This window comes from Paenibacillus sp. BT-177 (assembly GCF_025846815.2).
Taxonomy (GTDB): domain Bacteria; phylum Bacillota; class Bacilli; order Paenibacillales; family Paenibacillaceae; genus Paenibacillus; species Paenibacillus polymyxa_C.
In genome coordinates this window covers 1,034,866-1,092,536 of record NZ_JAOYTP010000001.1, presented here as the reverse complement: position 1 = coordinate 1,092,536, position 57,671 = coordinate 1,034,866, and the positions used below count along the sequence as shown (strand labels likewise).

The window sequence follows — 57,671 nt, the reverse complement described above, 5'->3', positions numbered from 1 at the left end:
AGCATAATTTCCTTCCGGTTTCCCCCCTCTAGGTAATGAAGGCTTAGTACTGATAGCATTCGGTCTGATTTTTGGTGTATAAGGAATATAATTAGGGCCATATAGGTTGTATTCAGAACTAGTTTTCCAGTCTACTTTATTATCGCCATATCTTGAACGGAAATACTCATCCCACTCTGGTCCAGTTCTAGGTATCTTTGCAGAATTACCCAATCCCTCAATCTCTTTATTGGGCTTCAGCTTTGGAAGTTGGGGTGGCTCTGTTTTGATTTTAGGACCTGCATGAATAGGTTCTTTAACGGGCAATTTTAGTGTAGGTTTCGGCTTTAAAAATGAACCGGTTCCCTCAACAATCCCTACTAGACCAATGATGTTGGACCAATGTTCTGCTGACAAAGGATCTTTAGGTGTCAACGCTCCACGTATAGTCTCTGTTATTCCGAACGTAGCAAAATTGATAGCATCGCTACCAGAATTCCCCTGATTACGTGCACGCTCCATATAAGCCTGATAGATTCCCTTAGGAATACCGTACGACAAGTAATCCAAATATGCACCAACTGAATCGTAGCGTTTTTGGATCCTTTCCATATTAGCTTCATAAATTCCTGTTCCTATTTCAGTTAGGCTATCTGCCGACTTTGCAGTCACATATTGTGCTGTGTGTGCCTGTTCCATGGCTATTTGGCTTTTTATCATCGCACTACTACCCGTATATTCCAGGTAACGATCCCACCAAGACTTAGGCTTCTCAACTTGTTGTTTAGGCTGTTGCTGTGCCATGCGGCTGTCGTAATTGGCTCTCCAGCGTTTTCTTACTTCTTCCGGAACCTGCTGATACGCATGAACCATGGCATTCGATTCTTTAAGCAGGTTCTGTACTAGTTCCAATGGGCCGCCGGAATGCGCTATATGACGGGCGCTCGTAAACACTTTCCCAAGAATCCATTTGCTATAATAGGCTTGTTTAGCTTTCTCATGCTCGTGTATACTAATCAACCCTTGCATGGACAAACCAGCCAAGTGTTTCAAAGGATGAATGCCGTTCCCCTTACTGCCTCCAACGGTAGGGGTTCCTTTGCTCCGAACAGGGATCGCTGCGGTTGCTCTCAGAATTACACCTCCCGCAGGTCCACTTAGCACTCCTGCAACAACGCCAGCCACTTTTCCCATCACTGGAATGGAGCCTAATAGTTTGGACACCGTACCCATCAAGGCATTCGCCTGTTTAAGCTCTGCTGGACTTGTGACTTTTGCTTTAGGGGTAGAGGCTTGGCTGCTAGATGAATCCTTGGCTGCTGATTGAGCTGCTTCATAGGCTTTTATGCTCATGAGTGGCGGCTCAGGTACAGGAGGGAGGTCGGCTACCAAAACAGGAGCTTTCACCGTACCTTCCTGATATATCACCGGAGCTTTGGTATCTGTCTCACCATCTAGTACCATGCTGCTGGCTCCGCCCTTCAGATATAGCGCTGTTCCAGCTTCGAGCGAAAGTTCCTGCCTAGCATCGAGCTTCACGTGACCACCCTGAATCTGCATATTCCCCGGACTGTCGATGGTAATGCCGTTACCTTCATGAAGTGTAATGGAAAATTCACCGGAGGTGGATAGAGTCAGCTCATGCTCAGACATTTCTACGCTGCTACCTTGCACATGTTGCCATACCTTCACATTCGGCTGTCCATTGGTGTGGCGTTGTTGTCGCAGCGAATCCGTTACATAGGCATCCTGTTCGCGGTGTGTTGGCAGATACAATTCCACTTGATCCCCGATTTCAGGCATATCGTACCAGCCACTATGTTCTTCGGCGACATAACGGGTGGACACCGGAAACCAGCACGCTTTGGCAGGATCTTGCTTCGGGTCAATGTCCAGTTGAAGCTGTACAAAATCCTGCTGTACCTTGAGCACCGTTCCTGTCAGCGAAATTCCAGTAGCCTGATCGTTTTCATACCGCGCATAGCGGATATCTTGTTCAGCTTGAAGATCATAACGGGTGCGCAGTAGGCCATCCGCTAGCGTAGTCACTGCTCGAACCACGACTAACTCTTTGCCTTGTCCAATAGGTAACGTGATGAGGTCGCCTACTGCATAAAATTGCAGTCTTTCGATCATATATGTGACATACGAGCCAGCACGTTCTCCCGGCTTTTCCGCATCCAACTCATGAAACGTTTTTCGTACACGATAAAATACATCCCGCTCTACCTTATGCTGCTTGCCTTCGGGCATCCCGAAGAAAACCTTGGGCGAAGCTGCGGTTACCTCTGGCACAAGTACGGAACCAAAGCGAGAAGCGAGGCGTTTTAAAAACGCCCAATCAGTTTCCTCATATTGTAAAACAAATGTCTCTAGTTTGGCATAGTGGCTTACCGTATCAATGGCATCTCCGTACTGATATTTTCGAACCAGTGCTGTGACCAGATCATCATAAGTACGGTGAATATCTTGATAGGAGCGTCTTTTACGTTTAATATCCATCTGGTATGAATGGGAAGCGGCCTCCAGTTCAAATGTATACACGCCTCGCACACAGTGTACAGACATACGTGTAACAATCCCATGGAACAGCCTTCTCAGCGATTGTCCCTGATCATTCAACTGACGAATCACAATCGGTTCTTGCTCCATATTTTGACCGATACAAGCGGCTCCCTGTTCTTCAGAGAGCATGCCACTGATATGTAAAAAAGTATGATCATTAATGGTACGTGTTATTTGAAGTTGATCGATGTGTTGCGGCTGAAAAGGGCCATAAAAGCGTAGGCTTTCATACCCGATCCAATCTGATAATATGCTCAAGTGAGTTCATGACTCCTTTCTAGATTTGATGGCTGATTACAAAAGTAAAGTGCAGTATTTTTAATTCGAGTCTGACTAATAGAAGAAATGGATGAATACAACTTTGAGTCAAGACCTATATGTATCACTGAGTTTGTTGGGTATAAAGTTACGAGATGTGATATTTAAATAACAGTCCAGCATATGTATTTATCGGTTAAAAGAGAGATTTAGTTTACATAATGACCCATTGATTGGTGTATTTACTATGTGTATTTTTGGAAGTAGGAGAAATGCGAGGGGGTTAAGTTGTGTACAGTGGCGGTTATTATCAATACTTTCATTACTCAACTGATCGGATATCTGTGTAAACAAAAAAACGTATTTAGTTTACTCGACTAAATACGTTTTTTCCTTTTAAAAATGCATATTTATGTTTTAGCTACGACTTCCGAATGAGCCAACATATGTAAGATCATTGCTGTTAATGACTTGACCTGGAGTTACAAAAGCCTCTTTATTTGGAGTATAGTAACCGATAATATAGTCTGTGTCATAGTTTCCATAATAGAATGCTTGCCAAATAAATTTAGAGCAGTAATTAGGGTTTATAGTTTTAAGTTGAAAGTTATCCCAAGAATAAATAGGTATATGGTAACTTGTTACCGAAGAGTAATTGTTTTGTGCCCAATAAGCTGCGTTACGGCCATGAGTCGCTCTATAGACAGCGATTGATTCACCAGCCTTATGCCTCGTTTGGTAATAAGAAATGGTATCCCTTTTTCCGCCTTCTCCTTGATTATCATTAACTGCATTTACATGATAAACCATATAATCAGGTCCAATGATACCAACATGTCCAACAATCATTGCGCTTCCGCCTAATGCTTTTGATGAATAAAGTACATCTCCTACCTTAACTCTGATATTGGTTCCTGGGTAGGTTGAATCTGGCTCTAACGCTGATGGAGAAAAGTCATACGTGGCCTCTGGAGCACTTATAGAAGGATCAACTTCTGGAGCACTTACAGAAGGATTAACCTCAGGAGCACTTATAGAAGGATCAACTTCTGGAGCACTTACAGAAGGATTAACCTCAGGAGCACTTATAGAAGGATCAACTTCTGGAGCACTTACAGAAGGATTAACCTCAGGAGCACTTATAGAAGGATTAACCTCAGAAGCACTTACAGAAGGATTAACCTCGGAAGCACTTACAGACGTTATACCAAAAAAAGAGGTAAAGAAGAGAAGCATTAGTAGAGCAGGTAAAAAAACTTTGATTTTTTTCATAATGCACCGCCATTTTCCATAAATTTAATTGCAATACTTATTATACACAGAATGTACTGGAAGTAAATAGAATAATAAGGTATGATTATCCTAAAAGAAGATTTGTTTGTTTGAATAAGATGAGGGAGATGAAAAATTGAATTTTTATAATAATAGAGTGGTTCAGATATTAAGCGTAATACTCTATCCCATTTCGGCATTCATCATATTAAGTAATGGTGATAAGATAGTTTCATGGGGTATACCAGCAGTCATTGCAATTTTGTTTTGTTTTCTTTGGAAAAATGTTCGACATCTAATGATTTCCAATGCATTGTTATGGATTTTATCAGTACCAATTTGGTTGTTTTTGATTGAGGGAGGGCAGGGAGCAGAAGTTTTCATTGCATCTTTACCATTCATCATACCCCTATATATATTTATTGTGTTTCTACCAGAAATTATAATTGTTTTGATTAGGAATTTCCTTCTCAATAAGTTTAGACGGTAGCGTCAAGAACTATGTGTAAATGAAAATAACCTTTCTTGTAGAAGTTGGTATTCATCTTTGCTGGTGAACATGATGAGTCCGCTACAGAAGGGCAACCAATGGATTTATGCTCGCTTGTCAGAGACTCACGTTATCTGATTGCCTCGGATTGTAGTCATAGACTATGTTTAGAGAACAGCCCCGTTTAATCAATGATTCTATTCTTTTCGATAGACATGCTATTTCTGATCATAAGTATATTCTTTCCATCGTCTCGACACACGTTGAGTGCGTGGTCGTAATATGTCGAGATGAGAAGCATTAATATACGAGGGTCAAGAGCAATTTGAATATGTTCCTGCATTCAAAAAATTGTTTTAGGGTTGAGTGCGGGAATATATTTTATTTACATACATAAGGCACATGTGTAAGCTGTTTGTTCCTTGATTTATAAGGGGTTTGAGTGATTCCAGCAAATATGCACTGAGCAGTAAAGTATATTGTGGATGCTGTGGAGCCATTTTTAAACGCCGAACCTGGAACAGCAATAATCCATCCAAAAAAGTAGTATGGCAATGCAAAACGTATGTCAATGAAGGTAAAGCAGTTTGTGATGCCAAATCGGTTGATGAACAAATTTTACATTCCGCGTTTGTACGATTGTTCAACCGGATGTATAAGGATAAGAGATGAAGAAACGAACAGACTTTCCAGTGAGCTCAACGAGCTACGGCAATAGATGCTGATACTGGAGCAGGAGAAAGAGCAGCAAGCAAAAATTAAGGAACGTGTGAATGAAATTATTCAAGTACTAAGCTTACGGGAAGATATACTGGAACAATTTGATGATAGCCTGTTTAATGCGTTGGTGGAGAAGATAACCATTCTCTCACCAGCGCATTTTGTTTTTACCTTGGAAAGTGGAATGAGCATAGATGAAATATTGGACTAATAGAATCATAGGCTAAAGTGATCAAAAGCTAACGAGTAACTGTGGGTTGTATGATGGGAAGGATCAATCGAATCCCGTCTTTAACTCCTTTCATATAGGTAGATTGTTTGTCCTGACTTAGTTGATAGCCTACTGCTTCTTCCCATTCCGATAGCAGACGTTGAATTTCTTCGTTTTGGTTGGTTTTGAATTCATCCATTTGAGTGAATAGATTTTTGTCCTCAGATAAACATGAAGCCTGTCGTTCACTGGCTAGTTCAAATTGATAAACGTTAGCGTAATGCTTCTTGAAACCAATCTGGCCAATTTGACATTGTGTATTTTCCCTCCCGTGGTTTGAGTGTGTGTATGTTAACTCTGATGGGGAGGGATGGCAAGTCATTGTTTTGTGTGGAGGGATGTTGAATTATCTTTAAAAATATATTTTGCATTTGGATTTGTATGTAGATTTAATCATTGGAAAAAATAACCTATTTAAGTAATAAGGATAACAAAAAACAGGTCAATCATGGTGGCATCTGACCATAATCGACCTGTCAATGTAACGGAAAACCGTTATTTAGGTGATGAAATTCAAGCATTGATGTGTGCGTACAAACTAAATGACGAAATCTTTATACACGTATTATATGGGTTAAATGTGTTATTGCTTGAATGATGGGTTCATTCGGCACTGGGTGGTGTCTACTCATCAACAAACCTCAATAGGATAAAAGACCACAATACGGGTGGCTATCTCGTATTGTGGCAATGTTGGTTGTATTGTACGATCTTGTTGTTGGAGTTCTAAATTAGTTTACACAATATCGTGCAGCCCTCCACTAATCGCCATACCCAACCACTATTCTTCAATACCATATTTGGATTTAATTCTTAACAAATATTCGTTTATCTCATCTTTTTTATCTGAGTTCTTTTCAATATAGAAATTACACGCTACCTGCAAATAATCATATAGTTCTTTATAACTGACAATATCATAATTATCATCTACTCCATAATAAAACAAAACCCTATTCTCGCCAAAATAACCTTCATCCCCAACATCGTATTCATCTGAATAGATTACTCCCATATAATCTCGTCTCTCAATATACTCGTTTAAAAAACCCTCTAATACCTTAACGATATCATGTTCCAACACAAAATCACCAAGAACATCAATGACTGAGCCTTTTTCAAATCCTTTTTCTTCATACATGAGAATCAACTTATTTTTATCATTGTAAACAGTGTTCATCATGTTATCTCCTTAATTTTCTCCAAATTTCAATACCGGATAAAAGTTCTCGATTTCTCCAGTATCAATATTTTTTATCCCTTCAAACTTCAATCCATTACTTGAAACTCCTCGGATTATTTGCTTATTTGCTTGGCTTTTCAATTGATTGACTCTTTGCGATTTTATACCTTCTTCCATAGCCTCTTTTCCTAATCGAACAATATCATCACTGGAGATTACATTAGGGTCATATATGGTTTTCTTAAGAGGTGGCTTATCTTCTTTTGGAATAACTTTATATTCGCCTGTTCTTTTTCCTTGGTAGTTCTTTACTTCAACCTTTAATCTGTATTCAATATCAGATATTCCTGAGATATCCGGATGATTTGTTCTTCCTACTTCTTCATATCCATATTTCCCATTTATGTCAAAGAATTTCTTAAACTCCTCATAATTATGCCCACCACTGACACCTTTCCAATCCGTACATTTTTTAACTTCTCCGGTTAAATGTTCAATATGGTAACCTTCTTTATACTTAAGATTACCCGTCCCCTCAGTTTCAGGCAGTTGCGATTTAACAATTTCTTTTTCCTTTTTTAAATATTCTTTTATATTTGAGGCTTTTCTTGTATTTGTACTCTTAGTTACATTATATATGACCTTCTTTTGAATTTGACTATTTTCTTCTCTAGCTGCCTTGGAGGCAGTCTCTCGTAGCGTTTTCCTTGCCTGTTGATCCTGTTGTTTATATTGGTTTTTCGTTGTTAACCTTTCTTTTGGCTGTGGCTTGTAGCCTTTGGTTTCAAGAGTTTGGTTAATTTTTTGGGAAGCTACGTTTTCTGTAGCTTCTATTTGTTGTCTCGCTAATAATTCCTGGACTCTTACTTTTGCACTTACTCCAGAAGAAATATTAAAGAACCCTTTCCCTCTACCCAGTTTTGAAAGTATCCCCTCTAATTCTTTAGTATTGTCCATACCCCCTCGACCACCAACCATAAGAGGGTTTTCTATGGAAATAGCATAGAACATCCACTTTTTTTCTTCTTCGGTTATACCTTGCTTCCTAGTTTGCATGAAGAAATCATCATCTTCGGGATAATTATGTTTCCATTCACTATAGTATTGGACATCGGGTTTACCGTCACGAGTACGTACAACACCATCTTCTCCTCGATAACTCCCCGGTTTAAGTTTGGGCCTACGGTCTTCGGTATATATGTTCCTTCGATAATCCTGCCAGATCTTTTCGTAGTCTTCTTCTGTAAGCTCTGGTGGTGCAGCTTCTTTTTTAGCTTTAAGGGCTTTAGCTCTAGCTTCTTTTTCTGCTTTAAGAGCAGCTTCAGCCCTAGCTTTTTCTTGTTCTTTATATTCCCTCAGCATTCTATCTTTAACACTTTTAGGTACCTGTTGATAGGCATGAACCATGGTTTTCGATGTTGTCAGCAAGTTTTGGATCAGCTCTAATCGGCTGCCGGAATGTACTATTTGACGTGCGCTTGTATACACTTTCCCCAGAATCCATTTGCTATAGTAGGCATGTCTCGCTTGCTCATGTTCATACTGAGTAATTAACCCTTGTAATGCTAGACCAGCCAAGTGTTTCAACGGATGAATGCCGTTCCCCTTACTGCCTCCAACGGAAGGGGTTCCTTTGCTCCGAACAGGGATCGCTGCGGTTGCTCTCAGAATCACACCACCCGCAGGTCCACTTAGTGCACCCGCTACAACACCAGCCACTTTTCCCATCACTGGAATGGAGCCTAATAGTTTGGACACCGTACCCATCAAGGCATTCGCCTGTTTAAGCTCTGCTGGACTTGTGACTTTTGCTTTAGGGGTAGAGGCTTGGCTGCTAGATGAATCCTTGGCTGCTGATTGAGCTGCTTCATAGGCTTTTATGCTCATCAATGGCGGTTCTGGAACAGGAGGGAGGTCGGCTACGAAAACAGGTGCCTTCACCGTACCTTCCTGATAAATTACCGGAGCCTTGGTATCCGTCTCACCATCCAGTACCATGCTGCTGGCACCGCCTTTTAAATACAGCGCCGTTCCAGCTTCGAGCGAAAGTTCCTGTCCAGCATCAAGCTTCACATGACCACCCTGAATTTGCACATTCCCCGGACTGTCGATCGTAATGCCGCTACTTTCATGCAGTGTAATGGAAAATTCACCGGAAGTGGATAGGGTCAGTTCATGCTCAGACATTTCGACGCCGCTACCTTGCACATGTTGCCATACCTTCACATTCGGCTTTCCATTTGCGTGGCGTTGTTGTCGGAGCGAATCCGTTACATAGGCATCCTGTTCGCGGTGGGTAGGCAGATACAATTCCACCTGTTCCCCGATTTCGGGCATATCGTACCAGCCACTATGTTCTTCGGCGACATAACGGGTGGCGATGGGAAACCAGCAGGCTTTGGCAGGATCTTGCTTCGGGTCAATGTCCAGTTGAAGCTGTACAAAATCCTGCTGTACCTTGAGCACTGTTCCTGTCAGCGAAATCCCGGTGGCCTGATTGTTTTCATACCGAGCATACCGGATATCCTGTTCGGACTGAAGATTATAGCGAGTACGCAGTAAGCCATCTATCAGGGTTGTCACGGCTCGAACCACGGCCAGTTCTTTGCCTTGCCCGATAGGTAACGTGATGAGGTCGCCTAGTGCATAGTATTGCAGGCTTTCAATCATATAGGTGACATACGAGCCAGCACGTTCTCCCGGCTTTTCCGCATCCAACTCATGAAACGTTTTCCGTACTCGATAAAATACATCCCGCTCCACCTTATGCTGCTTGCCTTCTGGCATGCCGAAGAAAACCTTGGGCGAGGCTGCGGTTACCTCTGGCACAAGTATGGAGCCGAAGCGAGAAGCGAGGCGTTTTAAAAACGTCCAATCGGTCTCATCATATTGTAAAACAAATGTCTCCAGTTTGGCATAGTGGCTTACCGTATCAATGGCATCTCCGTACTGATATTTTCGAACCAGTGTTGTGACCAGATCATCATAGGTGCGGTGAATATCTTGATAGGAGCGTCTTTTACGTTTAATATCCATCTGGTATGAATGGGAAGCGGCCTCCAATTCAAACGTATACACGCCTCGCACGCAGTGTACGGAGATATGCGTAACAATCCCATGGAACAGCCTTCTCAGCGATTGTCCTTGCTCATCCAACTGACGAATCACAATGGGCTCTTGCTCCATATTTTGACCGATACAAGCTGCTCCCTGTTCTTCGGAGAGCATGCCACTGATATGTAAAAAGGCATGATCATTAAGGGTGCGTGTTATTTGAAGTTGTTCGATGTGTAGTGGCTGAAAGGGACCATAAAAGCGTAGGCTTTCATATCCGATCCCATCTGATAATACGCTCAAGTGAGTTCATGACTCCTTTCTAGATGCGATGGGTATTTCCAAGTGAAGCACGTCATCTTGCATTTGCTTCTGAATTATCGAAGCTGCAGATGAGTACAACAGTGAGTCAAAATAGATATGTATTACAAGGTTTGTACGCTTTAAAGGGATGAGAGGTGATATTTAATAAACAACCCAGCATATGTATTTATCGGTTAAAAGAAGGATTTAGTTTACAGAATGACCCATTGGTTGGGGGATTTACTATGTTTATTTTTGGAAGTAGGAGGATGAGAGGGAAGTGTAACATGAGTTAATATAGGAATATGGTAATACGCCACATGGTTTGCTATTTCGATGCTTTTTCATGCTGCCAAAACAGATACTTAAAACCAAAATGATGCCCTATCCAAACGATCTAAATTTAAAAATAATGGAGTGATAGAATGATAAGAGGACTTGTACTTTTAACTGGTGGGAATATTGAAGATTACTTACCAGACTTATATGAGTGAAGTCATACTGAAAGCGAAAAAGAGCAACATACTTGCCGACCCATAATCGAACTACCTCCATATAACAATTATAAAGAGAATGTATTGAAAAGACTCGAAAATGTGATAGAACTAACACTAATAAACGGATAGGTAAGATACAGCTTTTTGACTATAATTCTCGGAATAAAAGTGCCGAGATCGGATACTACTTGCCTTTAAGGCATAGGAAGCAAGGATATGCAAATGTATTACTTGAGTTATTTTTAAGCACAATGTTTGAACGTAAGGATTTAGAGTTGAATAAAATTTACGCGACGGTTGCAGCGTGTAATCAAGCATCCATAAAATTATTAGAAAAATACATTTTAAGCTGGAAGGGACTTATCGAGAGCATGCTAGCTTAGCTGAAAAAGAAATAGAAGGAAATTGAACTATTATTTTTAAAATGGAACGCGTTAATTTCAAGTAAATCCGTTCCATCCTCTCGACACACGTTGAGACCGTAGTAAAGCTATGTCGAGTCGATATATAGAGGTGCTTAATTGTAGCTTCCTATGTCCTTTACGAGCTGGGGAAAAGTTTATAGAAATAAGGTATGGCACAACAAAATAAATGTTTCGATTTTTTTGGATTTAAAGTGGTTGGACACATCCGATGTATTTAACTGAAAATGTGAGTATTCAAGAGAGCGTCCTTAGTTTGGCGTTCTTTTCTTTGTACGCTACCTGTAAGAATTCCTCAAGCAATAAGGTTATTCCCTTCTGTGACGTGCAATCAACTTGCTGTGGTTCAATTACTTTAAATAAATACGGATGCGGGAAGGTGAACCCCTTGGATAAATTTAAAGATCTGGAGAAATTGATTAAACTTACAGGAGATCGCGCCAAGTTGGATGCGAAAGCGAACGATACCTATATTGTATATAAAACGCCGGATGGCCAAATTGTAAAAGAATACAACGATGGAGACATTGTTCCTGTTGCGGATACGGATGTTTTCATGCATAAACATATACCAATGATGTATGTATTTGCGGGGAATAATGGAAGCGGTAAAAGTGCGATTCAGAACCTGGTTGTTGACCCGACTGGGAATTAGCGTAAATATTGATCCTGATGCCTTGCCCAGAGGAATCGAAGAGACTTTCTGAGATGGATATTGTGAACAGACCTGGATTCTCGGAATGGGAGGATAAGCATCATTACAAGCAAGCATTGGAGAATGAAGCTTTGTACTGGCAGGGCATGAAGGACGGAGCACAGTTTGTATATGTTGTATTAGAGATGATGCTTCATGATGAAAAAGAGAAAGAAGAATAGCCAATGGAGATTAGATGGTTATAGAGAACATTAAAAAAGATGCTGGGCACCTACCAACCTGGTCATACCCCTGTCAAGTAGACAGGGTATGACCAGGTTGGTAGGTGTTTTAATTTGTCTTACGTTATGGGACACAGGCTCAGGCTTTTTAGTTCAATTTGTCTTGATTGACTATGCTTGCAACTTACCCGCACGAATATCATCTGTCATGCCCGCGTAAGGTGCCTGGGCAATCAACTTCTCGTTGTTCACACCTGCATTTTCAATGAAAGTAATATATGCGAATTCAGGAACTACATGCTTCGGATAAGTCTGATACTTTTCACGCGATTCTTCCATCAGAGGGATGAAATCATTTTGATAGCGTACTTTAATCTCTGGATGCTCATGCACCCATTTCGGAAAGAAAATAATACCATGCATGGTCAATGAAATGGCTGGATGGGTTCAGTATCGGAGAAGCTTCGCCGAAAGAATCATAAACTTTAAGTCGGTATAAGTCGATTAAATAATTAAGGGCTTATATATACACAAATTTCTATATTAGAACATACCTAGCAGTGAACTTAGGCCCAAGCGTAGAAGCCGTATCTAAAAATAGAATTCATTCCAGGAGGTAAGCTATGAATAAGAGAACAGGCTTTAGATTTTTAGTTGTAATTATGATGATTTATGTATTTACTTTTAATCTGGGTGTGGAAACTGTAAAGGCAAATTCCGTATATTATGTTTCTACAACGGGGAATGACATCACTGGAACCGGTACACTATCAAATCCATGGAAAACCATACAAAAGGCAGCAGATACCATGAAAGCCGGAGATACCTGCATCATACGAGGTGGTACATACCAGGAAACAGTAACACTTCATACTTCCGGAACTTCTGCAAAACCCATAAACTTTGAGGCTTATACAGGAGAGAACGTAACGGTATCCGGTGCCGATCCGGTTACTGGCTGGAAAAATTACTTCGGATCCATCTATTATGCGGAAATGACGGGTTCCCTTGGAACAAAAAATCAGATATTTGTTAATAAGCAAATGCAATTTGAAGCCAGATGGCCCAATTCACCAACACTTGATCCCTTAAATTTAACATATGCAACAGTTGATTCCGGTTCCACTACAACCATCAAGGATGGAAACTTAACTCAGCCACCTGGATACTGGGTTGGCAAAACGGTTTGGAGTGTTCCGGGAACAGGCTACAAATCTTATAAAAGTACCATTACCAGTTCAAGTGACGGCTCCATTACCTTTGATCAAATAGATACTGCAGCGACAGGCGGTAACAGCTATTATATTACTGGTAATCTTGAAGATCTTGACAGTGCGGGAGAATGGTATTATGACAGCATTACTGGCAGACTTTATTTATGGGCACCTGGTGGAGTTGATCCGAATACTTTGACAGTAGAAGCAAAGAAGCGGACTTATGCATTTGATTTAAGTTCCCGCTCTTACATAAATATTACCGGAATTAATATCTTTGCCTCCAGCATTAAAATGTCGAATTCTAATTACTGTAAAGTTTCTAATATGATTGCGGAATATGTCAGTCATGATTCGGATGTTACCAGACAATACAGTACAGGGATATTTATGTCCGGTACCAATAATGAGCTTAGAGACAGTACTTTGACCTACAGTTCCGGTAATCTGGTGAGTATAGAGGGAACAGGAAATAAGGTAATTAATAATCTTATTCATGAAGCAAATTATTCGGCAGCGGATATTCCGGCAATCTATCTATTGGGGGCAAACCATCTAATCAGTCATAATACGGTATATAACGCTGGGCGTCATCTGATATTTATGCCTACCCAAAACAGCCAGATACAATATAATAATCTGTACAATGCAGGAAAGCTGACAAAAGACTGCGGAATACTCTATGAATTTGCCTGGGATGGGCAAGGGACGGTAATTCATCATAATTACATCCATGATAATCTTGCAAAGAATTATTCCGGCACTGGTATCTATCTGGATAACGGTAGCAAGGGCTATACTGTGCATCATAATGTTGTATGGGGAAACTATACAGGGATAAGATTGAATACACCCAGTAATTTTAACCTGATTTATAACAATACCACCTACAGTAACGGAAGTGTAGGATATTGGGGAAGTAATTTTCAGTCAGATATGTACGGCGACAGAATTTTCAACAATATCTTTACTACTACCTTTACACTGCCTGGTACTCATATAGAGGGAAATAATATTACCTCAGAAACCAATCCGTTATTTGTGAATCCCACAGCATATGATTTCAGGTTGCAGTCTACTTCTCCAGCTATTAATGCAGGGGTTGTAATATCTGGAATCACGAATGATTATGTTGGTGCGGCACCGGATATTGGAGCATATGAGTTCGGTGGAACTGACTGGACTGCCGGGCATGATTTTTCTTCACCTCCGGACCCGGTTTTTGAGAGTGTCAGCTTACTTTATGTTAATAACGTAAGGCAATCTGATTTCGAGAAAGGGATAATCTCACCATGGGCAGCAACATATTCAGATACTGCTGCAAGTGTATCGGTACCAAGAAGCGGCTCTAAGAGTGTTAGATTGGGACCCGGAGAAGATGGTATCGAGCAGGTACTTACGGGGCTAAGTCCTAATACCAGCTATATGTGTACCGCCTGGGTTAAGGCAGACATAGGAGAGCGGATTCAGATTGGCGTTAATGGCTTTGAAGGAACGGATGCATCCGCAACATCTGACAGTACATCCTGGACAATGGTAAACATTCCTTTTACAACCGGAGCAGGCGCTACCAGGGCAACAGTGTATGCTTACAAGAATCCTGGTACAGCATATGTTTATGTGGATGATTTTGGGGTAGTTGAGCAATAAATTATTTTACTGGTTTTATGTTTGACAGGATTGTCAGAAAGTCAGAAAAACCAAGACTGCCTTGGGGCAGATGGATCAGGAGGGATACTTTCAGTAGAAAATAAAAAAAGAAAGACATAAAGACTCTGATCTAAAAACGATAGATTTTCCGCCAAGGGGCGACCAGGCCTTAAGGTCATCATTTTTGTACACTCAAGGCATGTGGAGTGCGTGGTCGTAATATGTCGAGATAGGAAGCAGTGATGAACGAGGGTTTAAGAGCAACTTGAATATGTTCCTGCATTCAAAAAAGTCTTTAGGGTTGAGTGCGGGAATATATTTTATTTACATAAATTGGTTACGCGGAATCCATGTGCTGTTAGTACGGAAGATTATTAGCGATATACTTGCTTAAAAGTAAAGAGGGGAGAATCCCTCTTTTTGTTGATTTAAAATAGTAGCATCTTTAGCCTAATGAGGTTATCTTTTGTGCAATAATTTTAGTCATGGCATGTTTGTGAGGAATGCCTGACGAGTTACAGTCGAAAATAACTTCCGAACTATCTTCAATGAACCAGTCGTGATAATGTGTAAGCAGTTCACCAGAGTACCACTTATATGCATTAGGTTCTTTTTCAGGTGGTGGAGCAATAAACGGCTTGTTTACAAACACATTAAAGATATGCAAGCCGTTTGGATTTGTATACTGCTTATAATTTTCAAATATTTCTTTGCGGAATTCCGGTTTTATGTAGTGTAGGACACCACTTGAAAAGATTACGTCAAAATGTGTATCCAAACGATAATCTAAAATATCTGCCTTGAATACATTAACATGAACACCGATTTTTTCAGCAAGTTTCTTAGTTTTCTCTATACCTGCGTCCGAAACATCAAATGCAGTGACATCATATCCATTTCTAGCAAAAAATACGGCGTCTTTTCCCTCACCACATCCAATATCCAATAATTTTATGTGTTTATTGGGGGGCATAAACTGCAAAACCTGATAACACACTTTATTAGGTGCAGTACCCCAGTAATATTCTTGCGTTTTATATTCTTCCTCGTAAATGGTAATCGTTTTATCCTGTGATACATACCCAAGAAGCTTGTCTATGCTTACTTCTAAAGTTCTTGATAACTGAGGTAGTAACGATATATCAGGCATTGTATAAGCATTTTCCCACTTGGAAACGGCTTGAAATGAAAGTCCAAGTATTTTTGCGAGTTCTTCTTGTGTAAGTCCTCTTTCTTTGCGGTATATGCTTATGTTTCTTGCTAATTTTTCCTTCATAAATTCTCACACTCCTTTATGTAATCCAATTCTATTTGAGTTTGTTGGTACGAACAATAACCTCATATTTGATTTTTTATAATTTTCAACCACCAGTTGAGCAAAAAGATTTTTGACCAATCCTATAATGTATTACTGATATGTTATCAACGACTCCTTGTTTTTTACAGAACACAAATAATCTCAGTCTTCTCTTAAATTAGAAGATGAAATGAATTAGGTCCTTGGTATTATTAAAGGGCTTTTTTTTGTTCCATATATCCCCATGAATATGCTATAGTGTAAGAAATAAAGAAGATTTATGCAGAATTTAGTAGGGATTTGGCTTTTTTTATTTCCTTGGTCGTGGGTATATAGTCCTTTGATATAAATTGAGATATTCCAATGAGGTGAAAGTAAGTGGCAAGAACTTATTATGCAGAAGGCAGGCAAGCTGCTTATGTATTGAGAGGGTTATTTATTATAGTCGGTCTTACTATTTATTTTAAAATACCTGGTCTACATTGGGGGTACCTTTTTGGCATCTTACTTGGCTCTGTGATTATTGGAGAAATATTTGGATCGATGTGGACACGAAAGCAACGACAGAAAAAGAAAAGTAAGGTCGCTGGTACGAAAAAAACTGGTAGGAGTAGAACTGCTAGCACGAACAATGGGGTAAGCAAGGCAAAAGGGAAAATAAAGAGTAAAAAACTAACTGATGCACAGATTCTCCAAGCTAATGTAGATACACTATCAGGAACAGATTTTGAACGATTAATGGAGCTTTATTATACAGATCAAGGTTATTCAGTACAGCGAGTTGGTGGGTCAGGTGATCATGAAGTTGATTTGATCCTCAAAGGTAAAGAGGGCTATAAAATAGCTGTTCAATGTAAACGCTGGAAGCGTGATGTCGGGAATGATATAGTACTCCGGCTCAAGGCTGGTAAACAGGTACATGGTTGTTATGATGCTTGGATTGTGACGACGAGTAATTTTACAAAGGCTGCTAAAGAGGCGGCGGATAGGTTGAACATTAAGCTGATTAATGGGGTGGCGCTTGCTGATAGGCTAAAAAGGTGGGGAAGGAAATAATTTTTCTTATTCTTTAGATGAGATTTTTAGTAAAAAACTACAAGAGTTAGATATAATTTGATGAGGATGATGTGATGGTGTTGAAGGATTTAGTCGTACAAAAGAAACCAAGGGAATCGAGTGGTTCACGTTCTGCTAATCGATTCGATTTCCAAAAGGATTGGGCAATATTAAAGCTCTTTGAGTTGCATCAGTATAAGGACGATTATCTTCTTGTTCTCGACTACCATGACGATGTAATGGTTCTTGATTCAGAATATAGCCCTCAAACAGCAGCTTTTTATCAGTTAAAAACAAAGGATAACGGTATTTGGAAGCTGAACGAAATCATAAATTCAAAGAAAGGAAAGAAGGGGCCTTTACCATCGATTATTGGTAAATTATATGGTTGTAAATTAACTTTTCCTAACAATACTTTATCGCTTACCCTAGTTTCTAATGCTTGTTTTGAAATAAGTTTACAAAGTCATGCTGGAAATAGTACAGATAAAAAATCAATCTGTTTTACTGATATTGAACAGAAAGATTTAGGGAAAATTATTACGGCAATTAAAACAGAACATGCTTTGAAAGATGAACCTGATTTTGTGGAAATCACTTTCCTCGAAGTTACAGATTTAAATATTAAAGACCGAGAAACGTACATGAAGGGCAAACTACATGAATTCTTAGAATCTATGAATCCCAAGAATGGTAAATTTCGATTAAGTTTAATTTACAATGCGATTTTTGGGGAAGTGAAGCGGAAAAATGATTATGAGTGGAGCGTTTCTAACTTCGATGATGTAAAGAAGTATAAAGGAATTAGCCGTTCTCAATTTCAAGATATGTTAAGCCACTTTGATATCGATAATGAGTTTGAACAAACTTGGGAAGAGATTTCCAATCGACTCAACGTTGAAAGGGTAGATTTCAAAACGATATTAAAATTGAAAAATGCTTGGAAAGAGCTTGAAGTGGTTTTAATGGATGCTGTGAATGAATACTTTCAATCTCAACAGCTTGTTATTAAAGAAATTTTAAATGAAAAGGAACAACAACCCTTCTCATTTTTATATCAAGAATTAGTGAAATCTGTTTATGCTGAATATATGCAAAGAGAACCGAAAAGCATCTTAGATGAACATATGATTAAAGCCACAATATTAATGGAGTATTGCCGCATATGAAGGAGTATAAAAAATTAATTCGAAATCTGAGGGAACAGAATTATGCAAAGATTAATCTTCAAGGAAATAAAAATACTCTCGAGAAACGAGCAAAGAGCAAAAATAATAAAATTCCATCCCAAAATGAATCTCATCAAGGGTGAGAACCATGTTGGGAAATCTTCATTGATTAAAAGTATATATTATACATTAGGCGCTTCTCCTAATGTTATGCACCCCAAGTGGATGGGGGCTGAACCCATTTGTTTGCTTACTTTTACTGTTGATGATGTTGAATACTCTATACTTCGTAGAAAAAGCTTTTTTGCAGTGTACAACGGTTCAAAAGAATGTATTGGAACATTTGATAAAATAACAGATGGCTTAGGTCCATTTTTATCTAGGTTATTAAAGTACAATATTGAACTGCCTGATAAGGGAAATCGGTTAATTACTCCTCCACCAGCTTATTTCTTTTTGCCGTTTTATTTGGACCAAGATAGTTGGTATAATCCACTATCCTCTTTTGCGCGTTTAACTCAATTAAAGGGTCAGTGGAAAGCAAGTATATTGCATTTTCATACTGGAATTAAGCCGAATGAATATTACTATGCTAAAGGACAAATTGAAATAATTAAGGATAAGAATCGTCAAATAGAATCTCAAATAAAAGTATCCAAAAATGTTATGAGTAAACTAAATGAACAAATGGATTTAATGATTCTAGATGTCAATTTAGATAGTTTTAAAAAAGAAATTGATGAGCTTTTAGAACAATATGAACAATTAAAAGAAAAGGGAGATGTATTGAAACGTAACATTGTTGCCTTAAATAATGAGAAAATTCATCTTAAGAAACATATAAAAATAATTGAGAAATCAATCCATGAGTTGAATGAAGACTATCATTATGCACTTTCTATCCCAGATGAAGAAATAGACTGTCCAACATGTGGTGCGGTTTATTCAAATTCCTTTGTTGAACGATTCTCTATTGCTAAAGATGAAGATCGTTGCCATGATTTATTAGAGGAATCAAAAATGGTATTACGTGAATTGGACTCTAATATTAAAAAAGAATATGAGTTATATGAAGAACATGCGGCAGAGTCCAAACGGATACTTAGTTTGTTAGAAAGAAAGAAGGGCGAGGTACAATTAAAAGACATTATCCAAAACGAAGGAAAGAAAAACTTGAAAGCGATAGTTCAAGAAGAGCTTGAGGGACTTTGGAGTAAAATAGCAATAAATGAAGCGAGTATTACCAACCTTAAAGATGAAATGAAAACATATGAGGATAGAAAACATAAAAATAAAATTGAAAGTTTTTACCGTGAACTTATGAGCGAGTATTTAGATTATTTAGGTGTGGTAACTGTTCCAGAAAAGTCATATAAAACAGTCATTTCCAAAGTCACTGACACAGGTAGCGGAGCGCCTAGAGCATATTTAGCTCATTATTATAGTCTGTTGGGTGTTATTAATAAATACTCTACTTCAACATTTTGCCCAATCGTATTGGACTCACCTAACCAACAAGAACAAGATAAAACACATTGGGAAATGATTAAGGATTTTATTGTTGAAAAGCAACCATCTAATTCACAACTAATCTTAGGTACAGTTGAGTTTGGAGAACGGAAATTTGAAGGGGAAATTATTGAATTAACTGAAAAATATCATTTTCTTCAAAAAGATGATTTTGAAGAAGTCTCTCAGGAGATTAACGACTTGTTAAGTTTAATAATATAGTTTGTTTAGTGTCTCTTCTGCCGAGTCACTAATATTTTTAATACTGGATGTGGTGGAAATAATGATGTATGAGTCAACCGATACTAAAAAACTCGTAATTGAAATCATTGCAACACTTGTTCATATCAAAAACACAATGTATGAATTAATCCTTAAACCAACGGGTATTAATAAAGATTATTTTCAATCTTTAACTAAACAAAAGAATGATTATGGAAAAAGGCTTTCTAAACGTGAAATAGCTTCGCAAATCATTGCAGATATTGAAAAACATGAAAAATATGAGAAAATAGTGCGTTCAATTATTAAGACCGCTAGTGAATGGAATCAATTCCATTTAGCGGATAATGAATATGAAGCACGTGCTACTGTTCAAAAAGCAAGAGAAGTTCTTGGTGTTTTAGATATATGGGAGGAGAAAGAAGCGAGGAGAAGGGAACAAGTCAGGAAAGAGGAAGAAAAAGAAAGAAAATTGAGTAAAGAACAAGAATTGGTTAATCAACTTCAATTACTTCTTCTCATGTACGATAGTCTAGCAGGTAATAACGAAAATCCTCAATCAAGAGGTACTATGCTTGAAGATATCGTTAATAGATTGTTTAATGTGTATGACTTAACAGAACAATTAACAGTCATGAGTGCCTTTAGACGAAATAATAATGGCGAACAAATTGATGGCGCATTTAAACTTGATGGATGGCATTATATTGTTGAGATGAAATGGACAAGTCAGATCTCGGGAATTAGAGAATTAGATTCTTTATATGGAAAAGTATCTCGTTCAGGCAAGCAGACAATGGGTGTTTTTATTTCGATTAACGGCTGGTCTTCTCATGTTGTTGACCTTATGAAACAGCATCCAGATAAGTCTGTCCTATTGTTGAGTGGATATGATTTGAGATTAGCCCTTTCAAGGCAAGTTGATTTAATAAGAATGCTTCATTTAAAGATTTCTAAATTAAATTTAGAGTCGGAGCCTTTTTTTGGAGCAGAAAATATGTTGGAGTAAATATGAAAAATCTCATTGGGTGATTTCGAAAATGTGAATGCCATGTTTTATTGCTGTTAGATTAGCTTTATAAAATATTTTCTAAATGAGTGGAAAGGCCCAGCAAACTGATGCTGAGTCTTTTTGTTGTGCACATTCACGTAGCCTCTAAACATGAACAGTTCACTTCCTTAAACGAAGTTAACTGCTGAAATGCAAACTTGTATTCGTTTCGATGTATATGATGGAAGAAAATATGCCCGTTCGATCAAGTCACCTGCGATGGGACGTACACAGCGAACAGAATTTATCCAAGAAAAGTATATTGCTGATTTGTATCAATATATTACAATCGACAAAATGCCACCACTCACCATATCTATAAGTGGGAAGCTGCACTTGGTGTGAGTCGTTCTTTATCGCAATAAGTAACAAATATTCCACTTGTTGTATTTATTTTATATTATGGAAACAATACCATCATCGAGGATGTATGGAAAGTGGAAAAGTGTGCTGAAGATTTTGGAACTAGAGAAGTTAATATTCGATGAAAAGACGAAGTAACGTGAATATTTCAAAGCGAGGAAAGAATTGAAACTATCTAAGGAACAATTACATAAGTTAGAACATATACCGAATAAAACGATCTCGTGGAATGGCGGTACAAAGTCTGTTCCTGATCAAAATTAATCTAGAAACAAAATCTTCGTGTGAAGCTAGAATAATATTTAATTCATCTAATATTACGTATCTACGTACCACATCCGTCATCATCCTTTGCTACACTTTGAATAAAAAGGAGATGATAACTTGGATACCCAACCCAAGATACTAAAGAGCGTGGAACATACAAACCCATCTGAAAATACGACTAAAGAATACGAGAGCTTGGTACGGCAAGAAGACGAACACATAGAGAGACTTAAAACATGCACAAAGCTCATTTGGGATGCGCTAGCTATTATTTCTCAAAAGGCAAGTGTACTGCACATGGAAACCGTCAAAGAAGCAGCAGACCATCTTCATATCATGGAACTAGATTTACGAAGAGAACTGTTTAAAGTTCGTTTGAAAAAAAGTATTTTGGCGAACAAAATGAAGCAAACCCAAGCATAGCAGCGGAGCGATCGGAAGAATGATCCGTCCACGTAGCGTCCTTACATGCACATACTTGCTCAATCCACCCAGTAATCAAAACGCCCAAATAACCCGACATGCCCCTTCACGGTCTGATCGGGTTTTCTCATTTCAATCCCTCCATCCCCGCGCATAAATCTTCACCCTCCCCCAAACCACTTGCCACCCAGATAGTTACACCCACTCCCACATCATGTATAGTAAAGTTATGGGAAATAAACATGAACCCGCATATTATCTTGAACGTTTAACCGTACAATATGAAACATGGCAAAAACGAGGAGGAACGTGATGATACATCCAACACAGATTCAGGATATGCTGCAAGCCGCGCTGGAGACAGGCGGGGATTTTGCAGAGGTGTTCGTCGAGGACCGCACCAATGGACAATTGGGCATGACCGGGGGAGTCGTGGATACGGCGCTGTCAGGCCGGGATTTTGGGATTGGCATTCGGATCATGAAGGAGCATTTTTCGGTGTATGCCTACACCAGTGATATGAGCGAACAGAGCCTGATTCGACTGGCCAAATCGGCCGCCAAGGCCATTCGCGGCGGTGGAGCACCAGGTACACACACCATTACCCTCCATCCCCATGCGATCCCTAACCAACATCCGATTGCGATCGTTCCTGATGGTTCGCAGAAACGTGCCAAGATCGACATGATGAGACGGGCGCATGAGGCGGCAAGCCAATACGATCCTTCCATCACGCAAACCTCTGTTGGGATTAGCAACTCGATCCAGAACGTCTTGATCGCCAATAGCAACGGGCTGCTGGTGGAGGATACCCGTACGTATACCCGCATGAGAATAAGCGCGATTGCGACTCATGGGGAGCATAGACAATCCGGGTTCCGTGGGCCGGGAGCGTATGCTGGGACTGAATTCCTGGAGAATCTGAATATCGAAGAAAATGCCAGACACGCCGCTCGGATTGCGTCCACAATGGTCAAAGCGAGATATGCGCCTAGCGGCAGACTGCCTGTCGTGATTGAAAATGGCTTTGGCGGCGTTCTTTTCCACGAGGCGTGTGGGCATGGGCTGGAATCTACAGCGGTGGCGCATGGAACCTCTGTGTTTGCGAATAAAATCGGGCAGCAGGTGGCTTCACCGCTCGTTACAGCTATAGATGATGGAACGATTCCGAATGCGTGGGGCTCGCTCAATATCGATGACGAAGGAGCGCCGACACAGCGCAACGTACTGATCGAGAACGGCATTTTAAAAGGATATCTAATCGATCGCATGGGCTCGCGCCAGATGGGTGTACCTGCGACAGGATCGGGACGAAGACAGTCCTATAAATTCGCGCCTGCATCCCGTATGAACAATACGTTCATTGCGAATGGGGAGTCTACCCGTGAAGAAATCATTGCCAATACGGAGTACGGGATCTATGCCAAATCGCTGGGCGGTGGTTCGGTGAACACCTCGACGAGCGAGTTTAATTTTGCGGTTGAAGAAGCGTATATGATCCGCAACGGCAAAATTGCCGAGCCGGTCAAAGGCGCAACGCTGATCGGCAAAGGGATTGAAACCCTGCAAAATATTGATATGGTCGGCAACAATCTGGATCATGGTCAGGGGATGTGCGGCTCGGTCAGCGGAAGTCTTCCGGTCAACTGCGGACAACCGACGATTCGTGTGTCCGAAATGACCGTCGGCGGACGAAAGGGGGAATAGGCAATGAATATTCAGCAATTTCAGGAAGCGTTGTTCGCGAAAGGTCGGGAAATGGGCTACGCGGATATGGAAATCTACTATGTAAATGGACGTTCTACCTCGGTGAAGGTACTGAAGGGAGAAATTGACCAATATACCATCGTTGAAAATGGCGGACTTTCCTTCCGTGGTGTCATTAACGGAAAAATGGGCTATGCCTCTACGGAGAAGCTGGAACCGGATGTGATCGACTTTTTATTGGAAGAAGCACGTAGCAACGCGGATATATTGGAGAGCGAGGAGCAGGATGAGCTGTTTGCAGGCTCTGAGAGCTATCCTGAGCAGCCTGCCTATGCCTCAACGCTTGCCGACACAGCTCCTGAGATTCTGATCGAAGCGGCGCTGGAAATGGAGCGTACAGCGCTTGCCGCAGATCCACGGATCGTGATGGCTCGACATTGCTCGGTCAGCGTTCGTGAGAATGAGGTCCTGATTGTGAATACCAAAGGACTACATTGTCATCGTCACAAAAGTCTGGCGACCGCTTATGTGTATGTGATTGCAGCCGACCATGGCGATACCGTTACCGGGGGCTGGCATGATTATTCGCTGCGGAGCGTGGAGGAGATCGATATTGCGGATGTGGCGCATAAAGCCGTACAAGAGGCTGTTTCCAAGCTGGGTGCGCACACGATCCAATCGGATAACTATCCAGTCATTTTCCGTCATGATGCAGCCGCGCAATTGCTGGCTGCCTATACGTCGGTATTTTCTGCGGAGTCGGTGGATAAAGGCTTTTCACGCTTGGCTGGGAAGCTGGGGCAAAAGGTGGCAAGCGAACATATCACGCTGATTGATGATCCGCTGATGGAGAACGTTCCGGCAGGCAGCACGTTTGATGCTGAAGGCAGTGCGACACGCCGCAATGAGATTATCAAGGATGGCGAACTACGGACGTATTTCCATAACCGCAAGACGGCTCGCAAGGCTGGGGTGCAGAGTACCTCTCATGCTTCCAAAGGCAGCTATAACGGTAAAATCGGGGTGTCGTATCATAATCTGTACGTGGCTCCAGGCACGTCTACGTTGGAAGACATGATTCGCAAGACGGATCGCGGGCTGATGATTGTCGAGCTGCAGGGGCTGCATGCAGGTACGAATACGGCGTCTGGTAACTTTTCGCTGGCTTGTTTGGGATACTGGATTGAGCAAGGGCAAGTGGTCAGAGCGGTCAATCAGATTACCGTATCAGGCAACTTCTTTGATGTGCTGCAGCAGGTAGAGGAAGTTGGCAACGATTTGCGTTTTACAGGAAGCTGCACATCTCCTTCGCTCAAGCTGGCTGCACTTTCGATTTCAGGCTCCTAATGGCTGGAGCAGCCTTCTTTTTTCAGACTTACGACCTGTTCCTGACGTTCTGATTGTCTAGCAATGACAGATGCCTGATGCATCGGGGTATGGTAAAGTAGGAGAAAGTCTTTGAAATATGAAAAAAAGGCTTGGTTACAGCACCGCGACAGGGTATTATAGACAATAATATATTCGAAAAAAGGTTCGAATTGAATTTTTATTGGGGGATGTATATGAGATATATAAGCACTAGAGGTCGAGTAGAAGCCAAGGGATTTATTGATACTGTGCTCATGGGGTTAGCTGACGACGGAGGACTAATGGTACCGGAGCAGATTCCGACCGTGTCGGCAGCTACGCTGGAGCAGTGGGCTACATTGAGCTACAGAGAGCTGATGCTGGAAGTTTTTGCGCTGTATATCAATGATGAGATTCCTCGTGAGGATTTGGAGCAGCTGGTGGAGCGCAGTTATGCAAGCTTCCGTCATCCAGAAGTTACGCCAGTGAAGAAGATCAACGATTCCCTGTCTATTTTGGAGCTGTTCCACGGGCCCACGTTCGCGTTCAAGGATGTGGCGCTGCAATTTATGGGTGAATTTTATTCCTATGTGTCCAAAAAGCAGAATGAGATCATTCACATTTTGGGTGCAACCTCGGGCGATACCGGGGCGGCAGCGATTCAGGGCGTGCGTGGCAAGGAAGGCATCAAAATCTGTATTTTGCATCCGCATCAAAAAGTGAGCAAGGTACAAGAACTGCAAATGACGACGGTAGACGATGAGAACGTGCTGAATCTATCTGTAAAAGGGAACTTTGACGATTGTCAAAAAGTGATTAAGGACCTGTTTGCCGATTTGGACTTCAAAGCCAAACATCATCTGCGGGCGATTAACTCGATTAACTTTGTGCGTATTTTGGCGCAAACGGTATATTACTTCTATGCTTATTTCCGGGCGCAGGAGTCATCGGGTGCAAAGAAGATCAATGTCAGCGTGCCTTCCGGCAACTTTGGCAATATCTTTTCCGGCTTTCTCGCAAAGAAAATGGGTCTGCCAATCCATAAGCTGATCATTGCCACGAACGAAAATAATATTTTGGAGCGCTTCGTGAAGACAGGCGAATACAAGCCAGGCGACTTCAAAAGCACATACAGTCCTTCGATGGACATTCAGGTGGCGAGCAATTTTGAAAGATACCTGTACTACTTCCTCGGAGAGGATGCGGCCAAGGTATCTGAATACATGAATAACCTCAAAACCGAGGGACGGATTGTAATCGGGGCAGAGGATTTGAAACGGGTACAGCAGGATTTTGAAGCGCTGGGTGCTTCGAATGAGCAGTGTCTGGAGCTGATCAAAAAATACAAGGCTGAATACGATTATTTGCTCGATCCGCATACAGCTTGCGGTATTGCCGCGTATGAGGCGTATAATGGCGCAGGCGAAGTCTGTGTGACCTTTGCAACAGCACATCCGGCCAAATTCGATGAGGCGATCCGTCTGGTGGATATTAAGCAGGAGTTCCCGGCGCAAATTGAACAATTGTTCTCCAAGCCGCAGCACCAGCAGGTGGTAGAGCATGACGAGGCGGAAATTGTGCGTCAGCTTGAAGCCTTTTATGTGTAACAGAATATTTCCGTAACGGTGAGTGGTTACATTCTTGCGGATGAGAAAAGAGGCTGCGCCCTGTGCGCTAGCCTCTTTTTTTATAATCCATATTTTCCAGATATGATGTATGTTTTAGTTTCAATTTGTTCACATTATAATGCCATATAGAGTAAGGTGTTTAACCCTTAGAAATCGTGAAAAAAGCCCGTAAATCAAGGGATTTGGCTTTAGGAATATAACAGGCAATGGTAGGTTCATAGAGTTATTTAATGAAGGATACAAAAATCTTTTATAGGCGAATTGGATGTATTTATATAAAAAATCATGTATAGTTAACTAAATTTTATCAATACATAAAGTTCCACTCTCAAGGGTGCAGAATAAAGTCATTCCGTCATTTAACAGAGGGGCTAATTATAAAAGGGGTGTATTAAATAATGACCATGATCCGTCCAGAGCAGAGTCAACAAGCAGCAGCCGAATATGTACAGTCCGTTTTTGAGAAGGTTATCGCGCGTAATCCTCATGAGAATGAATTCCATCAGGCCGTCAAGGAAATTTTGGATTCGCTAATTCCGGTATTGGCTAAGCATCCTAAGTATATGCAGCAGGGGCTTTTGGAACGGTTGGTGGAGCCAGAGCGTGTCATTACCTTCCGTGTACCCTGGGTAGACGATGCAGGCAATGTACAGGTCAACCGTGGCTTCCGCGTACAGTTTAATAGTGCGATTGGTCCTTATAAAGGTGGACTCCGTTTCCATCCGTCCGTGTATCTGGGTATCGTCAAATTTTTGGGTTTTGAACAAATTTTCAAAAATGCGTTGACGGGTCTTCCCATCGGTGGTGGTAAAGGCGGTTCGGACTTTAACCCCAAAGGTAAATCAGATAACGAAGTGATGCGTTTTACACAAAGCTTTATGACGGAGCTGTATAAATATATCGGCCCAGATGCTGACGTTCCGGCAGGGGATATTGGCGTAGGTGGCCGTGAGATCGGATACATGTTCGGGCAATACAAGCGGATTCGCGGAGGACATGAAGGCGGCGTCCTGACGGGTAAAGGGATTCATTACGGAGGTAGTCTTACACGTACGGAAGCAACTGGCTACGGTTGTGTGTATTTTGTAAACGAGATGCTGCAAGCTCAAGGTTTGTCCTTTGAAGGACAACGTGTCGTTGTGTCGGGCTCGGGTAACGTATCCATTTATGCGATTGAAAAAGCTCAGCAACTCGGTGCTACAGTCGTGGCATGTAGCGACTCGAATGGTTATGTTTATGATCCAGACGGTATTGATCTCAAGCTGGTGAAGCAGCTTAAAGAAGTGAATCGTCTGCGGATTAGCGAGTATACGAAAGAGCGTCCAGGCGCAATCTATACAGAAGGCTGCTCGGGGATCTGGTCAATCCCATGCGACATTGCATTGCCATGTGCGACACAGAATGAAATTGACGAGCATGCAGCGCAGTTGCTGGTAAGCAATGGCGTAAAAGCTATCGGTGAAGGTGCGAATATGCCGTCCTCGCTACAGGCTATTGAAGTATTTTTGGAGAACAGAGTTCTGTTTGGACCAGCCAAAGCTGCTAATGCAGGCGGAGTAGCAGTCTCGGCGCTCGAAATGTCGCAGAACAGCATGCGCCTGTCATGGACCTTTGAAGAAGTGGATGCCAAACTCCATGATATTATGAAAAATATCTATGCTAACAGCGTGAAGGCAGCTGAGGAGTACGGCGTACCGGGCAATCTGGTGGTTGGAGCGAACATCGCCGGATTTGTGCGTGTAGCTGATGCTATGCTGTCTCACGGAATTATCTAATTGAAATCTAATTGAACGCTACAATTCCTTTTCTCAACTGTACAATGATTAATAACCTAGCTAATAAAAGCAAACTTGAAGCTGAGCGGCTCCGTGGGAGTCGCTCAGCTTTTATTTGGAATGAGGCACTTTATTTTTCTCAGGGACTTGATTTATTGTTAAAGAGGATGTATATTACTTGATAGATCAATAATTGATGGATCAAAGGTTGAATCACGAGACCCAGCGATATGCTAAAGGGAGGAGAGATTGATATCACCCAGACACCATCCGAGGCTGAGTATATTTTTGATATGCTGCTGCTGCTGAACAAGCAGATTAGCTCCAAGTTTGAGCGGTGTGCAGGGATCAGCGCATCCAGATTGCAGTTGTTATGCAAGTTGTATCAAGTGGAGGAGATTAGCCAAACGCTGCTGCAAAAAGAGATTGGCATCGACGGTGCGGCCGTAACGCGCCATTTGAAACAACTGGAGGCGACTGAAATGGTCACACGACGCACGAAGCCAGAGGACAACAGGGTTACTTTGGTAAGACTGACCGATTATGGACGTGCGCGTATTGTTATCTTTAAGCAGGAGCGCTCGCAGTTTGTAGCTCAGCTGTTACAGAGCTTTGACGAGACGCAGCGGAATCAACTAGCCGATATGCTGCAAGTGATGAATAGTCATATATCCAGTATGGACTGACAACATTGTCATATTACGATTACCCACAGAGGAACAAAGGAGAGATTGGAATGAGTAATACGAATACATCCAATATTGTAAAAACGAATGATTTTAAGGAAATCGCACTGGGACGCCGTTCGGTAAAAGTATACGATCCGTCCGTGAAGATTAGCCGCGAGGAAATGACAGAGATTCTAGCGGAAGCTACACGCGCACCATCCTCCATTAATCTGCAACCTTGGCGTTTCCTTGTTATTGATAGCCCAGAAGGTAAAGCAACCCTGGCGCCATTGGCTCGTTTCAACCAACGTCAAGTGGAGACCTCTTCGGCAGTGATCGCTGTGTTTGGGGATCTGAACAACTTTGATAATTTCGAACAAATCTTCGGAGAAGCTGTAGAACTGGGCTATATGCCACAAGACATTAAAGAAATGCAACAGGAAAAGGTAACAGCCCATTTTGCTGCCCTTGATCCAGTGGTGAACAGAGAAACGGTCCTGATCGACGGTGGATTGGTGTCTATGCAGCTTATGCTGGTGGCACGTGCTCATGGGTACGACACTAACGCTATCGGCGGTTATGAAAAGGATAAAATTGCTGAGGCCTTTGGTATGGACAAAGACCGTTATGTCCCTGTTATGCTCATTTCGATGGGTAAAGGAATCAACGAGGGTCATCCGTCCACACGTCTACCAATTGATCAAATTGCACAGTGGAAATAAGTTGAGTTAACATCTATACGCAACATAAAATATAAGCAACATAAAAAAACAGGCGGAGCTAAGGACATCCCTTTGCTCCGCCTGTTTTTTTATTTGCCTAGATGTAATGCGGATCCCGGGCTTGATGACGTGTCGATCCTCTGGTTATTTTTGTACTATATTCGCTCCCGACGTCTGTGTTGGGTCAGCGATGTCATTCTGAGTAGGATGGTAGCGCTTGGGCCATATAATCTGGTGCGAAGTATGGCTAAGCTCCTCATAAAATAACAGGCCTTTCTTGAATAGGCGTATGACTAGATGGAAAAAGAACCATCCGTTCATCACCAACAGCACAAGGCTGATCAGAACACTTATCCAAGGAGACAGATGAGATCCCAGTACAGATCCACCTAGTACGTAATTCAGTCCAAAATACAACCAATACAAGAGACTGTAGCGCTTCATGAGCTCCCACAGGGAAACTCTTTTTCCTCTCCCTGTAAGATGAATGCGTACCAGCCACTTCCCCGGAGTTCGTCCATTCGTCAGGTAAGGAACCACCATAAAGTAAATTCCACTGGAAACCCAGAAAGCAGCAGACACATGCATGGACTCCATAATGCCGAGCAACCCCGTCCAAAGGATAGAATCCACTAAAAAGGCTACTCCTCGTCTTGTATAGGACACCCGTTTGGTCGTAATGTCCAAGTGCTTGTCCAGATGTTCCAAACGGGGAAGGAAGCGTGAGAACCATTCGCCGAGCAGAAAGCCCAGCATACCGCCCAATGTGTTAGCCATCAGATCATCCACGTCAAACACACGATACGCATGGTCAAAAAATCCATACAATCCTGTCAACTGTGTCACCTCAAAGAAGAGGGACAAGGTGAAGGACAGAATGAGACACCATCTCCATCGTGCACGGAAATAATAACGTAAGAACATACCGAAAGGCATGGTCATCATCACGTTAAAAACCACTTGCAGAAAAGCACGCTCCTTCAGCAAATGAACATAACTGGAGGGATGAGCAGGTGAAACGGATGTTTCTCTTATAATGTCTTGCACGAACTGCAAGGGCATCAATTGCAACGCTCCCCCGGCCAAGGCTGCATTATGACGCGATGCTGGAAGCGGTAGTATGACCAAAAAGAAGGCGTTCATCAAGTATAACAGCATCAAGTAAAGCAACCACGCTCTAGCCTTGTGAATATAGCCATGTCTGCGATATTGCACGATGAGAAATGGTAGTGTAAACAGTAACGCAGCAACAGGGAAGGCTAGAAAAGCATATGAAACTGGAAACAGATACGATTGAATCATGAGCTGTTTAAGCCTGCTTTCTCCGGAACTTCACCAAAGACCAGATGATCAAAAATGCCATGAACGCCACGCATACGCTGATACTGATCCGATTTTGCGGGTCAATCAAGAACAGGAAGGCAATGACCCATAGGCATCCCACTGTTACCGCCGTTATATAAGGGTATCCCCATATCTTGAAAGTAGGCTCTACTGGATAAGATTTGCGCAGTTTCAATTGGGACAGGCAGATACAGCTCCAGACAAGCAGCACGACAAAGCCAGGTACAGCCATCAAAATACGGAACAGCCCGTCCTGAGCGACGTATGCGACCATGGAGCCAACAATCAGGATGACTGCGCACAGTTTGAGACTGTTCACCGGAACTCCATTTGAAGACAGGCGCGCGAGTGACTTGGGACCTTCTCCATTAATCGCCAGCGAATGGAGCATGCGTGTAGCCCCGTAAATTCCCGAATTGGCGGCAGACAGTACAGCAGTGATCAGAATAAAGTTCATGACATGAGCTGAGCCTTGAAGCCCTACAGAAGACAATACCTGTACAAACGGGCTGGTACTTGCATCCAATTGGTTCCAGGGAATCAAGCCACAAATAATGAGAATTGGCAGCGTATAGAACAAAACAACGCGAAGAATAAAACTTTTAACCACTTTAGGCAGTACCTTTTCTGGATTTTCAGTCTCCGTCAACGTCAATCCGATCAGCTCAGACCCTCCGTAAGAAAAGGTAACGACCAGCAACGCCGAAAAGATAGCCAGCCAGCCATTGGGGAGAAACCCGCCGTGCTGCGCGTAGTTGCTCAGATAAGGTGGAGTTTCAGTGGGAATAATTCCGAATAGTATACAGCCACCCAAGGCGATAAAGATAATAATCATGGCGATCTTAATACCCGCCAGCCAAAATTCCAGCTCCCCTAAACCACCGACACTCAGCATGTTGACGACAATAATGAAAGCCGCACTTGCTAAACTGAGGAGCCATAGAGGAACATCTGGCAACCAATATTGCAGAAAGCTTCCAGCAGCAATGACCTCAATGACACAGACGGCCAGCCACATGAAGCAATACAACCAGCCGATAATGAAGGAAAGTCGCTCTCCAAAAGCCTTGCGAATAAAATCCTTCATATTCATGTTGGGGTAGACCGTCGCCATCTCGGCAATCGCTCCCATAACGACCAGGAGCAGAAGTCCTGCAAAGACATAGGACAAAATAACTCCAGGTCCTGCCAAGCTAATCGTTTCGGTACTTCCTTTAAAAATACCCGTCCCGATGACTCCACCCATAGCCATAAAGGTAATATGCCGTGGTCGAAGCTTTTTGTGTAAAGTTGCTTCATTTGATTTCAATATGAAATCCTCCTTCATCATAGTGTATAGCTTCAGCATAGCCCAAGCAGGGTTACTTCAATTAGACTTATACTACATGAAAATATCCAATTAGGAAATGAAAGAAATAGGATCTGGTAGGGAGAATGACATAGATAGGGGACAAACTGGTGAACAGAGGCAGAATGATATCGTTGACGATTGTTGTATTATGATATCATTCTGTCTTTATGATATATAATGAGGTTGGTTTGAAAAAAAGTATGATATTTAAGAAGCGGAGGCTTGGATACGTGAAGCAGGATCGGCAAAAACAGACAGGTTCCCATACCGGGATGAGCAAGGGGCATGAAGCTGATGAGCTGAACAAGCTGCTGTCCGTATGGCTTCATTCGTCGATCCGTGTCATGGATGTCCGGCACATTCGACTGGAAGCGGAAGAGCCGGTTCAACCCTATCGTCTCCCAGCGCATGCTTTTGTGTTTATGCTACAAGGTAGCGTACGCTTGGCTGGTGATTGGGAGGATGAATCCCATTCAGGGTATGTACTGCATGGCAGCAAAGGTTTTGAACTGAATATAAAGCCCGCGTCATGCGGGATCGAATATATTCTTGTTCTATATAAAGCAAACTCTTTTTCGGGAAACACGGTGTACAATCATCCTTCGATAGCTTATGGTTTCAGACCGTTCTATCCGGTTATACTTTATCAAAAGCTGCAACTACTGGCGGACGCCTGGCAGGATCAAGAGGCGTTATCGAAGATTCAGGCTCAGAGTCGGTTCTATGATTTTGCATATGAATGTATGCGCCAATGGCAGGAACCACAGGCTCGGACTTCCACGCGGGATGTCGTGGCACAGGCGATTCGATTTATGCATGCTCATTATGCGGAGTCCATCACGCTGGAACGTCTGGCCGGATTATTGGAATGCAGTCCGCGACACCTGACCCGATTATTTAAAAAACAAACAGACTGTAGCCCGATTATGTATCTGATTCAACTACGGATGGACAAGGCGAAGGAGCTTTTGCGGAAGACGGATGCCACTTTACAGGATATTGCTGTGAGTGTGGGGTATTCGGATGTCTATTTCTTTAGCCGGGCTTTCAAAAAACATACTGGCGTATCCCCGGTTCATTATCGGGACAGCTTATATTCATCTGCTTTTGTTAGTAATATGCGTCTGGATAATCCATCAAGCATGTCTGAATGTTCCATTGATTCGAAAAGTGGCGCCCTGCATACTGTTATTGAGGATAATAATCATTATCAAAATCATAATGAAGGGATTTTACGAATGAATAGAAACGCAAAGCATTCCATGGCATTTATTTTATTGCTTAGTTTTACCTTGCTGCTGAGCGCGTGCTCAGGCTCATCCAGTCCTGCGGCAACCGATGGCGCTTCGCAAGGGAACAATAATACATCAGCGGAACCAACATCACAGGAAAGGGTGCTGAAGGATGCACTTGGGCATGAGGTGAAGGTTCCGGCTCAGCCTCAGCGTGTGCTCGCTTCTTATCTGGAGGATCATCTGGTGGCGTTGGGTGTTAAACCGGTAGCCCAATGGTCGGTAGGTAAAAATTCAGTTCAAGCTTACCTGCAAAAAGAATTGAAGGATGTTCCTGCCATCGCTTCAGATCTTCCGTTCGAGGCGGTTCTGAACTTCAAACCTGATCTGATCATTATGGACAGTGCGAGTATGGTCGAAGGTGACAAATATGATCAATACTCCAAAATTGCTCCGACCTATGTTGTAGGTAGTAATATGAATAATGATTGGCGCCAAGAGCTGCTGACCGTGGGTGAGGTGCTGAATAAGAGCAGTGAAGCGAAGCAGGCATTGAGCGAGTACGACAAAAAAGCAGCAGAAGCGAAAGCCAAGCTAAGTCAGACGGTAGGACAAAAAACCGCTGCGGCATTGTGGGTAACGGATAAAAACGTATATGTGGTGAACCAGAATCTATCCAGCGGTGATGTATTGTACAAGGATTTAGGATTCAAGATTCCACAGGTCGTACAGGAGATTTCCAAAACAGCCAAGGCGAACTGGAGCAACTTATCCCTGGAAAAACTGGCTGAGCTGGACGCTGATTATATCTTTATCGTGAATAGCAAAAATGTGAGCAAGGATGAGATTATTAAAGATCCAGTCTGGGCAGGAATTCCGGCAGTTAAAGAAGGGCACGTATACGATTTTGGTAAGGATTCCAGCTGGTTGTATACAGGTACAATCGCAAACAGTCAAATGATTGACGATGTTCTGAAAAATGTAATGAAGTAAGCAAAACGGTAATCAAAAAACGCTGCTCATCTTGACGACAGTATGTCGCAGGAAGGAGAGCGTTTTTTTATATAAAAAGATGCCTGCAAAGGCAGACATCTGATTTATATTCGATATTAGGATCGCGGAGATACCAGGATTTTAACCTGATTTTTCTCTTTCAGGAGACCTTCAAAACCTTGCTCGATCACTTCTTCGAGCTTAATACGTTTGGTCACAAGTTTGTCAGCAGGGAAATATCCTTTTTCCATCAAGCTGATGACAGCCGGGAATACATCACGGTAGCCGATAATACCAGTCAGATTGCGTTCTTTCATGACAATATTGTTTGGTTTGATCGGAGCTTCTTTTTCAAAAATGCTGACGATCATGATTTGTCCGCTGATTTTAGTGGATTCAATCGCTTGTGTCAGCACAGGAGGTACTCCAGTGACTTCATAGGCTACATCTACGCCACCGTTGGTCCGTTTGTGCAGCTCTTCCACTACGTCATAAGTCTTAGGATCAAGCACGATAGCACCCAGCTCTTCAGCTTTGGCTTTACGCTCTTCGGAAAGCTCTACTGCATAAATCTCAGATGCGCCCGAAGCTTTCAATGCCTCAATCACGAGCAAGCCGATAGGACCAGCGCCAAATACGACAGCTTTATCGCCGACTTTCAGTTGGCTTTGACGTACAGCATACAAAGCAACGGCCGAAGGCTCTACCAAAGCGCCTTGCTCGAAAGATACGCTTTCTGGAATTTTGTGAACCATGTGCTCGTCAGCAGCCACATATTCAGAAAATCCCCCGCCGCCGCCTGCCAAACCGAGGAAGCCCATTTTATCGCACAGGTTATATTTGCCTTGTTTACATGCATCACATTCTCCACATGCAAAAACGGGTTCAACGACTACACGGTCGCCAACCTGAATTTTGGTTACGCCTTCACCGATTTCAACGACTTGTCCAGAAAATTCATGACCCATCACGACCGGAGCTTTTTCACCAGTCAATGGATGCTGAGCATTTTCAGGAATGAAGATCGGTCCTGCTACATATTCGTGAAGATCACTTCCGCAAATACCACACCATTCGACTTTGATTTTTACTTTTCCGGGAAGAGCAGCGGGCTGCTCAATGTTTTCCAAACGTAAATCTTTTACTCCATGCCATCTCAATGCTTGCATGTTTTGTCATCTCCTTGATGATTATATGATCATTGCCGCTATAAAAGTGAATGAATTAGGAAACGTTTCCGAAAAATAATATGTCACAATTTTTACACATTGTCAAACCAAATTAATGCAAAAAGCACTTGATTTTTTTGTGAATATAATCACTTGTGACTATGGCGCTATATTTGACTCATTGCTTAGTACAAAAGAATTTTTGCGAATTTTGCAAGTGAAGCAGAGGCTAGAAGAAAACGAATTCAATTTTTAGAGACCCATTCTGTGGTATAATATCTATATTAGAGAGTTTATGTGCATAGAGAGAAAACGATTCCGAGCGTGAAAGGATTTTGGGTGTGTCAGAGCAAAAGAAAGTAACCATAGAGGATGTAGCCAAGCGGGCAGGGGTTGGTATTGCGACTGTCTCTAGGGCTATTAATGATAGTGAGGGCATCAGCCCCAAGACGAAGGCATTTATTTTGCAAGTGATTGAAGAAATGGGCTTTACGCCCAATACCTCAGCTCAAAGTCTAAAGGTGCGGCAGACACGGCAAATTGCGCTGGCTGTACCGGATATTCGGAACGCGATCATTCCAGAGATTGCTTGGTCTGTAGAACAGGCTGCCAAGCAGCACGGTTATCGTGTCGTGCAGATCAATACGGCCGGGAATGCCAGAATGGAGCTTGAAACGGTGCGTGAGGTTAAGAAGCTGCATGTAGACGGACTTATTATTATGCCGCTGGCATATCCTAAAATGCTGGTAGACCTGATTAATAAAGCCAGCGTTCCGGTGTCGATTATTAACTATGGTAAGAAGCTGGGTGAAGACGTTAAGGCGGATATCGTCAGTTTGGCCCGGCAAGAGGGAAGACTTGTGATGGAGCATTTGCTTAAAATCGGGAGAACGAGAATTGCTTATGCAGGTGCGGCGAAGGACAAAATCGAAGAGAGATACTTTGCTTACGAGCAGTCTCTCCAGCACGTGGACCCTTCGCTTGTGTATTTTGGCGATGATTTTTCCTTTGAAACCGGGCTGCGGGCAGCCGATTATTTTTACAGCTTGAAAAATATGCCGGATGCCATTTATGCAGTTAATGATATGGTGGCCATAGGAATCGTAAACCGCTTTAAGGATTTGGGTGTAAAAGTACCGCAAGAGGTTGCAGTGGTTGGTATTGACAACAATTTGTGGGCGACCGTAACGACCCCACAGATCAGCTCAGTTTCTATCATGGGGGAAGAGGTGGCACGCCTGGCTGCGGAACTGCTGCTTAAGCGAATTCAGGACCAGACCGTGGGAGATTATGAGCGTGTACAGTTCGAGCCTCGTTTGATCGTCAGGGAATCCAGCGTCTCTGTGATCCGTAAGCCTACGGTTGGGCGTGACGAGTAGAAGATAAGTCTAGCTCTGAACCCTGCTCCGTCATACCAATAGATGAGCGGTCGCAGGTGTAAAAGGTGTGGATAGGAGAGTGGATTCGTGTCAAAAGGTAGCGTGTTTGTTTCTGTAGCTTGTATACTATTGCTGGCTGTAATCATAGGGTGTACTCCCCATCCTGACCCTGCGGCGCCGTCTGAAGCAAGCAATGAGGTGTCTAAGCATAGCGCAGTCAGTACGCAGCGTGCCCAGCAAAGTAAAGAGGAGCTTGTGCTGTCCTTTTATAAGGATTCCTCTCTCAATGATGAAGTAAAGGTACGTCACATTACGGACCAATTGGCAGGTATTGATTGGAGGAAGATTAACGAAATCAGTGAACATCAAAGCATGGAAATTATCGAATATTTGTATAAGCAGCGTGCTTTGATTCCTTCGGAAAGTTTCCCCAATGTGATTAAGGGCACTGCTGGCTTGGACGGAGCGCTAACTGAAAGCTATGATGCACTTATGGGAGATTTGTTTACAAGAGACAGAACTGCGATGACCCGAGCATTGGCAAATATGGACAAAGCCAACCGTGTACAAGGTATAGGGGGCATCGGGTATGCTCTCAGCTATAGAGACCCAAAGGAAGTCAAGAAAGAGATTCAACAATGGCAGGCTGGGCAACAGCTTACTACGGCAGAGAAGGATGTTATTCGTGCTCTGTTCGCCAAGCTGGATAATCCCTATTGATGCTGAACGAGTGATGAGCTTTGCCTCGAAGTATATAAAATGAAAAGCTGCTTCTCTATCCGAGGCAGCTTTTTTGTGCTGTTTGTACATCCTGCGATTATGATTGGAGGTGATCCTGATCTACACGCAAGCGCTTGATATCACGAATTGGAGGCAGGCCGAACAAGCGAGCGTATTCACGACTGAATTGTGAGGGACTCTCGTAGCCTACCTGAAAACCGACATCTGCCGCATCTGCTGATTCAGATAACAACAGGCGACGGGCTTCTTGCAAACGTAATTGTTTTTGATATTGCATGGGGCTCATAGCCGTAACCTCTTTAAAATGACGATGTAGCGACGAAGGACTCATACTAGCCAGTTGGGACAATTCCTCAATTCGCAACGGCTTATCATAATCTTGTTTAATTCGCTTTATGACTTCTGCGATCCGGCTTGAATGACTGCCAGTCATGACCAGTTGTTTTAAGGATTCCCCCTGCTTCCCCTGTAAAATCCTATACAATATCTCACGAATGACTAATGGAGCCAGCACCGGAATATCCTGCGGTCTTTCCAAAAGACGTACGAGCCTTACCACGGCATCCAGCAGTAGGGAGTTGGTTTGACTTACATACAAGCCTCGTCTGGAATCAGGTATTGAGGTAGTAGGAAAAGTAGACTCCTTGATGAGATCCAAAACCTGATGCGGATCAAAATTGAGCCGGAGGCACAAGTACGGGGCTTCTGCTGAGGCTTGTATCACCTGTCCGGAAATTGGTAAATCCACCGAAACCACAAGGTAGTCGGATGTGCCGTAATAGTAACTTTCCTCTGCGAGTATCACAACTTTTCTCCCCTGAGCCACAATGCATAAGGCGGGTTCATGAACCTGATAAATCGGAACGGTGGTATTCGAACTTCGGACGAAGTAAAGTGAAGGGATATCTGTAGCGTGAATTCCGTCGTGACTTGTAAATTGTTCTATGAGACTGGGCAATTCGGCTTGCTTTTCCGTAGTAGAACTCTCAATTTCGGTTGCTTTTACTAGGACCCTCCCTTTTTCACAACGTAGCTAATCTTCACTCTTCAGTGGACAATTCACTTTAAGATGCGCTTTGTTTTTCGATATCGATTTGAATTCATATTAAGTGTATTTGGAGGATTAGGCAATAATTTGCTCTGATTCTTCTACCAGCCCGATGGACATTCCTCTCATAATAAGATGCAGATACAACACCTAATGAGCAATTAAGAAAAAATAAAAGTGCAAAGGAGTGAAATAGTCATGGAGAGCAACAAAGCGGAAAAAAGTGTACACGCTTCTCGGTATCCCTATATAGGGATGTGGGTAACTTATCGTTTTTCAGTAACATTTTAAACTAAAGGAGGAACAAGCATGTTAAATATTAAAGGGAAAGTCGCAGCTATTACAGGGGCAAGCAGTGGAATCGGTGAAGCTACTGCTCGTTTACTTGCTCAACATGGAGTTCATGTGGTATTAGGGGCCAGACGCACAGAACGATTGGAGGTTCTTACCTCCGAAATTCGTTCAAAAGGGGGATCCGCTGATTATCTGCAACTGGATGTGACCCAAAGGGAGCAGATGGAAGCGTTCATTAAGTATACTGAAAAACGATTTGGACGTGTGGATGTCATTGTGAACAATGCGGGAGTGATGCCTCTTTCAAAATTGGAAGCCCTAAAGGTAGAAGAATGGGACCACATGATTGATGTTAATATACGAGGCGTTCTGCATGGGATCGCGGCAGGGCTTCCCATTATGAAAAAGCAAGGATTTGGTCAGTTTATCAATATTGCCTCTATTGGCGCGTATAGTGTAACTCCGACTGCAGCAGTATACTGCGCAACGAAGTATGCGGTTCGGGCCATTTCCGAAGGATTGCGTATGGAGGTTGGAGGAAATATTCGTGTAACACTGGTATCACCGGGAGTAACTGAATCCGAGCTTGCCGACAGTATTTCTGATGAAGAGGCCCGGCAGGGAATGAAAGAATACCGCCGTATTTCAATTTCGCCGGATGCCATTGCTCGTTCCATTGTGTATGCCATGGAGCAGCCTACAGATGTAGATGTGAATGAAATCATTGTCAGACCCACGGCAAGTCCGAATTAACACCATGAAATGAAATCCATAGTTCATCTTTGCATTTAGATTGTTTGGTCCTCTATCTTTAAGGATGGGGGATTATTTTATTATAAGATGAGAAAGACCATTATTCACACTATAGAGTTCAAAAAAGATGTGACTTTACCATAACGGGTTTACTTTTACCAAAGTTTGTGTTAACTTAATTTCGACAAACATCGAAATTAAGGCTGGAACTGAAGGGAGACGAACAGGGTGAAAGATACAACAGAGATGCAGCAAGCTGTAAAAATATATAAAGCACTTGGAGAACCGACTCGTCTCAAGATAGCACTTCTGTTAAAAGAGGAAAGTGACCAATGCTGCTCTGTGCTGGGCGAAAAGCTGAACAGTGTAGCTATTTCAACGCTATCGCACCATCTGAAGCAAATGGCAGAGTCGGGGCTGCTCACATACCGTAAAGAGGGGACGTTTATTTATTACAGTTTGGATGTGGAAGCAGCACAGAAATATGCCCCATTCCTGATCACATAATTTTTTTTAGTCTTAATTTCGATATTTGTAAAAATACAAAAATACAAAAATACAAAAAGGAAAGAGGCGTTATTTACAAAATGCAGAGCACGTGGAAAGTGTATATTTTGGCAATTGTTAGTTTTTTGGTAGGCACATCCGAATACATTATCTCAGGTATTTTGGATCAGATTGCGACAACCATGGGGATTACGGTGTCCGCAGCGGGCCAGCTGATTACAGTCTTTTCTCTTGCTTACGCGATTGGCACGCCGATTCTGATGGCAGTAACCGCTAAATGGGACAGACGCAAGCTGCTCTTGAGTTCCCTCGGATTATTTTCCGTAGCCAATGTCCTCTCCTTTGTTTTGCCGGGTTTTGGAATGTTTATCGCTGCACGTATTCTTATGGCCCTCGGGGCAGGGATGGTCGTGGTTACAGCATTGAGCATTGCTGCGAAAATTGCCCCAGCTGGCAAGCAGGCTAGTTCTATTGCTACGGTCACTATGGGTTTTACAGCCTCGCTGATTATCGGGGTGCCGCTTGGAAGAATGATATCTTCTGCATATGGCTGGAAAACCGTATTTCTCGGCATCGCTTTGACAGGGATTATTGCTTTGATCGTTATCGCTATGACAATCCCTCGCTTAAAAGGAGATCAACCGATTCCCTTACTACAACAGTTTGCTCTTCTGAAGAAGCCTGAAGTTGCTTTGGGATTGGCGATTACCTTCTTTTGGGGAGGGGGATATTCCCTCGCGTACACTTACATTTCACCGTATTTGCTGAATGTATCAGGTGTAGGGGATAATATGCTAAGCTCAGTATTACTTGCCTTCGGGATTGCCAGCCTGATCGGGTCGAAAATCGGTGGATACAGCGCAGATAAAAAGGGTATTTCCTTTACATTATTCGGGGGCATGGTGTTGCATGTCTTTTCCTTGCTTTTACTTCCTGTCGCCGCTCATTCTCTAGGTGTATTATTTGTCTTACTGATGCTGTGGTCGTTCGCAGCCTGGACAACCGGACCTACTCAACAATATAACTTGGTCACTCTCGTACCGGAATCTTCCGGTGTGATGCTGAGTCTCAATCAGTCTATGATGCAGCTTGCTATGGCAGCCGGAGCTGGAATTGGTGGTGTGGCTGTTAGCCAGGTTTCGCTGGCTTCTATCACTTGGTTTGGAGCAGCTGGTGTCGCCATCGCCATGGTAGCTGTATATTTACTTTCACGAAGATCTTCGGTTCACACGGAATTGGGTGTGATAGAATAAAGAATTATAGATAATTGAAGGATGAGCCCAGCGATAGATGGCATCGCTGGGCTTGTTTATTTTGAATGAGCAATCATATGCTCTCTTACAGCAGGAGGGTTTATTCAAACGCAATATCAGTAATTTTGCCGCCTTCCTTAAAACCGATATTTTTATAAACTTGATTGGAAACCGAATTTTTTAAATCTGCATATAGCATTGGAACTAAATGTTCATTTTCTAAAAAGGAACATAGCTCGGATACAATTGCGCTGGCAAACCCCTTTTTTCGCAAATTAGGTGGAGTATACACAGCATTAATACGACCATGTCTCGGCGAGCGGTGAGCAATATTGGCCATGGACACAGGTATGTTATTTACAACCCAAAGAAATAAATTCTCTGTCCTGATCGCTGCCACCGCAGCTGAAATCTGACTTGCTGGATCAACTGAATGGTCTAAAGCCTCCTCTGCAAAGCCAGCTAGAAACTGGGCAACTAACTGTACGTCCTTTGAAGTCGCTTGTCGCAGAATTCCCCCAACGCCTAAAGTTTTTTTGTATTCAGGACAGAAATAAGATTCCATGACCATGTGTGTATGTACCTGAGCAGTATGCCGCTCGGCGTAAGCAATTGCGAACTTCTCGGCAGTTTCGATATCACCACAGACACCTGGTAGGTTGTTTCCTTTTAAATAACGTAATAGTTCTTCGATATAGGTCAACTGATGGTTGCCGATGATTTGCTGCGAAATCCATAGCCAAGCCTTATGTCCGGGTGATTGAGCGAAAATCATATTTCCATCAGATGTTTTAAGGCATGTTGATTCTTCTGACTCACATATTCGATGAAGCAAATTATATCGAACTTCATCAATCAAAAATGGATTGTGATTTAATAGATCATCGTATGGGACTAGCTGCTCAATCATGGCTCTGCCTCCCTAAAAATGAGGTTTGATCTAATGTATTTGTATATGCTATGAAAATTAAACTGCTACGAAGTACTGTTGTTATATCTACTAGGACTTAAACTTCCGCGCTATAAGCTTCTTATTCTTTTGTCGCCAAATCCATCTTTCGATAAAGTTTTTTTCTTTTCTTTCCTGAAGCGTTTCTTTCATACCCTTAATGAGAAATTCGGATCTTCGCTTGTCGTTCCTGCTAATTTCACGTAGTTCCTCAATAAATTTATCGTCCATGTCTACATCTCCGTTAGTTCAGGATTTTCCAAATTGCTAAGCTAGATTATACAGAACGTATGTTCCTTTTTCAAGTCTGCGTCTGCTCTATTCAATCACATAACCATTTTTAGATGGATGCTGCGAGGCCCGCGCCAATCGGATGGTGAAGCATAAGATAAAGTTGAAAGGAGGAATTACAATATGGACAACAAAGCATATGTATCTCAAACGTATCCACGTCTTACAGTTTACAACGAAGAAAATTTTCGGGGTTCCAGGAGAGTATTCAGAGGAAACCTAGGCATTCGTAATACCGATAACATTCTCGACGGCATCGAAAGTCTGCGTTTCTTTTCTACCAGCAGCAATGCTACACTTGTACTCTTTACCGGCACGCGGTTTAGAGGTAACTTCCGTGTGTTTAGAGGCAATCGCAACATTGCCGACCTGGATGATCTGATTCGCGGGAATGATGTGGAATCTATTATCTCTACCAATCAACGTTTGACGTTGCAGCAAATCCGTAATATCCGCAGTACTGGAAGACTGCCAGCTGGCTATCGGGTCATCTAACGGACTCCATTCGACACAATAAACATTTTACAAGACTACTTCAGGAGCTTGCAACTTTCGGGCTTCTGGAGCAGTTTTTCTATTTGTACACAATGCCTACATAATAGAACGATGAGAAGAACTGTATGGAAGAATGAATGGAATGTTATTTTCATGAAAATAAAATAAGGAGGGCATACGATATGCTCTCCTTATTACGTATATGGTTATTTACTTCATTTCCCAATTAGTTACTTTGATTATGGCTGCATCTGCGTTCTTAAGATCTGTTTCGCCAGAAGCTAAAAGAGAACTCCATTGTTTCACCCGATTCTTACCATTAGGAGGTTGGTTATAATCGTTGGTATCGACAACCAATGTACGCTTAGCATAGAAGTTAGTCATGAATGTCTTTTCATTCGTGCTATTGCCAGATCGTGAGAGGACTCCTTCAAGACTACCGTCATCACCCGTAGCACCTTGATTGAGTGCAGTGTCGACAAATGATCCAATCGTCAGAGCAGTATTAAATCCGCGCTTCCGGGCTTGCTGCACACTATATTCGATATAGGTGTCATAGAACGTACGCCACATGGCTTCTCTCCAAGCTTCATTATTTTGGAGAGCCTTGATCTTCTTTTTGATTACACTATCGCTATCGCTGAGTTTTAAAATCGAGCCACTCATTTTCCCCTTCAGTCCAGCACGGGCTAATCCACCTGCAATGGAAGGATTGCTAGCTCCACTAGCAGCATCAAAAGCTTTGAATAAGGCCGGACCGTCTGGTCCCGTATCATTGGAACCGCCTGTTGTTGCTCCAAAAATACCAATGGTATATCCACGATCATCGCCAATATCTTCAGCATAGCCATAGAATTCAGTCCATTTCAAAGAATCCTGCTCTGGCTTATTCACTAGCTTCATAATATTATCCCATTGCTCACCGTCGAGTCCTGTATTATCCTTCAGAAATTGAAGTGTTGAAGGTGAGAAATTAGCATCATGATCAATAGCTGTAACCGCTGTTTGGCTAGTAGTCTCCTCGCTGGTGAGGGGGATTTGCTGTATATTTGATTCATTTGTTTCTTGTACTGGAGTTCCGTTTTCTTCAGCAAGAGCCTTGGCGGGTAAGGGGCCGTACAAGCTAGAGAATGAAGCGATTACAGAGAAGCTTAGCAATATCATAAAAAACTTCGTTTTATGGGAAATGAGTTTACTGCTGATTTTAAACATATAACTCCTCCTCTAATAATGTAATTGTGAAAGGCTAAAAGAAATGTTACATATAAAAAAAGTGATGCTGTGTCAGTAGTAAGTAGCAACACCAAATACACTTTTAAAGCTTACGTAGATTAGCATCCAACTCGAATTAATTTAGCAAGATTATAGATAAGAAACATATGATTGAACAGTGCTCGAATAACCATTTTTATTCCAGTTTTGTGAATTGTAACTGGATACATTGGCCTAAATCTTCTGTTTTTTAATTCAAAATTAGATTCGTAGAGTGTATGAAAAACAGAAGGAACACTTTAACAGCTCGTTTGAATTCAAGTAATTAGATTAACACAGACCATAAACGCAAGAATGAGGACGAAAACCAATACAGCCTCTTGATAGAATGAGATACATCACCTAACAGGAGGTTATAAATTGAACAAAATACAAGAATTTAACGATTTGCATACATCAGAGGAAATTTTATTTCTAGGGAACGCCTGGGATTTGCTATCTGCCCTGGCTCTGGAAAAAGCAGGCTTTAAGGCGATAGGTACGACAAGTTGGGGAATTGCCAATACGCTTGGGTTTTCAGATGGAGAGCTTATTGATTTTGACCAGCATGTAAGCATCATTCGGACGATTGCAGAGCATGTTCAGATTCCAGTGTCGGCAGATATTGAGGCAGGATATGGGAAGGATGTAGCAACGATTGTTGAGCATGTATTAAGGACAGCCGATGTCGGAGTGGCAGGGATTAATATTGAGGATTCATTAAAACAGCAAAAGGGGCTTCGAGAAGTGAGGGCGCACAGTAACCTGCTGTCCAAAATAAGAGCTGCCTTGGATGTTCATGGGTTTAAAGATTTTTTTATAAACGCAAGAACGGATACATTTTTGCAGATAGAAGCTCCACTTTCGGAGACCATAGAAAGGGCCAAAGCGTATGTGGAAAGTGGTGCGAACGGCATTTTTGTGCCAGGGTTAAAGAATGATGAAGAGATCAGAAAAGTTGTATATCATATACATGCTCCGCTTAATGTTTTATCCTTGCCAGGTCTGACGAATGTCCGCCAGCTTCAGCAGTTAGGAGTCAAAAGGTTTAGCTTTGGAAATGCGTTTTCTGATAAGATAATAGTTGCTTTGCAAAAGAATGCGGAACAGTTGATCAACCTTCGAGATACATCACATTTATATGATGATTTTGCAAATCCTGAACTAGATGAGTATGAACTTTAGAAGGGACGGAATCTTCGATCATGGCTAACCTTAGTCTTTCTTTTGAAGAAATGTGGGATAAAATTATAGCATGTGATCGTAAATATGACGGGGTGTTTTTTACCGCTGTGAAAACAACCCGTATATATTGCCGACCTTCCTGTCGATCCCGAAAACCGAAAAAAATCAATGTCGAGTTTTACTTTGATGTGGACACCGTGGAAAAAGCAGGTTTTCGCGCTTGCAAAAGATGCCAGCCTCATATAGATCATTCGCCGTATATCAGGCTTGTCCAGAATGTGGTTGCTTTTTTAATCAATCATTATAAAGAAAAATTAGTATTGCAGGATATTGCAGACCATGTTGGAATAAGCCCTTTTTATTTGGATCGGATTTTTAAACAGGAAACCTCCGAAACCCCGCGTACGTATTTGGAAAAAATAAGAATAGATAAGGCATCCTATCTTCTTAAAAATACAGATCTTACGAATCTTGAAATTTGCTATGAGACAGGCTTCCAAAGTCCCTCAAATTTCTATAAGTCGTTTCGCAGCTTGAACCAATGTTCTCCTAGTGATTATAGGAAGTTACATAAAGATTAGGAATGGAAGGTGGTTATCCATTGATGAGCAAGCTATCCGTATTGAATTATGTATCGCCGATTGGAGAGATAGAGATACAGGGCACCAAAGAGGCTGTCTATTCTATTATGTTCTCTAATCGGAATGAGCCCTTAACGAGGCTTACAGAAGAGGCTCCAGTCCAAGTACTAGAGGAATGCGCCAGCCAGCTTGACGAGTATTTTAAAGGTGAGCGCTTTGAATTTTCGTTTCCTTATGCTTTTGAAGGTACAGACTTCCAGCAAAAAGTATGGAATACGCTGGTGACCGTAGGTTACGGTAGAACGACAGCTTATAAAGATATTGCTCTTGCTATTGGAAATGAAAAAGCAATCCGAGCTGTTGGCAGTGCGAATGGCAAAAATAAGCTGAGCATTGTGATTCCATGTCACCGAATTATCGGATCAAATCAGAAACTAACTGGCTATGCAGGGGGCCTATGGAGAAAAGAATGGTTGCTTCAGCATGAGAAGCGTTGTCTGAGGTCATAAGGAGGGTTTATGTATGAAAGGGATATATTTAAAAGAATTTAAGCCGGAAAGCTGGGCCAACATGGTTCAAATCTATCAGGAGCAATATGATCAGGTAGATCCAGCGGTAAGAGCAAAGGTGGCCAAGAGTGAAATTCCAAAGGAGATTCAGATTGTGCTGCTGCCTGACATGGGCGAATATTTGCTGACTTGGATGGATCGAAAGGTTCCCGCACTTGGTCACGAAACACCGTCGGATTATTTAAAAAGCGAAGAAGGGACCAAAGCACTGAAGGCAGCCATTCTGCGTATGCCGCGTTAAACAACTGACACAAGGAGATACATATGAACACGTCCAAACCCTAATCAAGCTATACAAAGGGAGCCGTTGCCGTGCTCCCTCTGGCGATCACAAGCAACCTGTGATAAAAGAGTTCTAATTGGCTGAAAGCTCACTCTCCGTCACCCATTTATGATTTTTGACAGGCTCTCCTCCTGTAGTCGGCGTATAATCTACCATATATACGGTCGTTGGCTCGGCGGAATCTATGGTAGCCTTAGCCCCATCCATCCCCTTCATATGATCTGCCGCCAGGATAACTTCCGTTCCCGGTTCATAGGGCTCGCTGCCTGCATCCTTAATCTCTTCATGAATAACCCACTTATGATTAGTCACTTTTTCTCCTCCAATAGTTGGAGTATAGGAGACTGTATAAGCAGTAGTCGTATAAGCACCCACAATCGTGGCCGTAGCGCCGTTCATGCCTGCCATATGATCGGCTTGCATGGTCGCTTGACTGCCAATTTTGAAGGCTGGATGTTCAGCTTCTTTTAGTCCGGCAGGAAGCTCACTGGAAGTGGAATGGTTCATATCTGATGTGTCGTGCTGTTGACTGCTGTTTGTCGTATGCTCCTGATCTGGCGTGTTACTGCTCCCGCACCCACTCAAAATAATCATGACTGCACCAGCAAGCAAAGCCCATTGTTTTTTCATATTTAAATAGCTCCTTTAGGATTGTATTTACACACTCAATTGTACCCCCTGGGGGTATAATTGAAACGGAATTATATTACAAACTTGTGAAGTGTTTTGCCTTCAAGCGGAGCGCCTGATGTGATCCTTTTGAGTTATGCGGAAGATGCGTAATTAAATATTGTTGACAGTGAATAAAAAATCATTGTAATATCTACAAAACATATCAAATTACTATGTTTTAAAAAGCTGTAAACATTTTAACTCACTAAAAGTAGATCATATCAAGGAGCAGGGGGAGACATCAAAATGAAGAAACAATGGATTTCATTTATATTGCTATTGGGAGTAGTCGTGCTTTTTATTTCAGGCTGTGGCAGCAAGAATACGTCGGGCGGCGTTGCTGGTGAAGAAAAGAAAACACTGCATATCAGCTTTAATCCCGGCCCATATAGCGATCAGTTTAAGAATGGTGTGGCTCCATATTTGGAGAAGAAGGGGTATAAGATTACATATAAAGAGTTTACAGACGGGGTTCAGCCCAATGTAGCCGTGGCTAATGGAGATATTGATGCCAATGTGTTCCAGCATTCGCTCTATCTGGATTCTATGAATAAGCGGGAGAATATTGATCTGGTTGGTGCTGTGCAGGTCCCGACTCCTCCAATGGGATTGTACTCCAGCAAGCATACCAGCCTTGACGAAATCAGCGCTGGCGCCCAAATCAACCTGCCCAACGAGCCAGTTAATATGCTGCGCGCGCTGAACATTTTGAAGGAAGTAGGTTGGATTACGTTAAAGGACAATATCGATCCACTGCAAACCTCGGTGAATGACATCACCTCTAATCCGCATCATCTGCAATTTGTTGCTACCGACCCGGCACAGGGGCCACGTGTACTGGAGGATGTTGATTTTGCGGCTATACAAGGGAACTTTGCTGTATCGAATGGAATGAAGTTGACCTCGGCATTAAAGCTTGAAAATATGACAGACCCGTTCACGAACGTGGTGGCTGTGGACAGCAAGAATAAGGACAAGCCATTTGTCAAAGACATTATTGAGGGATATCATTCAGATGAATTCCAACAGTACATCAAATCGAATCCTGCGTATGAAGGCTACAAGCTGCCAAGCTATTTTAAATAAATGGGTATGATCCTGGCGGGCTGACATTCTCAGTCTATATCTTATGGATAGAAGGTGGAGATAAACGTGATTTTTTCATCCTCTGATCTCGTCAAGGCTCTGCCTGACAACTATTTTAGCGCAATCGATGACAAAGTGAATCTGTATAAAAGCAAAGGAATAGATGTAATTAATTTGGCAGCCGGCAACCCGGATCAGCCAACACCGCCGCATATCATCGACGCTTTGAAGGATGCGGTCGATCAACCGATCAATCAGGGCTACCCGCCTTTTCATGGAAAAAAAAGTACGCTGGAGGCAGTCGCTGCGTTCTATAAACGGGAGTATCAGGTGGAGCTGGACCCTGAACGGGAAGTTGCCGTATTCAACGGCTCTGCCATAGGTGTAATGGGGATTCCACAGGCGTTGCTGAATCCTGGTGATTGGTTATTGACCACCGATCCAGCATATCCCCAATATTATTCCGCTGCTGCGCTGGCAAGAGCCCATATTCATACGATTCCACTGGATGAGAAGCATGGATTTTTGCCTGATTATACAACCGTGCCGGAAGAAATCGCAGAGCAGGTCAAACTGCTCATGATTAATTATCCGAACAATCCGACAGGAGCCGTAGCTACTGTAGATTTTCTGACGAAGACACTGGATTATGCTGCTCGGTACCAGTTTCCGGTTATGAATGATTTTGCTTACGGTGCTCTTGGCTTTGGCGGACATAAGCCGATTAGTCTATTGCAAATCCCTGGCGGCAAGGAGTATGGTGTCGAGACGTATACAGCTTCCAAAACGTATAACATGGCTGGATGGCGCTTCGGATTTGCGGTTGGAAATGCGTCCGTCATTGGTGCACTCAAGCATTATCATACGCATGCCTACAGCACTGTTTTTGGTGCGGTACAGGATGCGGGAGCTGTCGCATTGCTGGGCACCCAGGAGCCAGTACGGGAGCTCGCGGCGTTATATGAGCGGCGACGTGATGTTCTCATTGCAGCGTTACGAAATATTGGCTGGGATGTAGCTGCTCCCCAAGGGTCCTTTTTTGCCTGGTTCAAGGTGCCGGAGGGGTATACATCGGCTTCCTTTGCAAACTTTTTATTGGATGAGGCGCATGTTGCGGTTGCCCCTGGAGAAGGCTTTGGTCGTGCAGGAGCTTCTCATGTGAGGGTCAGCCTGGTGAATAGTGAAGAAAGACTGCTGGAGGCGGTACAGCGCATCGCAGCAACGGGTGTTTTTCAAGCTTAAGCTGGAATAAAAGAAATTCATGGAGGGAGCGAGAAACGAACTTTGAGTATAGCCATATCGGAGCCATGGAAGAAGAAATAGCAGGTTTGAGAGCGCAAATCGAAGGGATAAAGATGACCCGGATTGCGAACGGGATTTTTTATACGGGTCATCTTCAAGGCAAGGAAGTTATTGTGCTGCGTCCATGCAATGTTCAGGAACGTTTTTTCTTTGGCTTGCCATACTGGTTAATGAGAGTTCGAAGTTGTTTCCCGGCTTGATTTAGTTCCATATCATTCAACACATAATCGGTGCTGACTTCCCAGGTGCTGCGGTCATTCAGATAAAAAATAAAGGCGGGGAAGCGAGGGCGCAGCCATTTACGGATGGAGGCCCCCTCGAATTCGACTTTAGTGATTGCAGACCACGGGACAGTTCGAATACCATCGGAAATACTGTGTTCGTCAAAGATGAACAGGAAGGCTTCCTTACGAAGCGTTCTGCTCAAACAGACCACCAAATAACTACCGAAAAAAGGAATTCCAATAATGGCGGACGTAATAAAGAAGAAGGTTTGCAGAGCAGAGATATCTTCGTCGATAAAAATGAGCAACAGCAAAAACAGACAAATCAGCACAAACATCAAGCTGCCCAGGGCTTTCCAAAATGCCAAAGATCTGCGATATACAATTTTATCCACGGAATACCGCCTCGTCGGGTACAAACGCCTGAATGAAATGAGTAATCCGTTCTCTCCAGTCTGATTCGGTCACACTTTCAATTCGCAGGCATGGGGTGGCCTGCATATCCAGTTCTGTATTTCTTACAACCCACACATCATTCGTTCCTTTAAGAACAAATAGCAGATTCGTAACAGAAGGACCCTCTTCATCCGTATCTGTGTATACCATCTGGCTCAAGTTATCCAGGCTGCAGTGATTACGATTAAAATCCTCTCGCCAGTCTTGTATCATTTGTTGATCCGACGCTTGAAGCTTCCATGTTGCCAATTGCTGCATTGTGAAGTTGGATGAGGTCAACTCATTCCACTGTTCTTCTGTCAGATCGACGTATCGGCTGTGTCCATTGAAGCTGGGAGCCGACAGGCCGAACAATTGATCAATATCGTGATGCCAGTCTTCTGGAGAAGACCAGCGAAAGAAATGGAGTTCATTGTGGCTGGAAAAGTGATACAGAAAACGTTCGTTTCCATGGTGTATCGTTAATGTATTTTGCTTGTCCTGCTGCTCCTTGTATCCACGCAGCATTTGGCGGCTTTGTACCAGATGAGCTAGCATTTCAACAATGAATGCATCAAATTCAAGCTGCTGTTGCCCGTCATCCTGCTGTTCCAACAAGCCTTTGGATACCAGGCTATGTGTTGCAGCATGAAAAAGCAGTTCCCAGCGATCTTCGGTTAGTTCCCCGTAATAGGATTGGAGCAGACCCGAAGCCATATCTTCTGCCCCCAGTGCAGTCAAGGCAAAGCCTAGTTCCTCAAGCGTTAAAATTACCGTTTGTTTGTCCATAGTCAGGCTCCTTCTCCATCTGTTAAGTGTATGTTTATTTGAATAGTTTGCTGGCCCAGCGTATCCCTTTTTCGGCGAATTTGGCGACTTTTCCACCTGCCCAGCTCCCCACTGTACCGCCGACGTATGCACCGACGGCTGCACCAACCGGACCGCCGATAGCACCACCTATGGACCCCAAAACGACAGCTCCGCCATAAGTTGCGGCGGTTTTAATCGCTACATTAGAAGCAGATACAGCCACATCCGTTCCGGTAAGCTTCCCGCTTTTCCATTTTCCAGCCAGACTGATGCCCTCGCCCACAATATTCATGGTGGCATTAATTGGATATAGCTTTTTGGCGATCATGCCGGGAATTTGGCGTGTTGCTATGCCGTAGCGTCCTTTTTCCACCCCGGCGATGACGTTGCGCGTCCACTGAGGAAAGCTGTTGGCTTTGTTAAACCCAAGGCCGAGCTTACCCATTTGAAGCTTTCCAGCTAAACGATCGAAACCTTTCAAGCCCTTCATCACAATACCTGGTTTAGCGAACTGGCGGTTTATGCTTTTGCCCAAATTACGCATAAAAGCATTGTTACCTTTGCCTTTCACCCATGCCGCATTATGTATAACCGCTCGAGTGGGATTTTTCAGACTTTTCTTGAATTCTACTGTTTTGGTGAGCACAAGTGTGGAAGCCAGACCGCTATAGATCGCTGTTCCAGCAAAGCCCAGTTGCCCTCGCCATTTATTGGCCTCTGACAGGCTGTTAATGGCTATATCTGCGGGATCGTTTCCTTTTTTTCCGGAAGTTGCTCCTTCACTGCTCTTAATCTGTCCGCTTTGATCTCCTTGGTTAATCCCTGTGTCTGCTTGGGTATCTGTTTCCTTGAATTTTACTGCAATCGAACGCAGCTCTGTGCTGACAGAACCGACGGTTTGAGTGAAAGCGTCCATTTGTCCACGTGCTTTGTGAAAATCCTGATAAAAGCGCTGCTGTGTCGTTCCTGCCCAGCTATTCTCTAGCATTTGAATATGCTGTGACAGTTGTCCGCAAATTTGTGCCCCCAGCTCACGTGCCTGCGCGAACTGCCTGGAAACCGCCTCTAGTTTCTCAGGAGGAACCATAATTTTAGCCATGATGTCCACCTCGAATGATTAAAATAATTACTTTATATTTTAGTGATTCTAGCGAGAGTTAGCAAAAAAAGGAGGGGGTTTGAGCGAAAAATAAGTCATTTGTATGAGTTCGTTGATGGGCATAAGGGAGAATAGTAGGAGTCGTTATGATCCGAAGTTCTTATATGTCATTCATGAAGAAAATGAAAAAAGCCTCTCTGTTCAAATGGAGATTTCCATAAAAAAGAGAGACTTTCATGCATAGAAGCTATTATATATTGTGCGACATTCTAGCTTATTTCAGAGGGACCTGCTTGGACAATTTTTCAAACTGCTGCAAGTGAGGGGTGACCTTGGCGGTAATCCCTTTGAGATACTTGATGGCCGCTTGTCTTTGACGTTCTTTAGTTGCGACCTCTTCAGGGAACATGGAGTATTCCTTTTGAACAGAGCCATTTTTATAATTTACGGAGAAGAGCTCTCCTTGCTGCCATCTTTGGACCAGATCTTGATTACTGTGCAAGATGTTTAGCACTTCTTTTCCATTTTTATAAGTGAAGCTATAGTCTGGATCGGCTACAGCATGGATCACTTGGTAGCCGTTCTGTAATCCATTATCCTGAAAAGTACCTACTTGGATCTGATTCGAACGGATCGTTCCATCCGATTGCGTCACTTTTTCAGTCTGCGTACCCTTACCGCTCATCGTGTCATTGCTCCATGTTCCGTTGTATACGACTTTATGATGTTGTCCATCTGCATCTGTATATTGATTCATATATTTTCCAGTTCCTGATCGCTTGCCATTCACAAAATCGCCCGAATACTGCTTGTATTCGCTCCATTTGATCGTACCACGTCCGTTTGGCTGTCCATTCTCAACCTCTCCGTAGTAAGTCGTCTGTCCGGATAACTGAAGCAGTTCCTTGGTCGCAGCCGCATTCACCGTAGGTATATTATTTACCAACAGCGTTCCTGAAATCAGCGATGCAGACACCACTATAGGCAGGGACAGAGCCTTTCCTTTTTGCCAAAGTTTTTGCATCATGAGTTCTCCCCTTTCGAAGCTTTGAGTTTCTACGAGTCATGTTCAACAACCCAGCACTTTTAACCTATTTTGTGCTTGGTGGTTTATAGTTTAATATAGATTGAGAATTATAGGAAACTATAAAGTAAAAAATAGGTAATAAGGAGGAGGGATTTTGATTTTACCTGAATATGGAAGTGAGGATGTATCGAGCATCCTTGCCGTAGAGTTGGATCATGGGCCTAGAAAGACAATAAAGGGAGTTCATGAAGTAGAGCCAGATTCTAATATCTACTGGCTGATAGATGTGGAATTCTGTGATTTTACGTTGTCAGATGAAGACATTTTGCAATTGCTCAAAGGATATATCGTATACGGGCATGTCCAAGATTTGCAGATATGGACTAGCGTCGGGCGTAGACTAGAAGGCGAATGCCGTTATGATAAAATCTGTATTTGTGTGGATATATTCAACAATGTAGAGATGCAGATTTGTTTGGAAGAAGCCAAGGTTGCTGATTTTATGAACACACTACCGGCGCGATTTCAGGAGAAGGGGACCATTCGTGTGCTTCCTCGGGAGGATGCTGCCCATGCACGTGCAAAAGCGGAAAAGCTACAAGCCTTTACAGATCAGGAGGGTGAGAGGGAACACTTTGTCATGCTTAGGCTGGTAGCGGATCAAGATCAATCTTATCGTGGAGCGGACATTTGGGATGTCATGCTGAGCCTTGGAATGAAGTGGGGAGATATGGATATTTTCCATGCACAACATCACGGTCCGGGAGGCAATGATGAACTATTTAGCGTACATACGGGAACAGAGCCTGGATTTTTTTGGCTGAGTACACTTGCAGAGGATCGGTTTGCAGATTTGATTTTCAGTATGGATGTGGTAAGAACGGTGCAGCCGCAAACTGTGTTTGAGGCGATGTGGAAAAGTGCCGAATATGCACGCACCAGACTCGGCGGAACATTAGTCAATGAACAAGATTTGCCAGCTGTACCGGAAGATTATCTTTGTCAAATTCAAGAGATGGAAGACCGATTAAGTGAGTTTGGATTTAAAGCAGGCGAGTATGCTGTTGCGTTTCTACTCTAGCCTAGAAAGGGGTGATTTCGTTGTCCAGCAACTCTATCGAGAAGCTAAGAACGATTCTAAAACGTAAAGCTACTATTTTTCATACAGGGGGCCGCAGACCGTTAGATTCCCTGGAACAGAGCTGGATTGGCAGAGTTACAGTGGCTTTGCCGGCGGAAGAACAACCCGTTGATGTACAGGGGAATGCTATGGCTCCGATCATGCAATTGTATTTGCCTGCTATGCCTTTTGTTCCACAAGCTATACGTGATGTCAAGCTGTTGACGGTCTTCCTGTCACCCGATGTACTGGATCATGAGGACATGGAAGGATATATGTGTATTCGTGAGTATACGTCGGTAGAGGATTTGGTCGAAAAAGATTTTGGGGAGGCATTCATGCATATCAAGGCATTCCCGTTATTCCCCGAGCTCATAGAGAATGACTATCCCGTTTGGGACGGGGAAGATATCCCTGAGGAATATGGTGATGCCCTCAACAACATGGATGAGGAAGAACCCGACTATTTTGAGGACATCGTGGAGGAAATACATGCGGTTCACAAAATCGGTGGCTATCCCAGCTTTATTCAACCAGGCATCGACTTTGGCGAAGGCTATGAATTTATGTTTCAGATTGCGTCAGATGCCAAAGCTGGATTGAATATTGTCGATGGGGGCAGCTTTTATTTTGCCAAGCATCAGAATGAAGGAATCTGGCGGGGTTACTTTGATTTTTACTAAATATTGAAATGGGGTAAAAAAGAGATGAATGTTTTAGGTCAGTTAGGATCTGCCATCCAGAGCAGTCTATTTATTCAATCCGAACTGAAGAAAGCACATGCCTTGATTCAGAAGCACGACCTGCCTGTAGAGCAGGTGGAGGATGATTTTCACAAGCAGATCAGCTTGCTGGAGCAATATGCCGGCACTCGCATTTTTCAGCAAGGGCTTGCCAGATACAAAGTAATTAATACAATACTTTTGATCATATCTGTGATTATACTGCTGGCAGCAGTTATCGTTGCGGCGGTGGAATATTTGCAGCCGGAACGACATCTGCTGCAAGTGTTGGTGAATGCCATGTTCGACTACTGGGTTCCCTCTATTACAATACTTAGTGTTGTATTCGTGGGTGTGATCGTTCTTGCCATCGTTAGAAATGTTTATGCCAGACGATTACATACGCGTGTGCTGGATCGGTCCTGGCAGGCCATTTTCCAACATGTGGACAAATGAGGCTAGAGAGCAACTAGTAGATTGTCATACCAGCTTAAGGAGTGGCAGCAATGAATGACTGGGAATCGGGAATCATTCATGTTGATAATGAGCACGCGTTTTATTCTTCTTTAACGGAAGATCAGTTGTTAGAGACTGCTTTGTACACGAAATATTTTCATTCTGTAAGAAAGCTAGGAAATGGGTACATTTGGTACCATTTTGATCAGGTTCCTTTGCTGCACCGGCATTTTTTTGTGTCTGTATGCTTTAAGGATACAACCCTAATTGTTGTGGAGATTTCGCTCCAGGGCAACGAATTTCCAACCTCATGGGATAATTGGTCTGAGGAAGGGGAGAGAAAGCGGCAAAGGGAGCATGATCGTTTGTTAGAACAACATTTGTCCATGAAGCCAAGCTATCGTCAAACCAAGCCTTACCCCTATATGGAATATGAACTGAACTGGGGGAAAATCTCTTCTTATTTTGACCCCCGGTCGGGAAATACGGCCATTGCTTTTAAGTATAAAGATGATTGTTGAAGGTGAGAGTGTCAGACGAGTAAGGAGAAGTGTGATGGATAAAAAAGCAAAGAAAATACTTATGAACACTTTCTGGTCCTCCAGCGGCTGGAAGCAGGAGAGGGAACCTTTTTCGGGTGAGGATTTTGAATATGCCAAAAGTATGGGCTTGATGTTCGATCCGATCACCATTACACATGATGAGATTATAAAAAGGTTATATGAGCTGCACCAGCAAAAGGCTACAAAAGAGCGAGTGGCAGCAGCGTTTTTACACAGTCTTTCCACGAAAAAAGTCCATTTACGAAGCGCCTTATCGAGCTGGGCATTAACCGCACAACTGCCTTTGCACACCTATAGGGAGCGGCCTGTCGTCCTGCCAAACTACAGTAGCTGTGGGGATTGTAATTTTCATAAACTAATGTCCGATAAGGAGTACGTCAATAAGGATTTGAATGTACTGAATTTTGAACGAATCAAATGGGGAGGTATTCGGCTGAATCACCTTCTTTATTGTTGGATGGACCTCGAATTGTTCAGTCAAGAGGAGGAGTTCCAGGTTACTGATGAGGATCTGGTTATCCTTCATAAC

54 protein-coding genes and 1 pseudogene (2 of these 55 only partly in view) are annotated in these 57,671 nt (G+C 42.7%); 36 read left to right on the top strand and 19 right to left on the bottom strand.

The features are described from left to right. From OIU26_RS05035 to OIU26_RS05025, 3 genes are all read right to left on the bottom strand, one after another. On the bottom strand, positions 1–2,802 hold the 5' portion of the coding sequence (locus tag OIU26_RS05035) for a contractile injection system protein, VgrG/Pvc8 family (RefSeq protein ID WP_264216129.1). The gene continues 405 nt to the left of window position 1, outside the view; the window shows 2,802 of its 3,207 coding nt (coding positions 1–2,802); its start codon is at positions 2,800–2,802; the stop codon falls past the left edge of the window. A gap of 417 nt (positions 2,803–3,219) precedes the next feature. Then, the gene (locus OIU26_RS05030; protein WP_264216128.1) at positions 3,220–4,074 is read right to left on the bottom strand and encodes a hypothetical protein; all 855 of its coding nucleotides are present in this window, start codon (positions 4,072–4,074) and stop codon (positions 3,220–3,222) included. A 183-nt stretch (positions 4,075–4,257) separates the two neighbouring features. Continuing rightward, positions 4,258–4,479, bottom strand: a complete 222-nt coding sequence (locus tag OIU26_RS05025) for a hypothetical protein (protein ID WP_158451761.1) — start codon at positions 4,477–4,479, stop codon at positions 4,258–4,260. 523 nt (positions 4,480–5,002) lie between these two features. On the opposite strand from OIU26_RS05025, the gene OIU26_RS05020 reads away from it, so the two are divergent. Both OIU26_RS05020 and OIU26_RS05015 read left to right on the top strand, forming a co-directional pair. Continuing rightward, positions 5,003–5,236, top strand: a complete 234-nt coding sequence (locus OIU26_RS05020; protein ID WP_226888889.1) for a zinc ribbon domain-containing protein — start codon at positions 5,003–5,005, stop codon at positions 5,234–5,236. Positions 5,237–5,282: 46 nt separating this feature from the next. Continuing rightward, positions 5,283–5,495, top strand: coding sequence for a hypothetical protein (locus OIU26_RS05015; RefSeq protein ID WP_264216127.1), 213 nt, complete (start codon positions 5,283–5,285; stop codon positions 5,493–5,495). Between the two features lie 28 nt (positions 5,496–5,523). Here the strand turns inward: OIU26_RS05015 and OIU26_RS05010 are convergent, their stop codons facing one another. The 3 genes from OIU26_RS05010 to OIU26_RS05000 form a co-directional block, all read right to left on the bottom strand. Beyond that, entirely contained in the window at positions 5,524–5,694 is a 171-nt protein-coding gene (locus OIU26_RS05010; protein WP_264216126.1) for a hypothetical protein, read from the bottom strand. 642 nt (positions 5,695–6,336) lie between these two features. Next, positions 6,337–6,738, bottom strand: coding sequence for a ribonuclease toxin immunity protein CdiI (gene cdiI, locus OIU26_RS05005; RefSeq protein ID WP_225683681.1), 402 nt, complete (start codon positions 6,736–6,738; stop codon positions 6,337–6,339). Between the two features lie 9 nt (positions 6,739–6,747). After that, positions 6,748–10,095 (bottom strand): contractile injection system protein, VgrG/Pvc8 family, encoded by a 3,348-nt coding sequence (locus OIU26_RS05000; RefSeq protein ID WP_264216125.1) that lies wholly within the window; start codon positions 10,093–10,095, stop codon positions 6,748–6,750. A gap of 577 nt (positions 10,096–10,672) precedes the next feature. Here OIU26_RS05000 and OIU26_RS04995 point away from each other — a divergent pair. The 3 genes from OIU26_RS04995 to OIU26_RS04985 all read left to right on the top strand — a co-directional run bounded on the left by OIU26_RS04995 (position 10,673) and on the right by OIU26_RS04985 (position 11,890). Next, complete coding sequence (locus OIU26_RS04995) at positions 10,673–10,975, top strand: GNAT family N-acetyltransferase (protein ID WP_436449027.1); 303 nt, start codon at positions 10,673–10,675, stop codon at positions 10,973–10,975. A gap of 427 nt (positions 10,976–11,402) precedes the next feature. Beyond that, positions 11,403–11,669, top strand: a complete 267-nt coding sequence (locus tag OIU26_RS04990) for a hypothetical protein (protein WP_436449030.1) — start codon at positions 11,403–11,405, stop codon at positions 11,667–11,669. Positions 11,670–11,722: 53 nt separating this feature from the next. Continuing rightward, a complete protein-coding gene (locus tag OIU26_RS04985) occupies positions 11,723–11,890 on the top strand; it encodes a hypothetical protein (RefSeq protein WP_264216124.1) in 168 nt (55 codons plus the stop codon). Between the two features lie 171 nt (positions 11,891–12,061). Here OIU26_RS04985 and OIU26_RS04980 read toward each other — a convergent pair. Next, positions 12,062–12,313: pseudogene (locus OIU26_RS04980) on the bottom strand (phenolic acid decarboxylase); the annotation flags it as partial. A gap of 200 nt (positions 12,314–12,513) precedes the next feature. Here OIU26_RS04980 and OIU26_RS04975 point away from each other — a divergent pair. Beyond that, positions 12,514–14,754 (top strand): carbohydrate binding domain-containing protein, encoded by a 2,241-nt coding sequence (locus OIU26_RS04975; protein ID WP_264216123.1) that lies wholly within the window; start codon positions 12,514–12,516, stop codon positions 14,752–14,754. Between the two features lie 445 nt (positions 14,755–15,199). Here OIU26_RS04975 and OIU26_RS04970 read toward each other — a convergent pair whose 3' ends face one another. Then, positions 15,200–16,030: a methyltransferase domain-containing protein gene (locus OIU26_RS04970; RefSeq protein ID WP_264216122.1), complete on the bottom strand. Its 831-nt coding sequence runs from the start codon at positions 16,028–16,030 to the stop codon at positions 15,200–15,202. Positions 16,031–16,429: 399 nt separating this feature from the next. On the opposite strand from OIU26_RS04970, the gene OIU26_RS04965 reads away from it, so the two are divergent. From OIU26_RS04965 to OIU26_RS04910, 12 genes are all read left to right on the top strand, one after another. Beyond that, on the top strand, positions 16,430–17,107 hold the full coding sequence (locus OIU26_RS04965) for a restriction endonuclease (protein WP_264216121.1): 678 nt from the start codon (positions 16,430–16,432) through the stop codon (positions 17,105–17,107). Between the two features lie 74 nt (positions 17,108–17,181). Next, the gene (locus OIU26_RS04960) at positions 17,182–18,276 is read left to right on the top strand and encodes a DUF4297 domain-containing protein (protein WP_264216120.1); all 1,095 of its coding nucleotides are present in this window, start codon (positions 17,182–17,184) and stop codon (positions 18,274–18,276) included. A gap of 42 nt (positions 18,277–18,318) precedes the next feature. Then, positions 18,319–20,007 carry a hypothetical protein gene (locus OIU26_RS04955; protein WP_264216119.1) on the top strand — a complete coding sequence of 563 codons (1,689 nt, stop codon included), beginning with the start codon at positions 18,319–18,321 and terminating at the stop codon, positions 20,005–20,007. A 61-nt stretch (positions 20,008–20,068) separates the two neighbouring features. Then, positions 20,069–21,016: a hypothetical protein gene (locus tag OIU26_RS04950; RefSeq protein WP_264216118.1), complete on the top strand. Its 948-nt coding sequence runs from the start codon at positions 20,069–20,071 to the stop codon at positions 21,014–21,016. Positions 21,017–21,208: 192 nt separating this feature from the next. Continuing rightward, positions 21,209–21,403, top strand: a complete 195-nt coding sequence (locus OIU26_RS04945; RefSeq protein WP_264216117.1) for a hypothetical protein — start codon at positions 21,209–21,211, stop codon at positions 21,401–21,403. Positions 21,404–21,805: 402 nt separating this feature from the next. Then, positions 21,806–22,111 carry a hypothetical protein gene (locus tag OIU26_RS04940; RefSeq protein ID WP_264216116.1) on the top strand — a complete coding sequence of 102 codons (306 nt, stop codon included), beginning with the start codon at positions 21,806–21,808 and terminating at the stop codon, positions 22,109–22,111. A gap of 312 nt (positions 22,112–22,423) precedes the next feature. Further along, the gene (locus OIU26_RS04935) at positions 22,424–23,818 is read left to right on the top strand and encodes a TldD/PmbA family protein (RefSeq protein ID WP_264216115.1); all 1,395 of its coding nucleotides are present in this window, start codon (positions 22,424–22,426) and stop codon (positions 23,816–23,818) included. Positions 23,819–23,821: 3 nt separating this feature from the next. Next, complete coding sequence (locus OIU26_RS04930) at positions 23,822–25,165, top strand: TldD/PmbA family protein (protein ID WP_264216114.1); 1,344 nt, start codon at positions 23,822–23,824, stop codon at positions 25,163–25,165. Positions 25,166–25,380: 215 nt separating this feature from the next. Continuing rightward, the gene (gene thrC, locus OIU26_RS04925) at positions 25,381–26,772 is read left to right on the top strand and encodes a threonine synthase (protein ID WP_264216113.1); all 1,392 of its coding nucleotides are present in this window, start codon (positions 25,381–25,383) and stop codon (positions 26,770–26,772) included. A gap of 419 nt (positions 26,773–27,191) precedes the next feature. Further along, positions 27,192–28,568: an NADP-specific glutamate dehydrogenase gene (gdhA, locus tag OIU26_RS04920; RefSeq protein WP_264216112.1), complete on the top strand. Its 1,377-nt coding sequence runs from the start codon at positions 27,192–27,194 to the stop codon at positions 28,566–28,568. 293 nt (positions 28,569–28,861) lie between these two features. After that, entirely contained in the window at positions 28,862–29,254 is a 393-nt protein-coding gene (locus OIU26_RS04915; protein WP_264216262.1) for a MarR family transcriptional regulator, read from the top strand. 50 nt (positions 29,255–29,304) lie between these two features. Then, positions 29,305–29,958 (top strand): nitroreductase family protein, encoded by a 654-nt coding sequence (locus OIU26_RS04910; protein ID WP_064961978.1) that lies wholly within the window; start codon positions 29,305–29,307, stop codon positions 29,956–29,958. Positions 29,959–30,102: 144 nt separating this feature from the next. Here OIU26_RS04910 and OIU26_RS04905 read toward each other — a convergent pair whose 3' ends face one another. Beyond that, positions 30,103–31,260 carry a VanZ family protein gene (locus OIU26_RS04905; protein ID WP_264216111.1) on the bottom strand — a complete coding sequence of 386 codons (1,158 nt, stop codon included), beginning with the start codon at positions 31,258–31,260 and terminating at the stop codon, positions 30,103–30,105. Between the two features lie 7 nt (positions 31,261–31,267). After that, positions 31,268–32,611, bottom strand: coding sequence for an amino acid permease (locus OIU26_RS04900; protein WP_013372423.1), 1,344 nt, complete (start codon positions 32,609–32,611; stop codon positions 31,268–31,270). 272 nt (positions 32,612–32,883) lie between these two features. Here OIU26_RS04900 and OIU26_RS04895 point away from each other — a divergent pair, with 272 nt between their 5' ends. Next, positions 32,884–34,878, top strand: coding sequence for an AraC family transcriptional regulator (locus tag OIU26_RS04895; protein ID WP_264216110.1), 1,995 nt, complete (start codon positions 32,884–32,886; stop codon positions 34,876–34,878). 116 nt (positions 34,879–34,994) lie between these two features. On the opposite strand, the gene OIU26_RS04890 is transcribed toward OIU26_RS04895, so the two are convergent. After that, on the bottom strand, positions 34,995–36,047 hold the full coding sequence (locus OIU26_RS04890) for a 2,3-butanediol dehydrogenase (RefSeq protein WP_264216109.1): 1,053 nt from the start codon (positions 36,045–36,047) through the stop codon (positions 34,995–34,997). A 341-nt stretch (positions 36,048–36,388) separates the two neighbouring features. Between OIU26_RS04890 and OIU26_RS04885 the strand changes: the two genes are divergently transcribed. Together OIU26_RS04885 and OIU26_RS04880 are read left to right on the top strand one after the other, a co-directional pair. Beyond that, the gene (locus tag OIU26_RS04885) at positions 36,389–37,426 is read left to right on the top strand and encodes a LacI family DNA-binding transcriptional regulator (RefSeq protein ID WP_013372419.1); all 1,038 of its coding nucleotides are present in this window, start codon (positions 36,389–36,391) and stop codon (positions 37,424–37,426) included. A gap of 87 nt (positions 37,427–37,513) precedes the next feature. Continuing rightward, a complete protein-coding gene (locus tag OIU26_RS04880) occupies positions 37,514–38,146 on the top strand; it encodes a hypothetical protein (RefSeq protein WP_264216108.1) in 633 nt (210 codons plus the stop codon). A 97-nt stretch (positions 38,147–38,243) separates the two neighbouring features. Here OIU26_RS04880 and OIU26_RS04875 read toward each other — a convergent pair whose 3' ends face one another. Beyond that, positions 38,244–39,125, bottom strand: coding sequence for an AraC family transcriptional regulator N-terminal domain-containing protein (locus tag OIU26_RS04875; RefSeq protein ID WP_436449017.1), 882 nt, complete (start codon positions 39,123–39,125; stop codon positions 38,244–38,246). Between the two features lie 399 nt (positions 39,126–39,524). Here OIU26_RS04875 and OIU26_RS04870 point away from each other — a divergent pair, with 399 nt between their 5' ends. The 3 genes from OIU26_RS04870 (at position 39,525) to OIU26_RS04860 (ending at position 42,022) form a co-directional block, all read left to right on the top strand. Further along, the gene (locus OIU26_RS04870) at positions 39,525–40,262 is read left to right on the top strand and encodes an SDR family oxidoreductase (protein ID WP_264216107.1); all 738 of its coding nucleotides are present in this window, start codon (positions 39,525–39,527) and stop codon (positions 40,260–40,262) included. 228 nt (positions 40,263–40,490) lie between these two features. Beyond that, a complete protein-coding gene (locus OIU26_RS04865) occupies positions 40,491–40,769 on the top strand; it encodes an ArsR/SmtB family transcription factor (protein WP_013311367.1) in 279 nt (92 codons plus the stop codon). Between the two features lie 80 nt (positions 40,770–40,849). Beyond that, a complete protein-coding gene (locus OIU26_RS04860) occupies positions 40,850–42,022 on the top strand; it encodes an MFS transporter (protein WP_264216106.1) in 1,173 nt (390 codons plus the stop codon). Positions 42,023–42,122: 100 nt separating this feature from the next. Here the strand turns inward: OIU26_RS04860 and OIU26_RS04855 are convergent, their stop codons facing one another. Next, positions 42,123–42,932, bottom strand: coding sequence for a GNAT family N-acetyltransferase (locus OIU26_RS04855; RefSeq protein ID WP_264216105.1), 810 nt, complete (start codon positions 42,930–42,932; stop codon positions 42,123–42,125). A gap of 453 nt (positions 42,933–43,385) precedes the next feature. On the opposite strand from OIU26_RS04855, the gene OIU26_RS04850 reads away from it, so the two are divergent. Next, positions 43,386–43,757, top strand: coding sequence for a hypothetical protein (locus tag OIU26_RS04850; protein ID WP_164964573.1), 372 nt, complete (start codon positions 43,386–43,388; stop codon positions 43,755–43,757). Between the two features lie 210 nt (positions 43,758–43,967). Here OIU26_RS04850 and OIU26_RS04845 read toward each other — a convergent pair whose 3' ends face one another. Beyond that, positions 43,968–44,969, bottom strand: a complete 1,002-nt coding sequence (locus OIU26_RS04845; RefSeq protein ID WP_058830026.1) for a chitosanase — start codon at positions 44,967–44,969, stop codon at positions 43,968–43,970. Between the two features lie 420 nt (positions 44,970–45,389). On the opposite strand from OIU26_RS04845, the gene OIU26_RS04840 reads away from it, so the two are divergent. Genes OIU26_RS04840 through OIU26_RS04825 form a run of 4 tightly spaced genes read left to right on the top strand, consistent with a single transcriptional unit; the run spans position 45,390 to position 47,584 of the window. Further along, positions 45,390–46,193, top strand: a complete 804-nt coding sequence (locus OIU26_RS04840) for an isocitrate lyase/PEP mutase family protein (RefSeq protein ID WP_040103173.1) — start codon at positions 45,390–45,392, stop codon at positions 46,191–46,193. 20 nt (positions 46,194–46,213) lie between these two features. After that, positions 46,214–46,774 (top strand): Ada metal-binding domain-containing protein, encoded by a 561-nt coding sequence (locus tag OIU26_RS04835; RefSeq protein ID WP_264216104.1) that lies wholly within the window; start codon positions 46,214–46,216, stop codon positions 46,772–46,774. A 23-nt stretch (positions 46,775–46,797) separates the two neighbouring features. Beyond that, entirely contained in the window at positions 46,798–47,283 is a 486-nt protein-coding gene (locus tag OIU26_RS04830; protein ID WP_264216103.1) for a methylated-DNA--[protein]-cysteine S-methyltransferase, read from the top strand. Positions 47,284–47,296: 13 nt separating this feature from the next. Beyond that, entirely contained in the window at positions 47,297–47,584 is a 288-nt protein-coding gene (locus tag OIU26_RS04825) for an MbcA/ParS/Xre antitoxin family protein (RefSeq protein ID WP_264216102.1), read from the top strand. A gap of 114 nt (positions 47,585–47,698) precedes the next feature. Here the strand turns inward: OIU26_RS04825 and OIU26_RS04820 are convergent, their stop codons facing one another. Further along, positions 47,699–48,256, bottom strand: a complete 558-nt coding sequence (locus OIU26_RS04820) for a YdhK family protein (RefSeq protein WP_264216101.1) — start codon at positions 48,254–48,256, stop codon at positions 47,699–47,701. A gap of 288 nt (positions 48,257–48,544) precedes the next feature. Here OIU26_RS04820 and OIU26_RS04815 point away from each other — a divergent pair, with 288 nt between their 5' ends. Together OIU26_RS04815 and OIU26_RS04810 are read left to right on the top strand one after the other, a co-directional pair. Next, positions 48,545–49,384 (top strand): MetQ/NlpA family ABC transporter substrate-binding protein, encoded by an 840-nt coding sequence (locus OIU26_RS04815; protein ID WP_264216100.1) that lies wholly within the window; start codon positions 48,545–48,547, stop codon positions 49,382–49,384. Positions 49,385–49,450: 66 nt separating this feature from the next. Continuing rightward, complete coding sequence (locus OIU26_RS04810; RefSeq protein ID WP_264216099.1) at positions 49,451–50,626, top strand: aminotransferase class I/II-fold pyridoxal phosphate-dependent enzyme; 1,176 nt, start codon at positions 49,451–49,453, stop codon at positions 50,624–50,626. Positions 50,627–50,819: 193 nt separating this feature from the next. On the opposite strand, the gene OIU26_RS04805 is transcribed toward OIU26_RS04810, so the two are convergent. The 4 genes from OIU26_RS04805 to OIU26_RS04790 all read right to left on the bottom strand — a co-directional run bounded on the left by OIU26_RS04805 (position 50,820) and on the right by OIU26_RS04790 (position 54,278). After that, positions 50,820–51,305: a DUF5381 family protein gene (locus tag OIU26_RS04805; RefSeq protein WP_264216098.1), complete on the bottom strand. Its 486-nt coding sequence runs from the start codon at positions 51,303–51,305 to the stop codon at positions 50,820–50,822. Continuing rightward, positions 51,298–52,134 (bottom strand): hypothetical protein, encoded by an 837-nt coding sequence (locus OIU26_RS04800; RefSeq protein WP_264216097.1) that lies wholly within the window; start codon positions 52,132–52,134, stop codon positions 51,298–51,300. The genes OIU26_RS04805 and OIU26_RS04800 overlap by 8 nt, the downstream gene beginning before the upstream one ends. A gap of 34 nt (positions 52,135–52,168) precedes the next feature. Next, positions 52,169–53,254, bottom strand: a complete 1,086-nt coding sequence (locus OIU26_RS04795; RefSeq protein ID WP_013372400.1) for a WXG100 family type VII secretion target — start codon at positions 53,252–53,254, stop codon at positions 52,169–52,171. Between the two features lie 274 nt (positions 53,255–53,528). Further along, on the bottom strand, positions 53,529–54,278 hold the full coding sequence (locus tag OIU26_RS04790; RefSeq protein WP_025679277.1) for a hypothetical protein: 750 nt from the start codon (positions 54,276–54,278) through the stop codon (positions 53,529–53,531). Positions 54,279–54,435: 157 nt separating this feature from the next. Between OIU26_RS04790 and OIU26_RS04785 the strand changes: the two genes are divergently transcribed. The 5 genes in view from OIU26_RS04785 to OIU26_RS04765 are tightly spaced (at most 50 nt apart) and all read left to right on the top strand, a layout consistent with a single transcriptional unit that may run on beyond the window. Beyond that, positions 54,436–55,362, top strand: coding sequence for a cell division protein ZipA C-terminal FtsZ-binding domain-containing protein (locus OIU26_RS04785; RefSeq protein ID WP_264216096.1), 927 nt, complete (start codon positions 54,436–54,438; stop codon positions 55,360–55,362). Positions 55,363–55,382: 20 nt separating this feature from the next. Continuing rightward, positions 55,383–56,084 carry a YwqG family protein gene (locus OIU26_RS04780; protein WP_264216095.1) on the top strand — a complete coding sequence of 234 codons (702 nt, stop codon included), beginning with the start codon at positions 55,383–55,385 and terminating at the stop codon, positions 56,082–56,084. 24 nt (positions 56,085–56,108) lie between these two features. Further along, positions 56,109–56,579 (top strand): DUF6097 family protein, encoded by a 471-nt coding sequence (locus OIU26_RS04775; protein ID WP_264216094.1) that lies wholly within the window; start codon positions 56,109–56,111, stop codon positions 56,577–56,579. A 50-nt stretch (positions 56,580–56,629) separates the two neighbouring features. Continuing rightward, entirely contained in the window at positions 56,630–57,100 is a 471-nt protein-coding gene (locus OIU26_RS04770) for a hypothetical protein (RefSeq protein WP_264216093.1), read from the top strand. Between the two features lie 34 nt (positions 57,101–57,134). Beyond that, a protein-coding gene (locus OIU26_RS04765; RefSeq protein WP_264216092.1) for a hypothetical protein crosses the window boundary here: on the top strand, positions 57,135–57,671 show its 5' portion. It continues 261 nt past the right edge of the window; only the first 537 of its 798 coding nucleotides appear in the window; its start codon is at positions 57,135–57,137; its stop codon lies beyond the right edge, outside the window.

Excerpts from the sequence above, each read along its gene's own strand:
- OIU26_RS05030 (WP_264216128.1), bottom strand. The coding sequence starts at position 4,074 with ATGAAAAAAATCAAAGTTTTTTTACCTGCTCTACTAATGCTTCTCTTC.
- OIU26_RS05025 (WP_158451761.1), bottom strand. The coding sequence starts at position 4,479 with ATGATGAATGGTAAAGATGCAATGAAAACTTCTGCTCCCTGCCCTCCC.
- OIU26_RS05015 (WP_264216127.1), top strand. The coding sequence starts at position 5,283 with ATGCTGATACTGGAGCAGGAGAAAGAGCAGCAAGCAAAAATTAAGGAA.
- OIU26_RS05010 (WP_264216126.1), bottom strand. The coding sequence starts at position 5,694 with ATGGATGAATTCAAAACCAACCAAAACGAAGAAATTCAACGTCTGCTA.
- cdiI (WP_225683681.1), bottom strand. The coding sequence starts at position 6,738 with ATGATGAACACTGTTTACAATGATAAAAATAAGTTGATTCTCATGTAT.
- OIU26_RS04985 (WP_264216124.1), top strand. The coding sequence starts at position 11,723 with ATGGATATTGTGAACAGACCTGGATTCTCGGAATGGGAGGATAAGCAT.
- OIU26_RS04975 (WP_264216123.1), top strand. The coding sequence starts at position 12,514 with ATGAATAAGAGAACAGGCTTTAGATTTTTAGTTGTAATTATGATGATT.
- OIU26_RS04970 (WP_264216122.1), bottom strand. The coding sequence starts at position 16,030 with ATGAAGGAAAAATTAGCAAGAAACATAAGCATATACCGCAAAGAAAGA.
- OIU26_RS04960 (WP_264216120.1), top strand. The coding sequence starts at position 17,182 with ATGGTGTTGAAGGATTTAGTCGTACAAAAGAAACCAAGGGAATCGAGT.
- OIU26_RS04955 (WP_264216119.1), top strand. The coding sequence starts at position 18,319 with ATGCAAAGATTAATCTTCAAGGAAATAAAAATACTCTCGAGAAACGAG.
- OIU26_RS04950 (WP_264216118.1), top strand. The coding sequence starts at position 20,069 with ATGATGTATGAGTCAACCGATACTAAAAAACTCGTAATTGAAATCATT.
- OIU26_RS04945 (WP_264216117.1), top strand. The coding sequence starts at position 21,209 with ATGCAAACTTGTATTCGTTTCGATGTATATGATGGAAGAAAATATGCC.
- OIU26_RS04935 (WP_264216115.1), top strand. The coding sequence starts at position 22,424 with ATGATACATCCAACACAGATTCAGGATATGCTGCAAGCCGCGCTGGAG.
- OIU26_RS04930 (WP_264216114.1), top strand. The coding sequence starts at position 23,822 with ATGAATATTCAGCAATTTCAGGAAGCGTTGTTCGCGAAAGGTCGGGAA.
- thrC (WP_264216113.1), top strand. The coding sequence starts at position 25,381 with ATGAGATATATAAGCACTAGAGGTCGAGTAGAAGCCAAGGGATTTATT.
- gdhA (WP_264216112.1), top strand. The coding sequence starts at position 27,192 with ATGACCATGATCCGTCCAGAGCAGAGTCAACAAGCAGCAGCCGAATAT.
- OIU26_RS04915 (WP_264216262.1), top strand. The coding sequence starts at position 28,862 with ATGCTGCTGCTGCTGAACAAGCAGATTAGCTCCAAGTTTGAGCGGTGT.
- OIU26_RS04910 (WP_064961978.1), top strand. The coding sequence starts at position 29,305 with ATGAGTAATACGAATACATCCAATATTGTAAAAACGAATGATTTTAAG.
- OIU26_RS04905 (WP_264216111.1), bottom strand. The coding sequence starts at position 31,260 with ATGATTCAATCGTATCTGTTTCCAGTTTCATATGCTTTTCTAGCCTTC.
- OIU26_RS04890 (WP_264216109.1), bottom strand. The coding sequence starts at position 36,047 with ATGCAAGCATTGAGATGGCATGGAGTAAAAGATTTACGTTTGGAAAAC.
- OIU26_RS04870 (WP_264216107.1), top strand. The coding sequence starts at position 39,525 with ATGTTAAATATTAAAGGGAAAGTCGCAGCTATTACAGGGGCAAGCAGT.
- OIU26_RS04860 (WP_264216106.1), top strand. The coding sequence starts at position 40,850 with ATGCAGAGCACGTGGAAAGTGTATATTTTGGCAATTGTTAGTTTTTTG.
- OIU26_RS04855 (WP_264216105.1), bottom strand. The coding sequence starts at position 42,932 with ATGATTGAGCAGCTAGTCCCATACGATGATCTATTAAATCACAATCCA.
- OIU26_RS04850 (WP_164964573.1), top strand. The coding sequence starts at position 43,386 with ATGGACAACAAAGCATATGTATCTCAAACGTATCCACGTCTTACAGTT.
- OIU26_RS04845 (WP_058830026.1), bottom strand. The coding sequence starts at position 44,969 with ATGTTTAAAATCAGCAGTAAACTCATTTCCCATAAAACGAAGTTTTTT.
- OIU26_RS04835 (WP_264216104.1), top strand. The coding sequence starts at position 46,214 with ATGGCTAACCTTAGTCTTTCTTTTGAAGAAATGTGGGATAAAATTATA.
- OIU26_RS04830 (WP_264216103.1), top strand. The coding sequence starts at position 46,798 with ATGAGCAAGCTATCCGTATTGAATTATGTATCGCCGATTGGAGAGATA.
- OIU26_RS04825 (WP_264216102.1), top strand. The coding sequence starts at position 47,297 with ATGAAAGGGATATATTTAAAAGAATTTAAGCCGGAAAGCTGGGCCAAC.
- OIU26_RS04820 (WP_264216101.1), bottom strand. The coding sequence starts at position 48,256 with ATGAAAAAACAATGGGCTTTGCTTGCTGGTGCAGTCATGATTATTTTG.
- OIU26_RS04815 (WP_264216100.1), top strand. The coding sequence starts at position 48,545 with ATGAAGAAACAATGGATTTCATTTATATTGCTATTGGGAGTAGTCGTG.
- OIU26_RS04800 (WP_264216097.1), bottom strand. The coding sequence starts at position 52,134 with ATGGACAAACAAACGGTAATTTTAACGCTTGAGGAACTAGGCTTTGCC.
- OIU26_RS04795 (WP_013372400.1), bottom strand. The coding sequence starts at position 53,254 with ATGGCTAAAATTATGGTTCCTCCTGAGAAACTAGAGGCGGTTTCCAGG.
- OIU26_RS04790 (WP_025679277.1), bottom strand. The coding sequence starts at position 54,278 with ATGCAAAAACTTTGGCAAAAAGGAAAGGCTCTGTCCCTGCCTATAGTG.
- OIU26_RS04775 (WP_264216094.1), top strand. The coding sequence starts at position 56,109 with ATGAATGTTTTAGGTCAGTTAGGATCTGCCATCCAGAGCAGTCTATTT.
- OIU26_RS04770 (WP_264216093.1), top strand. The coding sequence starts at position 56,630 with ATGAATGACTGGGAATCGGGAATCATTCATGTTGATAATGAGCACGCG.